A 57392-nucleotide genomic window follows, 5' to 3' on the forward strand; every position below is an offset into this window, starting at 1 on the left:
ACGGTGACGCGCGTGGCGCTGCTGCGCGCCGAGCAGGACCTGTCCCGCGCCGAGCAGGACCTCATCCGCGCGAAGAACGCGGAGGCCTCCGCCAGGCTGGTGCTGGCCACGCTGCTGGCCTTCGACGACGCGAACTTCACGGTGGCGCCGCCTCCGGAGCCGCAGGTGCCGGTGAAGACGGACGCGGACGTGCTCTACCAGAGCGCGCTGGAGAAGCGCGCGGACGTGGCCGCCTCGCGTGAGACGGTGGAGCTGGCCCGCACCCAGAAGCTGGGGACGTACCTGGCCTACCTGCCCACGCTGGGTGTGAGCGCGGCCTGGCGCATCGCCAACGCGGCGGGCTTCGCCGGCTCCAATGACACCTGGGCCATCACCTTCGCGGCGAGCTGGACGCTGTTCGACGGCGGCCTGCGCGAGGCCAACGTCTCCGAGGCCTCCGCCCGCGTCGCGGAGAGCCTGGCCAACGCGCGCAAGTCCGAGCTGACGGCGCGCGAGGAAGTGAAGCGCGCGCAGCTGGATTTGGAGAGCGCCCTGGCCAACCGCCTCAAGGCGGAGCAGACGGTGGAGCTGGCGCGTGAGTCCCAGCGCCTCACCGACGTGTCCTTCAAGGCCGGCGTGGCCACCTACCTGGAGGTCGCGGACGCCAACACCGCGCTCACCAGCGCGGAGATTGGCCTCGTCAACGAGCGCCTCCAGTCGTCCCTCGCGGCGCTGCGCCTGCTGCGCTCCGTGGGCGCCTTCGAGGCCCGCGCGCTGGACACGGACCTGAAGGACCCGGACACGGTGCCGCCGCACCTCCAGCCGCTGCCGGGTGAGGCCGCGCCGCGGCAGCTCGAGCAGCCGCAGCAGGAGGGCACCTCCGCGCCGCAGACGCAGCCGGAGCAGCCCGCGCAGCAGCAGCCGGCGCCCCAGCAGTAGGCCCGGGATTCACGCGCCCGGCGCCCATTCCCGGGCGCCGGGCCGTCTGCCCTGGAGCGCGGGTGGCGAGCGGCGCTTGTGAGCGCCCACCACCGGCCCCACCCTCGGAAGGAGGTATTCCAACCTTCCCGAGGAGGACGTCATGGCGGACGGACAGTGGGGAAACTGCAAGGGCTGCAAGTACTTCGGCAGCCACAATCCCCAGCCCGGCGGCGACGAGACGAGCCGGTGCATGCAGCCGGAGCTCCAGGAGTTCGAGCTGGAGGTCTCCGGCAACAGCGGCTGCAACGCCTGGGAGGCCCGCGCCGGGGTGGCAGGCACGGCGACGCCCTACACGGAGCCCGCGCCCTCCATCCACTGAAGGCCGCGCGCCCCCCGGAAGCACCCTCAGCCGCTGGTGGCCTCGCGCGCGAGCGGCACCGGCGCGACGGCCGGGCCCGTGCGGTAGTAGATGCGCTCCATGAGCCGGCGCTGGTGGACGAGCGGCTTGTCGTACTTGTCCAGGCGCATGCCCTTGTGGCTGTAGGGCGTGCCGGCCACGGTGGGGATGAAGCGCGCGTCGTCGCGCACCTCCCACCACGTCAGCGCCGCGGCCGCGCGAGCCGCCACCGGCAGCAGCGGCCGCATCGCCGGCACCACGCACTTCAGGAACGAGAAGACGTGCAGGCGCGTGGTGTTCGCCGTCTCCGGCACGAAGAAGATGTTGGCGCGGGTGATGAACGGCCGCGACTTCCCCTCGGGTGACACCCAGCTCACGGTGTACTGGCTGCGCACCGGGTCGAAGCGCGTCACCCAGTCGTTCTGGAAGAAGTCCCCGTCGCGCACGCCCAGCAGCTTCATGAGGGGCGCGGCGCGCTGCGGGGCGCGGTAGTGCACCCGGGTGCGGTCCTCGAGGTTGTGCGCCTCGAACTCCACCTGGTCCGCGCTCGGGTCGTCCCAGCCGAGGCGCGTGTGGACGTAGGGTGTGTGCTCGTCCTCGCTGAAGTTGTCGAGTGACACGTGCAACGGCGCCTCGAACAACTGCGAGAAGGCCCCGCCGAAGAGGTACTCGTCGGCCTCCATGTCCGGCATGGCGGACAGCGGCGTGTCCCGCTCGGCCAGCCAGAGGTAGTCGTGGCGCTCCACCACCTGGAAGCTGCGCGCGTCGCAGTGGCGCAAGTCAGGCTGGCTGGGGTTGGCGCCCTTGCCTTCCGCGTCGAAGCGCCAGCCGTGGTACGGGCACTGGAGCCTCCCGTCCGCGCGCACCTGCCCCTTGGACAGCGGCGCGAAGCGGTGGGGACAGGCATCCGCGAGCGCCGCGGGCTTCCCCGACGCGTCCCGGAAGAGGACATAGGCACAGCCCGCGACCTCCACGCGCACCGGCTTCTTGCCGAGCGAGCGGACGGGGAGCACGGGATGGAAGTGACGGATGACGTCGGGCGTAGGCTCCATGACGCCCCGAGTATAGCGGTGCTCCTCGTGGCTGGCGCCAGAGCGGCGTGAGGCCGATGTCCCGCGGAAGGGGTGCGGACCCGACTCCACGCCCCGGGGACGGAGGCGGCCTCCAGGTCCCCTGGCCTATGATGCGAGGCCGTGGACGCTCCGCCCTCCCTCGCGCGCCGCCTCCGGGTGCCCGCCCTGCTCTTCGCCGTGACGGCCCTGGCCGTCGCCACCGCGGCGCTGCACGTGCAGGGCCTGCTGCCCGCGAGCGTGCCCTCGGCGTCCGAGCCCTTCCACTACAGCGGCTACGCACAGGTGCTGCGGTACGTGCGGCCGGATGGGGACGTGGACTTCGCCTCGGTGGGCCACGAGCGCGAGGTGCTGGACGGCTTCGTCGCGTCGCTGGCCTCCTTCTCGCCCCACAACCGCCCGGATGTCTTCCCCACGCCCGAGGACGCGCTGGCCTACTGGCTCAACGCCTACAACGCGCTCGTCCTCCAGCAGGTGGTGGACGGCTACCCGTATCTGGAGTCCGTAAGGCAGCCCTGGCTGGGGCGCTTCTTCTGGGGCCGCTCGTGGCCGGTGGGCGGCGAGCGGCTGACGCTGTGGGCGCTGGAGAACCGCGTGCTGGGCACCGAGTTCGCCGACCCGCGCATCCACTTCGCCCTCTTCCAGGGCACGCGCGGCGGCCCCCGGTTGGATGGCGCGCACTTCCAGCCGGAGTACCTGGACGCGCAACTCAACGACGCCGCCCGCCGCTTCATGGCCGACAAGCGCCACGTGGACCTGGACGGCGGCACCGTGCACCTCGCCCGCCTCTTCGACACGTACCGCGACGACTTCCTCCGCGCGCTACCGGAGGGGCGCGGCGGCAACGTGCTCCAGTTCGTCTGGGCCTTCCTGCCGGACACCTGCGAGGAGCGGCCCGGCTGCGCCACGCGGAGCGACCTGGACCGCGCCTGCGGCCCGAAGCTGGACCGCTGCCGCGTCGTCTACGCGCAGGAGGACTGGACGCTCCCGGACGCCGCCGCCCGGGAGCCCCGTCCCTGAAGCCTCACGCCGAAAGCCGCTCACGAGGCCCCGGGCGCTTCGGTCCGTCCTCGTCGCGCCGCACCTGCCGCACCACCTGCGTGCCCCGGCGCTGGAGCAGCCACTTCTCGAAACCCACCACCGGGAGCACCACCGCGCCCACCAGCACGGACAGGCCAATGGCCCCCGGCGTCAGCGGCGCGGTGCCGAACACCCGCTGCATGAAGGGCACGTACATGAAGGCGAGCTGCAGGAGCACCAGCACGCCCACGCCGACGAAGACGGTGGGGTTGCTGAAGAAGCCCACCTTGCGCAGCGAGCCGGTGAGGGTGCGGCACATCAGCATGTAGAAAATCTGGAAGCTGATGACGGTGTTGACGGCCATCGTCTGCGCCTCGGCCAGCGCCACCGGGGGTCCGAGGCGCGGCACCTCGCGCCAGTACTCCCAGAGGAACAGGACGATGGCGCCCGCGGCCATCAGCAGCGCCACCAGGCCGGTGCGCATCACCACGAAGCGGCTGAGCACCGGCGCGTCCGGGTCCCTCGGCGCGCGGCGCATGATGTCCGACTCCTTCGCCTCGAAGGCCAGCGGCAGCGCCAGCGACACGGTGGCCACCAGGTTTATCCAGAGGAGCTGCGTGGGGAGCATGGCCATCAGCGGCACCATGCGCCCGCCGATGTCGTCGATGGGGAAGAACGTCACACCGAACATGAGGATGAGCGCGAGGCCCAGGTTGGTGGGCAACACGAAGGCCAGGGACTTGATGAGGTTGTCGTAGACGCGCCGCCCCTCCTCCACCGCCGCGGCGATGGAGGCGAAGTTGTCGTCCGTCAGCACGATGTCCGCCGCCTCCTTGGACACCGCCGTGCCTGTAATGCCCATGGCCACGCCGATGTTGGCCTGCTTGAGCGCGGGAGCGTCATTCACGCCGTCGCCTGTCATGGCCACCACGTGACGCCTCGCCTGGAGCGCCCGCACCAGCCGCAGCTTGTGCTCGGGGGCCACGCGCGCGAAGACATGCGTGTGCGTGGCCACCTCCTGCATCTGGGTGTCGTCGAGCGTGGCGAGCCGCGCGCCGGTGATGCCCTGCGAGCCCGGCTCGTGGAGGCCGAGCTGCGCGCCAATCGCCTCGGCCGTCGAGGGATGGTCGCCCGTAATCATCTTCACGACGATGCCCGCCTCGTGGCACGCGCGCACCGCGGCGATGGCCTCCTCGCGCGGCGGGTCAATCATCCCCTCCAGCCCCAGCAACCGCAGCCCCTGCCCGACGTCCTCCTCGGAGATGCCCGACTGCGACGCGGGCACCTCCCGGGCGGCCACCGCGAGCACGCGCATGCCCTGCCGCGCCATCCGCTCCACCTCCCCCATCACCGCCTCGGGCGCGGCGCCGTCATGCGGAACGCAGCGGCGCAGCACGGCTTCCGGCGCGCCCTTGAGGAGGACGCGCCGGTGCCCCTGCCCTTCGTCGTGCAGGGTGGCCATGAACTGGTGCTCGGACTCGAAGGGAATGGCGTCCAGGCGCGGGCACTTCGCGCGGGCCTCGTCCACGCGCAGACCCACCTTCTCCGCGGCCACCACCAGCGCGCCCTCGGTGGGGTCGCCCGTCATCTCCCAGCGGTCGCCCCGCCCCTGGAGCGCGGCGTCGTTGCACAGCGCGCCGGCCCGCAGCAATTCGCGCACGTCGTCCGGCACCGTGCCCAGGGGCTTGCCGTCGCGGCGCAGCTCGCCGGTGGGCGCGTAGCCCACGCCGGTGAGGGAGCAGCGGCCCGACGGCGTCCACAGCTCCTGCACCGTCATCTCGTTGCGCGTGAGGGTGCCCGTCTTGTCCGAGCAGATGACGGTGGTGCTGCCCAGCGTCTCCACCGCGGGCAGCTTGCGGATGACGGCGCGCCGGGCGGCCATGCGTTGCACGCCGATGGCCAGGGCGATGGTGACGATGGCGGGCAGGCCCTCGGGGATGGCGGCCACCGCGAGGGTAATGGCCACCACCACGGCCTGACTGATTTCGTAGCCGCGCCACAGCCCCACGCCCAGCAGCACCACGGAGACGAGGAGGATGCCCACGGTGATGTACTTGCCGATGACGGCCAACGCCTTCGTCAGCGGCGTCTGGAGGTCGGTGGCCTGGCTCAGCAGCGTGGAGATGTGCCCCACCTCCGTGGCGCCGCCGGTGGCCACCACCACCGCGGAGGCCGTGCCGGACGTCACCAGCGTGCCGCCGAAAACGAGGCTCGTCCGGTCTCCCAGCACCGCGTCCTCCTCCACCGGGGACACCTGCTTGCGCGCCGGTACGGACTCGCCCGTGAGCGCGGCTTCCTCCACCTGGAGGTTGCGCGACGCGAGCAGCCGCATGTCCGCGGGAACCCTGTCACCCGACGCCACCTCCACCACGTCCCCGGGTACGAGCTGCGCGGCGGGTACCGACGCCTTGCGGCCCCCACGCACCACGGTGGCGCTCTCGGGCACCATGCGGCTGAGCGCCTCGATGGCCTTGCCCGCGCGGTACTCCTGCACGAAGCCGATGAGGGTGTTGAGCACCACCACGGCCGCCACCACCAGGCCGTCCGTCACCTTGCCCATGGCGATGGCCAGCACCGCGGACGCGATGAGCACCCAGATGAAGGGGCTGTTCACCTGTCTCCAGAGCAACTTCAGCGGCCCCTCGGCCTTCTGGCGCTGGAGGACGTTGGGCCCGTAGCGGGCGAGGCGCTCGCGTGCCTGCTCGTCCGTCAGGCCCTGCTGCCCGCTCTCCACTCGCGAGAGCACCGCCTCGGGAGGCAGGGCATGCCAGGGAGGCGAGGCAGGCGACCCGGCGGGTGGTGGCGTGCGCGCCAGGCTCTGGGCGTTGGGCTCGTCTTGCATGGCGGCGGCTCCTCCACGAGCAATCTGGTGACGGTGGTGACCAGGGCCATCTTACGGAGGAGAACGGCGGCACGAATCACGAGAATTCGTTCGGATGTGTTCGGGAAAGCCGAAGCTTCGGCTACCGCCCAACGGTCGCCACCGCGGGAGCCGATACGTGTCCGACGCGGTACGACTGAAAGCCCTCGCGGCCGAAGACGTCGCGCGGCTCGCGCCAGAGCCGGAATCGCACCAACGTCCACGTCGTCGGCTCGTAGGCCGTCACCGCGCTCAGGGCGCCGTCCCGAGTCACGTCATCGTCCACGGCCCGCGCCTCTCGCTCTCTCAACGCGGCCAGCGCTGTGTGCGGAGCAATCGAGGTGACCTCTCGCGTGGCATATCGGGCCTCCTTCAGTGACGGCAGCCACGAAGCGTGGAGCACCAGTCCCGTGCGGATGGAGGGCCACCCGAAGGACTGCGTGAGCGCCGCGAAGCCCTCTCCTCCGAGGAAGGCGTTCATCCCCTCCACCTGTCTCCACACGTAGAACGGGGCGTAGAGGTTCTCGTGGCTCGCGTCGCCACGGCAGGCGTAGAGGAACGCCTTGAACCCAAGGCCCGGAAACTCATCCATCAAGTGGCCCTTGGTGGCGATGCGGTTGCGGATGATGGCCATGTCGTAGTCGGCCGGAAGCGCGAAGCTGTACTGCATCGCGAGCATGACGACGCTCCTCTCAAGGGGTGCGCGGCTCCACCATGGACGCGAGGCCGTCCGAGAAGGACCACTCGTCGGCCTGGCTGGTGGTGATGACGACCATGACGTCACGGGGGGAGATGCCGGGTGACTCCGCGAGCAACTCCACCAGCCGCCGGTAGAACGCCTTCCGGGTCTCCGTGCCGCGCGGGCGTCCGGCGGTAATCGCAATCAGCACGTAGTCATCGCCGCGCGGCCCGCCGAGGTAGTGACGGTCGAAAATCAGCTCCTCGGGCTCGAGCTGGTGGATGACCTGGAAGCGGTCATCGGGCGGGACTTCGTAGGTCTCCACGAGCGCCCGATGCAGGTTGTCGGACAGCGCGCGCAGGTACTCCCGGGACTTGCCTCTGAGCAGCGAAATGCGGGCGTAGGGCATGCCGGAGGAGTAATCAGCGAGAGGCATCCCGAAAATTTGAATGTTTTGAACCGACCCTCCACGAAAACGGGACGATTGATGCAGCCCCCCACCTTCGACCTCGACGTGCTCCGCAGCTTCACGGTGGGACTGGAGCTGGGCAGCTTCGCGAAGGCCGCTCGCCGGCTCGGCCTCTCGACGTCTGCGGTCAGCGCGCAGTTGAAGAAGCTGGAGGAGCAGGTGGGGAGCCCCATCCTGCGCAAGTCCGGACGCGGCCTCGCGCTGACGCCCACCGGTGAAGTCCTGCTCAGCTACGCGCGCCGGCTGCTCGCGCTCAACGACGAGGCCGCCACGGCCGTGCGGAGCGCGGACCTCGAGGGCGCGGTGCGGCTCGGCTTGCAGGAGGACTTCGGGGAGGGGCTGCTGGCCGGAGTGCTCGGCGGCTTCGCTCGCGCGCATCCGCGGGTGCGCATCGAGGCGCGGCTGACGCGCAACGCGGAGTTGCTGGAGCAGGTGCAGCTCGGCCGGCTGGACCTCGCGCTCGCGTGGGACGCGGGCACGCGCACCGCGCACGTACGGCGCGTGGGGGAGGTGCCGCTGTGCTGGATTGGCGCGTCCGATACGCCGGCGGAGCCGCGTGCGTCGGGAGAGCCGCTGCCCCTGGTGGCCATCGAGGCGCCGTGCCTGATGCGGAGCATCGCCGTCGCCGCGCTCGACAAGGCGCGCATTCCGTGGCGGCTCGCGTTCACCAGCGCGAGCCTCGGTGGCGTATGGGCGGCGGTTGGCGCGGGACTCGGCGTCACCGTGCGCACTCGGGCGGGCTTGCCGGCACACCTCCAGGTATTGGACTCGATGCCCGCGCTGCCCGCCATCGGCCTGGACCTGCACCGCTCGGAAGCGGAGCCGGCTCCCGCCGTGCGCCGGCTGGAGGAGATGATGCTGGCGCACCTGCATGTGTGGGCGCCCTCGCTGGGCACGTCCCGCTCCACTCCGTCTTCACGCACGAAACCCGCGAACAACTGACGTCCACCGCGCCTTATGTCGTGCGTAGGAGACAGCTACAGCCTCGGTCACGTGACTGCCGACAAGTGATTGAGTGCTTTCAGCTGGCGGGCCAGCCCGCTCAGCGGAAGGAGGCAGAGTCGTTCCAGTCCGGCACGGGGATGAAGCGCAGCCCCTCCGGCGGAGGCGTGAGGCTCATCACCCGGTCCACCACGGACTCGTGGAAGAAGCAGGTGGATGGAGATTCGGCCAACACGAAGATGCGCCGCTCGTCCAAGGGCATGCCTGCGAGCAACGCCTCTTCGAGCACGAGCCTGTCGAGGCTCAGCAACGTCAGTCCGCTGGGGGAGAGCTTGAAGACTGACTCCTGCCGGTTCATGCAGCGTAGCTCGTTGTACACGTGCAGCAGCCAGTAGCGCCGCACGTCCCCCTCGGCAACCCGAACGTCTGCTGGCACCCACTGCGTATGGTGAAGAGGCACCGACTCCATGACCTCCTTGAGGCGTGTCGAGAGGACGGGCTTCGGAAGGCTGTGGTGGTCCACCATGACCGGCTTGGGAGGCACCGGCTCCGCCAGGCGCAGCCGGACGGGCTCCGTCACATTCACAGGCTTGCCCTTGTAGAAGGCGCTGCCACTCTGGTCCCAGCCCAGCAGCGGGTGGACGTTGGAGGCAGCCCGTTCGAGGACGAAGTACTCACGCTGCATGGCTACTCCCCAACTCGCAGCGCTCGACGCTCGAGCGGCTTCCCGGTAGCCCCATGCGCCAGCGCGTGAGCCCGCCTGCGCGGACATGCGCGCGTTTCGCGCGTCAGCGCACTCGGGTCCGAGCAGAATGCGCCGCGGACGATGAGGGCCTTGATGTCGTCCGTCCTGGCCATGACCGCCTTGGGGTATGCCATCTGGACGTCGTGGGCCCAACCCGCCGCGTGGTTGCCGCGATGAACCGGCACATGCAGCTCACAGGCGACCTCCATCCGGGATGGCAACATGACGCCGTTCTTCCGGCGGTTGATGTTGTACCCGTACTGCCGGCAGAACTTCGCCCAGTCCTCGTCATCGGCCATGGCCTCAGAGCAGATGAGGTGGTGCGCGGCGATGGACCAGCGCCCGGTGTACCAGGGGTGAGCCTGCGGCTCCTGACCTTGGAGGATGGCCTCTCCAAGCCACGCGGAGTTGCCGATGTGGCTGCCCCACTCGGGCGCGAACGGATGCTCGGGCCTCCCGCAGTACTCACATGGCTTCTTGTCAGGCGGTCGCGGTCCGTCACCAGGTCCCGACTTCTCGAATCGGATTCTCCCGCCTGCACGGATGATGACGGACATGCTTCGGACGGTACGCCCAGCCGCGGAAGACGCGGCATGAACGGAAGTGCGGAACAGCGTCGCGGAGAAAACAAAGCGAGTTCGATGCCCACCGCGCGCCGGCAGAACTGGGCTGCCGCCACCAGCCTGGCGCCGGTGCTCGCGAAGGGGTCCAGCACCATTCCGCAGCCTGCTAGCGCAGGCCGCACGCATGACACTCCACACTCAGTGATGCGTGGTACCACCCTGCCCCGGACGGCGAGCACCGCGCGGCCGTGCGGCGGAGCGCACCGCCATCGGAGACTCGGGGCGGTGTGCGGGCAGCAGCGGCTGTGGCGGAAGCACGAAGTCGGACAGGGAGCGGATGCCTCCGGCGAGCACCACGCGCACGAGCCGCAACATCCCCACCGGCTCCAGCCCCCGCGCGCGTACCGCGGCGCCCAGCCCCAGCGCGAAGCTCACGCCCAGGTTGGCAACCGCCACCGTCCCGAGCCCCGCCACCGCCCAGAGGAAATCCGGCGTCAGCAGCTTCTCGGGCCCCAGCGCCGCGCCCGCGAAGGTGAGCGTGCCGGCGCTCAGGGTGACGTGCCGGACATCCAGCGGCAGTCCGAAGAAGTGACTCACCGCGGGCGTCATGCCGAGCAGGACTCCCAGCGCGACATTGGCCCCCAGTCCGCAAGCCTTGCGCGAGAACGCGGCGCCCAGCTTCCGCGCCCGGGTCTCACCCATCAACCGGATGAGGCCGGGATGCCGCGCGAGCGCCTCCGGCAGCCGCCGGTAGTGCACCCAGTTCTCGAACCAGCCACCGCAGACACTGGAGCACCACAGCAGCACACCGGTGAACGCGGCGAAGAACACCGTGCCACCGCGGAACGGATGCAGCGAGTGCACCACGTACTCCGCCTCCTTCTGGCTCAGCAGCGACTGGCCCCGGAGCGCCTGGAGGGCGATGCCCACGAAGGTGGCCGTCGTCACCACCGCGCCGAGGTTGCCGAACACGGACGCCAACTGCGAGCGGGTGATGCAGGCCAGGTGGTCCACGAGGCCGCGCATCCCCTTGTCGCCAGCCTTCACGTCCATGGAGACCGCCAACGCCGCGCCCGTCATGGACGGCTGCTTCGTGGCCAGCGTGAAGCCCAGCACCTGGATGAGCAGGAAGCTGAGCGCGTAGTTGGCGGAGGCCGCCAGCCCCTGGAAGAACAGCGGCAGCGCCGCGAAGCCGATGAGCAGCTTCAGCGCGGCCGTACCCGCGGTGAGCAGCCCGCCGCCGGCCGCCGCGCTCACCAGCCGGTGGTAGTCGTCCGGCCCCGTGGTGATGTAGTGGCGGCCCACCTCACCGGTGTGCTCGAAGATGCGGCGCGAGATGCAGCGCACGCTGCCTCGGAACAGCCCGGAGATGCTGCGTCCCTGCGCGTGCGCCCGAACCAGCGACGACAGCAGCCGGACCGACACGCACGCGCGAGGCCGCGAGCCGCCCGGTGAGAGCAGCCACAGCAGCGCCTCCAACCGGTCCAGCACCTGACCGAGCAGCTCCAGCCGGTAGACGAGGTCAGTGTCCACCGCGTGCGCATGCAGGTGGTGCTGCACCGCCCGCGCGTCGGCGCGACAACGGGCGATGACCTCGGCACAGTCCATCCGCGCCTGCTCGAGGTCCTGTCCCTCGGCATCCGCCCGCACGGCGACGCGAAGCGCTTCGCAGGCGCGCGGCAGATGGACGAAGGCCGAGCGAGCGAGCGGCGCCGGAGACAACCGGGACTGCACGTCCCCCGCGAGGCCGAGGGCGCTGGCACGCGAGGCCAGCACCGCCACCGCGTCCTCCACCGCCGCGCCCAGCGGGGCGAAGCACTCCGGCCCGAGCAGCGAGCAAAGCGCGGCCACGTGCTCCTCGGCCAACTCTTCCAGCCACGTCGCGTCGGCGGAGGTGCGGAACCAGCGCCAGACCCATGTGGACAGCTCGCGCTCGTCGGACACGGCCGGCACCAGCCGCTGGCCCAGCCGCCCCATGAGGTCACCCAGCAAGCCGCGTCCAGTGGAGAGGCCCGGCTCGGACAACAACCGCGGCGCGGACGTGTCGGCGAACACGGAGGAGAGAACCTCGCGCACGGACTCGAGCCACGCGGGGACCTGCGTGAGCACCTCCACCAGCAGTCGCAGGCGCGCGGAGCCCGAGGACTCCACCGGCGCCAGCAGGCTGGGCAGCCCGTGACGGAACGTCACGGCCGCCTCGGCCCGGAGCCAACGCACCATCTGCTCCAGCCAGGCCAGCCGCTCCGGCAGCGGCGCCAGCGCGGAGGCCGAGGCCAGGAGCGTGTGCAACTCCCCCAGCGCTTCCCTCCTCTCGGGTGGCTCCGGAAAGAGCTTCAGCAGCGGTTCGGGACTCTTCGACGGGACATGGGGCGCGAGGCCCGGAGCGGGAGCAGCGCTGGGAGTCATGTGTTTCAAATTTTGTATTCAAACAAACAAAATGAGAAACCGGCGTGCACGCGCACGCCTGCTCCACGAGCATCCCCAATGCCTGTCTGCCCTCACGGAAGGGACGGCCACCGTCTCACCGCGAGTCCCGAGCACCGACGCGGTGACGACACCCCGCCGCAATGCAAGACACCGCGCGAGGACACGCCAGGGGAACATGTCCTCGCACGGGGTGGCCCTACCGCGACTTCACGGCCACAGGTTCTGCCACTCGGTGAAGAACTGCGCGTCGCGAATCACGCAGGCGTGCGGGTCCGAGGGGCACAGGCCGGTGGAGCTGGTGATGCGGCTCCACTGCGCGTTCATCCGCTCCGGAGCCCAGTGCTTCGGCGCGTCCGGGTCGCAGAGGTCCAGCGTGTAGCCGGTGCTCGTCTGCCCGCGCGCGATGAGGCCGCGATACGTGTCGGCGCCGGGGGCCGTGGTGAACGGAGGCAGGGACCAGCTCGCGATGGGCCCCGGGTTGCCGAGCGCGTCGCACGGAGAGGCGAGCATGACGACGCGGCGCACGGCGTAGTCCTTGCCGATGACGCCCGCGTGGCCGCCGCCCTGCGAGTGCCCGGAGATGATGAGCTTCGCCGGGTTGATGCGGCACAACAGGGTGCAGGACGGGTTGACGAGGAAGCTGCCCCAGCCGCCCGCCGGGTCTCCCGTGTCGCGCAGGTACACGAGCAGCCGCGTCAGCCGGGGGATGATGGCGTCCTCCCGGTTCATGGTCGTCACGGCGCTGCCGGGCTGGACTTCGCCGGTGATGAGCGTGCGGCGCGTGGCGAGGTAGCACGCATCATCCGCGCCGCAGAGCTGACCGATGGCGGGCGAGTTCTGGTACGCGAGCCCGATGACGCGGTAGCCCTTGGAGGAGGCGCTCGCGTAGATGCTGTGGTTCGCGTCCGCGAAGACGCCGCTGAGAGAGTTCTCCGGCTTGCCGCCCGTGCCCGGCAGGAAGACGACGAGCTCCGCCTTCGTCGGTGCCGCGGGGCGGATGACGACGTGCGGGTCCAGGTAGCTCCCCGAGCCGGGCGTCCCCACCTCCGTCGGAGTGACGAGGCGACAGACGGCTCCCGTGGGGCCGGTGCAGGTGCTCACGCCCTGCTCCACGCGCTCCACCGCGGGGGACTCCGATGCGGGCTCCGGCCCCGCTCCGCACCCCATGGCCAGGCCCAACCCCACCACGACGGGGGCACACCACCGCATCCACATGCTCGGCTTGCTCAAGCAGACGCCTCCTTGACGGCCAGCCGGTGGATTCCCGCTGGCAACGGCCGCTCCCACGGCGCGCCCGGGCTTCAACACGGGCCGTGAACATTGGTTGCGGGGCACCCTTGCTTTTCACCCCAGGCCCGCAAAATTCCGTGTGGAGTCGAAGTCTTTCGTGACGCGCGGCGGGTCAACAACGCACCACCGATGTGAGTGATTGGGAGAAGCCCGGGCAGGCCTCCGAGCGCTGCTCGCGCGGGTGGTACGCTGACACGCATCCTCGATTCGCGCCCCCTCGGAGAGGAAACAGCATGTCGGCTCGCATCGTCTTGGCCCACTCGACCGCGAAGGACGAAGTCAGCGCCGCGCGGGAGCTCGCAACCCAACTGCATCAGCAGGCCGCCGGTGCGCCCGTGCGGGGCGGGCTCGTCTACTGCACCGTCGGCGTGCAGACCTCGGCGCTGCAGAAGGCGCTCGTCGAGCAGCTTCCCGGAGTGCCCTTCATCGGCTCGACGTCGTGCGTGGGCGTCGGCTCGGCGGAGGGCTTTCGCACCGAGCGAATCGTCAGCGCGTTCTGGCTCGTCGGTGACGGCTTCCGCTTCGGCGTGAGCGCGCTGGCTCGCGACGGCGATGTCCGCGCCCAGGGCCGGGAGCTCGCCAGCAGCGCGGTGAAGAACGGTGGGTTCTCCCCCGAGGCGGCGCGCTTCGCCGTCGTGCACGCGACGCCCGGCGGCGAGGAGTCGCTGCTGGCCGGGCTCTACGACGTGCTGCCCCGCCGCGCGCTCCTCGCCGGAGGCAGCGCAGCCGACAACGACATCAGCGGGCAGTGGTCCGTCTTCTCTTCAGCGGGGGTCCACCGGAATGGCGCGGTGCTCGCCGTGTGCGACTGGCCCTGGAAGCTCACGGCCATGTGCCAGGGCGGCTACCTCGTCACCCGGCACCGCGGCACCGTCACCCGCGCCAGCGGACGCACCGTGTACACCATCGACGGGCGGCCGGCGGCGGACGTCTACAACGAGTGGCTCGACGGCCAGTTGAAGTCCTTCCTCCAGACGGGTGGCACGGTGCTGAGCAACACGACGCTCTGCCCGCTCGGCATCCCCCGCACCATGGAGGGCCTGGAGACCCACGTCGTCGTGCACCCGGAGAAGATTCTCATGCCCGAGCGCGCGCTGACACTCTTCGCTGACGTGAAGGAAGGCGAGAAGCTCGTCCTGATGCGCAGCACGGAGGGGGCGCTCGTGAAGCAGAGCGGACAGCTCGCCGAGTGGGCCCTGGGCAGCTCGGGGCTCCAGCGGGACAAGCTCGCGGGCGCGCTGCTCGTCTACTGCGCGGGCTGCATGCTCACGATTCAAAAGCAGATTCCCGACATGCTCGGAGACTTCCAGCGGGTGCTGGGCAAGACGCCCTTCCTGTCCATCTTCACCTTCGGTGAGCAGGGCTGCGTGATGCCCCAGCGGGCCGAGCACGGCAACCTCATGACGAGCCTGCTGCTGCTGGGCAACTCCTGACACACAGGCATCAATTTCTTTCAAGCCAGGAGTGGCTGCGCCCTCGGGCCCCAGTGGCCTGGGGCCGCCATTCACGGTAAAGCAGGGACAGCCTGGGCTTCGAGCCCGCGCGGGAGGACCTCCATCATGACCGACCCCAACGCCATCGCCGCTGGCTTCCTCACCCACGAAGTCACCAACCAGCCCCCGCCGCTCGTCTACGACGCGTGGCAGACGGACCGCGTGCTGCGCGAGGTGGTTGCGCGCGAGGGCGGCGGCTGGGCCGAGGCCGAGCTCGCGAAGTACGGCATCCTGGCGGGCGGCGAGATGCAGCAGCTCGCGGTGCTGGCCAACGAGAACAAGCCCAAGCTCCGCGCGTTCGACCGCTATGGCCACCGCCGCGACGAGGTGGAGTTCCATCCCTCGTACCACCGGCTGATGGAGCTGGGCATGGCCTACGGCGTGTCCGGCTTCGCGTGGCGCAACGAGGACAAGCCTGGCGCCCACGTGGCGCGCATGGCCTTCTTCTATCTGCACAACCAGGCCGACCAGGGAACGAGCTGTCCGCTCACCATGACGTACGCCTCCGTGCCCGCGCTGCGCCACCAGCCGGAAATCGCGCGCGAGTGGGTGCCGCGCGTGTCGTCCGCCACCTACGACAGCCGCTTCGTCCCCGGCTGGCAGAAGGCGGGCAACACCATCGGCATGGGCATGACGGAGAAGCAGGGCGGCTCCGACGTGCGCACCAACACCACGAAGGCCCACCGGCTGGGCAACGCCCGCGGCCCCGGCCAGACGTACGCGCTGGTGGGCCACAAGTGGTTCTTCTCCGCGCCCATGTGCGACGCCTTCCTCGTGCTCGCGCAGGCGGAAGGGGGCATCTCCTGCTTCCTGATGCCGCGCTTCACGCCGGACGGTGAGCTGAACGCCATCCGCATCCAGCGCCTCAAGGACAAGCTGGGCGACTGGAGCAACGCCTCGTCCGAGGTGGAGCTGCAGGGTGCCTTCGCGTGGATGGTGGGCGAGGAGGGACGCGGCGTCTCCACCATCCTGGAGATGGTGGCCATGACGCGGCAGGACTGCATGATTGGCTCCAGCGGGCAGATGCGACAGGCGCTGGTGCAGGCGCTGCACTACACGCGCAACCGCGTCGCGTTCGGCAAGAAGCTCGCGGACCAGCCGCTGATGCGCAACGTGCTCGCGGACCTGGCGCTGGAGTCCGAGGCGCACCTGACGCTCACCGCGCGCGTGTCCCGCGCCGTGGACGCCAGCCCCCGCGACGCGAAGGAGGCGGCCTTCGCGCGCATCGCCACCGCCGTGGGCAAGTACTGGGTCTGCAAGCGCACGCCCGTCTTCGTCAGCGAGGCGCAGGAGTGCCTGGGCGGCGTGGGCTACGTCGAAGAGGCCAACCTCGCCCGCCTGTACCGGCAGGCGCCGCTCAACTCCATCTGGGAGGGCAGCGGCAACATCCAATGCCTGGACGTGCTGCGCGCCGCCTCGCGCGAGCCGGCCAGCCGCGAGGCCCTCTTCGCGGAGCTGCTCGCGGCGCAGGGCGGGCACGCGGCCTACGACGCGGCGGTTGCACGTCTGCACAAGGAGCTGGCCAACACCGAGGCGCTGGAGGTCCGCTCGCGCTTCATCGTCGAGGGGCTCGCCGTGGCGCTGCAGGCGTCGCTGCTCATCCGCGCGGGCAACACCGCGGTGTCGGACGCCTTCTGCGAGTCGCGCCTGGGCGGCGCCCATGGGCAGACGCTCGGCACACTGCCGGCGCACGCGCCGATGCAGGCGCTCATCGAGCGCGCCTTCAGCGAGGAGGCGAAGTGATGTGGACGCTCGACGAAGTCCTCACGACGGCCGCGCGGAAGTACGGCTCCCGCGAGGCGCTCGTCACCACGAGCCGGCGCGTCACCTTCGCCGAGCTCGACGCGGCCGTCACCCGGATGGCGACCCATCTCCAGACGTACGGCGTGGGCCGGGGTGACAAGGTCGCCGTCTTCGGCCGCAACTCGATTTCGTGGGCGGTGGGCTTCCTCGCGACGCTGCGGCTGGGCGGCACGGCGGTGCCCCTCAACCACAAGCTCGCCCCGCCGGAACTGGCCTTCATCGTCGGCCACAGCGAGAGCAAGGTGCTGCTGGCGGACAAGGACCTGTCCGCCGGCGTGCCCGACAGCAGCCGCGAGAAGTGCCGCGTCCTGCTGCTCGACGGGGATGACAGCATCGACGGCGTGTCGCTGTTCGACGGGCCCGCGAAGCGTGATGCGCGGTGGGGCTGTGACTCCGGCGACGTGGCGGAGATTCTCTACACGTCGGGCACGACGGGCCTTCCGAAGGGCTGCCTGCACTCGCACGCCAACGTCATCTTCGCGGGCATGGCGAGCAGCCTCGCCTACGGCCTGGACTCCACGGACCGCGTCCTGCTGGCGATGCCGGTGTGGCACAGCTTCCCGCTCAACAACCTGTTCCTCGGCAGCCTCTACGTCGGCGCCACGGTGGTGATGATGCCGGAGTACCACCCGCTCGGCATGCTGGAGACGATTCAGCGCGAGCGGTGCACGCTCTTCTTCGGCGCGCCGGTGGCCTTCCTCATGCCGCTGCGCGTGGTGCCGGACTTCGAGCGCTACGACTTGAGCAGCATCCGGACCTTCCTCTACGGCGGCGGTCCCATCGACGCGGACACGTCACGCCTGCTCGCGAAGCGCTACCGCTCCGAGCGCTTCTTCCAGATTTTCGGCATGACGGAGACGGGCCCCACGGGCACGCTGCTGCGGCCGGAGGAGCAGGTGGCCAAGGCGGGCTCCATCGGCCGCTACGCCGTCAGCGGCTGCGACGTGAAGGTGATGCGCGACACCGAGACGGAGGCGAAGCCGGGCGAGGTGGGCGAAATCTGGATGCGGTGCCAGTCGATGATGCTGGGCTACCACCGTGACCCGGAGGCCACCGCCGCCGCGTTCCACGACGGCTGGTACCGCACCGGCGACGTGGCCCGCCTCGACGCGGACGGCTACCTGTTCATCGTCGACCGGCTGAAGGACATGATCATCACCGGGGGCGAGAACGTGTACTCGAAAGAGGTCGAGGACGCGCTCGCCGGCCACCCGGACCTCGTCGAGTCGGCGGTCATCGGCATTCCGCACCCGGACTGGGGTGAGACGGTGGCGGCCGTCCTGGTGCTGAAGCCGGGCGCCACCTTCAACGAGGCCAGCCTCCACGCCCACTGTGAGACGCGGCTCGCGCGGTACAAGTCGCCGCGCATCTACCACGTGGCGGACACCCTGCCCCGCACGCCCTCGGGCAAGGTCATCAAGGTCGAGCTGCGCAAGAAGTACGCGCGGTCCTGAAGCACACGGACGCACCGGGGAGCGTACACCAGTCCACGGCTCCCGGGCGCGTGCCCAGTCGGTGATTGCCCGAAGCCCTGGTGGCGGGGACACTTCCGCCCCATGCGCAAGCTCCTCCTGAGCCTCCTCTTCGCTTCGCTCCCCTTCGCCCTCACCGCCTGCGGTGACGACGACAAGGACGAGACGCCCATCGACACCACACCCGCGGCGTGGACCTGGGTGGACGTCCCCGGCACCGAGTGCGGCAACGGCGAGCAGACCGGCATCGGCGTCAACCCCGACGAGGGGAGCACGGACCTCTACATCTACCTGCAAGGGGGCGGCGCCTGCTGGGACGAGCAGACGTGCTTCACCCTGCGCAGCGCGGCCAACCTGACCACCGGCTACAAGGCGGCCCAGTTCCAGACGGAAAACACCAAGAGTGCGTACATGTTCGACCGGGAGGAGGGCACCAACCCCTTCCGGGACATGTCCTACGTCTTCGTCCCCTACTGCACGGGCGACGTGCACGCCGGCAACGCGGTGCAGACGTACGGCTCGAGGCAGGTGCACCACAAGGGCGCGAGCAACATGCAGGTGGTGCTGCCGAAGCTGGTGGCGACCTTCCCGGGTGTGAAGCGCGTGTTCCTCGGGGGAGGTAGCGCGGGCGCGTTCGGCGCGCAGTTGAACTACGAGCGCGTCGCCGCCGCGTTCCCGAACGCCGAGGTGCACGTGCTCGCGGACTCGGGGCAGATGGTGACACCCGCGGGCTCGCTCTACAGCACGTGGCTCACCAACTGGAGCCTGACGCTTCCGGCCGCGTGCACCCACTGCGGGACGGACTTCACGCGCTTCCCCGCGTACCTCGCGGACACGTATCCGAAGTCGCGCTTCGCGCTGCTCGCGTGGAGCCGGGACAACGTGCTCAGCTCCTTCTTCGCCTACCCCGCCGCGACCTTCGAGACGCAGACGCTCAACCTGCTCTCGTCATCGTATGACGGGAAGGCCAACGCGAAGTACTTCCTGAAGCGCGGCACGCAGCACACCTTCCTCGGCGCGCTCGAAACCACCACCAGCACCACCGGCGTGGCGCTGGAGGACTGGGTGCAGCAGTGGGTGGACGGCAGCGCGTCCTGGAGCAACGTGCTGGAGCCGTGAGCGTCAGCAGCCTCGGTACACGTCCGTGCATGGGCCAGGATGTCCCCTGGCCCGAGCACGGGGTGTGCCTTCATGGAACTCGACCACGACGCGAAGCATGCCGAGCTGCGCAGACGTGTTGCAGCCTGGGCCCAGCGGCCCGACTCGGACTTCGCGCGGCTCCAGCTCACGCGCCAGCAGGCCACGGAGTTGCTGTGGGAGACGTGCGGGCGGCTCGTGCTGCCGTGGGACGCGGACCATGACCGGCTGCGCGCGGTGGCCTACGCCAACTTCGAGAACGTGCGCCCCGCCGCCATTGGCGTGTGCGAGTCCGTGCACGACGTGCGCTGCTTCCTGAAGTTCATCCGCGAGCAGCAGCGCACGAATCCCTCCTTCCGCTGGGTGCCCCGCACGGGCGGCCACAGCACCGCCGGCTACTCCACCGTGGACGGCGGGTTGATGTTGGACCTGCGCGGCCTCAACGACATCTTCGTCCAGCCCGAGCGCAGGCTCGTCCACGTGGGCCCCGCAGTGCAGATGCGCGACTTCTACCGGACCCTGCGCGTCTTCGGCCTGTTCGCCCCCGGGCCTTCGCCTTCCTGGACCAGTGGCTCGAGCTCGGCGAGCCGTGGACCAACCACGAGGCCTACCAGAACTACCCGAAGCCCTACATCACCCACTGGCAGCGCCGGTACTGGGCCGAGTACTACCCGCTGCTCCTCTGGGTGAAGCGGAAGTACGACCCGGCGAACGTCTTCGCCTTCGAGCAGAGCCTCGGCGCCGGGGGCCACGCCACGGAGCCCACACTGGCGGACCTCGGCGAGCTCGTGCCCGAGGTGGCCGCGAGCCTCCGGGAGCCCATCTCCGCTCTGGATGGGCCGGGCGCCACCTCCGACGTCGCATGAGCCCGCCTGGCGGCTCTCCGTCCTTCCGGAGCCACCCTCCAGGCATTCAGGGCTTGAGCCTGACGTAGCGTCAGGGTTCAACCTGCCGGCCAGGACGGGAGGACACGGGGATGAGAATCGGGGAGCTCGCGAAGCATTCCGGGCTGACGGTGCGGACGCTGCACCACTACGACGCCATCGGCCTGCTCAAGCCCTCGGACCGCACCGAGGGTGGGTACCGAATCTACGGGCAGGCCGACATCGCGCGGCTGCACGCCATCCAGGCGATGCGCCAGTTGGGCCTGGCGCTGGAGGACATCGGCCGGCTGCTGGACGACGGCGGGGCCACGCTCCCCGTCATCGTGGAGCAGCAGCTGCGCGCGGTGGAGCGTCAAATCGAGCAGGCCACGCGGCTGCACACGCGGCTGAACCTGATTCTCAACAGCTTCTCGGCCGGGCAGCAGCCGGAGACGCGGGACTGGCTCGCCAGCCTCCGGCTGATGAACACCTTCGACAAGTACTTCAGCACCGACGAGCTGAAGCTCCTCTTCGGCCGCTGGAAGCTCATCAACGACGACATGGCGGCGCTGATGGCGGAGGTTCGCGGCGTCATGAAGGCCGGAGTCCCTCCCGAGAGCCTGGACGTGCAGCCCCTGGCCCACCGCTGGATGAACCTCATGGGCATCTGGATGGAGGGGAACTTCGACCTCATCCGCCGCTGGGGCGAGATGTACACGCGGGAGCCGTCGGCCCGCAGCGCCAAGGGCCCGGACATGACCATGGTCGGCTACATGGACCGCGCCATCCAGTTGCGGCTGGCCGCCTTCCTGCGGCACTTCACCCTCGACGAGGTCAAGCGCCTGAGGCTCGTGCCGCCCTCGGAGTGGGACGCGCTGTCTCTGACCGCGGAGGAGCTGATGCGCCAGGACGTGCCCCACGGGGACTCAAGGGCTCGGGCGCTCGGGCGCGAGTGGCTGGCGTTGATGAACCGCGTGGCGGACCACGACGCCGTGCTGCTCGACAAGCTGCTCGCGGCCTACCGCCTGGAGCCGGTGGTGGCCGCGGCGTCAGTGCTCGCGGCGCCGGTCCGACAATACCTGGCGAGTGCGGTGCAATCCGCGCTTGACCCTATCGCAGCGTAAGGCCCGAGGCTTCTCGCCATGAATCCGAATCACGACGGCCCGCCCCGTGCGGGCCTGTTTCAAGACCGTAACTTCAAGTGGATGTTGAGCGGCAGCGTCATCTCGATGCTGGGCGACCAGTTCACCATGATTGCCCTGCCCTGGCTGGTGCTCATGATGACCGGCGACACGCTGGTGCTGGGCCTGGTGCTGGGCATCATGAGCGTGCCGCGCGCGGTGTTCATGCTGGTGGGCGGCGCGGTGGTGGACCGGTACTCGCCCAAGCGGGTGCTGATGTGGACCAAGCACGTGAGCACGGTGCTGCTGCTCGCCCTGGCCGCGCTCGTCTACACCGGGCGCGTCTCGACGGGCTCGCTCTCCGTGCTCGCCTTCGGGCTCGGCCTGGCCATGGCCTTCAGCATTCCCTCGGGCACATCCCTGCTGCCGCACGTGGTGAAGCCCCAGCAACTCCAGGCCGCCAACGGCGTGACGCTGGGCCTGCGGCAGTTGTCCATGTTCGCGGGCCCGCTGCTCGCGGGTGGGCTCATCGCCGCCTTCGGTGACGGGCATGCGGAGCGCGTCTCCGACCACCGGGGCCTGAGCTTCGCCTTCCTGTTCGACGCCTTCAGCTTCGCCTTCTCCGCGTGGACGCTGTCCAACGTGAGGACGACGGCACCGGCGAACACCACCGGCTCCGCGGCGGGACAGGACGTCTTGCAGGCGGTGTGGCAGGGCCTGAAGTGGTGCTGGAACGACCTGGACCTGCGCACGTGCTTCCTCTACTGGTCGGCCGTCGCGCTGCTCATCACCGGGCCCATCCAGATTGCGCTGCCGGTGCTCGCCAGCCGGCTTCCTGGCGAGGGCGCCGCGGGCTTCGGACTGCTGATGGGCTCGCACGGCGCGGGCACGCTGGTGGGCATGGCCGTCGCCGGTGCGCGGCCTGGCGCGCGGGCGCGCAACCTGGGCACTACGCTGCTGCTGGTGGACGGAATCGTGGGCCTGCTGCTCATTCCCATGGGGAGCATCACCGCGCTGTGGCAGGGCGCGGCGCTGCTGCTGACCATCGGCCTGCTGAGCGGCTTCATGCACGTGGCCGTCTTCACGTGGATTCAGCGCCGCGTGCCGCCGGCCATGCTGGGCCGGGCGATGAGCATCTTCATGTTCATCTTCATGGGGCTGGCGCCCATCTCCGCCGCGGTGACGGGCTGGGTGATGCGCGCCGTGACGCTGACGCAGGTGTTCGCCGCCAGCGGTGGATGCCTCGTGGCGGCGGTGCTGGTGGCGCTGGCCACGTCGCGCATCCGGAACATCTCGGATGCGCCCGTTGCGCCCGCCAGCGGGGGCTGAGTCCAATGTGGAAGCGCCCGCCGAGCGTTCCGGCGGGCCTGCCTCCGCGCTGATACGCCCGCCGAGGAGGACACGCACCGCGGCAGCTCAGCGGTGGACGGGTCCGCGAAGCGGTTATCGCCTCAGGCGTCCGCCGGCGTTCCCTCCGAGGCCACGCGCCGCAGCAGCTCGGCAGTGGTGCGGTCCGCGGGGAAGAAGGACTCAATCGCGAGCTCGGACAGGGTGATGTCCACGGGCGTGCCGAACACCGTCGTGGTGCTGAAGAGGGACAGCTGCCCGAAGCGCGTGTTCAGGAGCAGGGGCACGACGACGCCCACGGGCCCATCCGAGCCGTGGCCCTTCGGCCAGGCGCCTCCGCCAGGCGGAGGCATGGCGCGCAGTTCTTCATGGAGCGCGGCGAGCTTCTCGTCGGCGGTGACGTCCACCTGTCGGTGCAGGCGGGAGAGCACGTGGTTGCGCCACTGCGCGAGGTTGGCGATGCGCGGCGCCAGCCCCTCCGGGTGCAGGCTGAGTCGCAGCACGTTGACGGGAGGCTGGAGCAGCTCGGGCGGGATGCCTTCCAGCAGAAGGCCCACCGCGCTGTTGGCGGACACCAGCGTCCAGTACCGGTCCACGGCGAGGGCGGGGTACGGCTCATGGCCGGTGAGCACCATGTCCACCGCCTCGCGCGCGGGCTGGAGCTCGGGCTGGTCCAGGCCGGTCTCCGAGTAGACGGGAGCGAAGCCCGCGGCGACGAGCAGCGCGTTGCGCTCGCGCAGGGGGATGTCGAGCTCCTCCGCGAGGTGGAGGAGCATCTCCCGGCTCGGCTTGCTTCGGCCCGTCTCCATGAAGCTGACGTGGCGGGCGGACACCTCCGCGCGCAGGGCCAGGTCCAACTGGCTGAGGCTCCGTCGCTGGCGCCAGTTGCGCAGCATCTCTCCGACAGGGCGGCTCTGGGTCATCATGTCCGGAAACATAGAAGCGAGGGGTAGCGCCTCCAATTACCTCCCACGTAATTGAGACCGGACGGCGTGAAGCGCAATTTGGGTCCATCACGACGGCGGAAACGAAACCGCGCCGCCCGTGCCCCACCGAATTGGAGGAACACGCCATGACCGCTCTCACCTCTTCGAAGTCCCTGCTCGGCCGCTCGCTGCTCGTGGATGGCCTCATCAGCGGCGCCACCGGCGCGTTGATGTTCCTGGCCGCCTCGCCGCTCGCGGGCCTGCTGGGCCTGCCTGAAACCCTGCTGCGCGTCGCCGGCTTCAGCCTGCTGCCCTACGCCGCGCTGCTGGTGTTCATGGCGGTGCGACCCACGGTGTCGCGACCGCTCGTCTGGGGCATCGTCGTGGTCAACGTGCTGTGGGCCGTGGACAGCCTCCTGCTGCTGACCACGGACTGGGTGGCCCCCACCCTGCTGGGCTATGCCTTCACCGTGTTCCAGGCGGTGGCAGTGGCGGGCTTCGCCGCGCTCGAGTACGTCGGGATGCGCGGCGGGCGCACGGTGGTGGCCGCCTGAGCTACCGGCTCTTGCCGCCCGTCACCTTCACCACCGCGCTGGAGCCCGGCACCTTGTCGACGGTGAAGGGCTCGCTGCGGCCGCCCAGCGTCTCGGCCAGGAAGACCTCCATCCGGGCGAGCGAGTCGAGCAGGTTCTCCGGCCGGTCGAAGCCGTGCCCCTCGTCCGGATAGAGGACATACGTCGCCCGCTTCCCGTTCTTCGCCAGCGCCTGGAAGACCTGCTCCGCCTCCACCGTCGTCACGCGCGGGTCATTGCCTCCCTGGAGGATGAGCAGCGGATTCTGGATGCGATTGACGGAGTAGAGCGGCGACGTGCGCTTGAACCGCTCCGCGTCCACCGGGTCCTCGGGGTTGCCTACGCGCATGTGGAAGATGCCCCTCCACATCTCCAGCGCCGGGGGAATGGACGCGAACAGCGTGAAGATGCTGGACGGCCCGCTGCCGGACACCGCCGCCTTGAAGACCTCGGGATTGGACGTCGCGGCGACCATGGCCTCGTAGCCACCGAAGGAGCCGCCCATGATGCCCACCCGCTTCGGGTCCGCGATGCCCTGCTTCACCGCCCAGGCCACGGCGTCGAGCACGTCCTCGTGCATCTTCAGACCCCACTGCTTGTCACCCGCGTTGATGAACGCCTTGCCGAACCCGGAGGAGCCCCGGAAGTTCACGTCCAGCACCGCGTAGCCGCGGTTGGCGAAGAACTGCGAGAGCTTGTCGAAGCGCCACGTGGTGCGGTCCCACGGCCCGCCGTGCACGCTCACCAGCAGCGGCAGCCCCTTCGCCGGCACACCCGGCGGCAGCAGGAGGTACGAGGGCAGCTCCAGTCCGTCCCTCGCTGGAATCATGATGAACTGCATCTCGGAGAAGGTCCGCCCCTCCAGGTCCGCCCGCGTGGAGAAGAGCAGCGAGGCCTTCTTCGTCTTGCGGTCATAGAGGTGGAAGCGCTGCGGAGCGCGGTCGCTCACCTGCGACACCACCCACGTGGCGTCGGCCCTGTCGCGGCTCGTGACGGACAGCTCCCCGTCGAGCTGCTTCGCGAGCGAGTCGAAGTCCGCCTTCACGGAGGCGTCCAGCACCTGCCACTCGCGGCGGCCCAGCTGGTAGCCCACCGCCTGCACCACGCGCCGCGCCGGGTGGAAGAGCACGTCGTCCTGCTCCACGTCCACCTTCGGGCTCTCCGCCAGCACCTTCTCCGCGCCCGTCTTCAGGTTCTTCAGGACGAGCCGCTGGGTGTCCGCGCCGACGGACGAGAGGAGGTACGCCGAGTCCCCATTGGCCGTGAAGCCGAGGAAGGTGAAGGTGAAGCTGTCCTCGAGGCCCGCCCGGGCCAATGTGCGCCACGCGGAGCGCGTGGTGTCGCGCACGCGCAGCTCCGAGGTGCCGTCCTGCTTGCGGACGATGGCGCCGCGCACCTGGAGGGACGCGTCCGCCACCCAGCCCTGCACGTCACCCGGGTTCTGCGTGTCCAATTCCAGCGCGCCGGTGCGAAGGTCCAGCCGGTGCACGTCCGCCTGCCGCCTGTCGCGCAGGTTCAGGGCCACCAATACCTGTTGAGGGAACTTCGCCTCCACGGCGACGAGCTCGGCGTTGACGCCCTGGAACGGGGTGTAGTCGCGCACGTTCCCCGTCTCGAGGTCCACGCCGTAGACGTGAAAGTTCTCGTCACCCTCGCCGTCCTGGAGGTACAGCAGGGTGCGCCCGTCCTCGGCCCACCGGTAGATGCGGATGCCGCGCTTCTTGTCCGCGGTGACGGCCTTGTCGTCGTCCTTCCCCAGCGTCTTCACCCAGACCTGGAGGACCTGGTCCTTGTCCGGAGCCAGGTACGCGAGCCGCTTACCGTCCGGGGACAGCGAGGGGTCCGCCTTCTCCGGGTTCCGGGTGACGAGCTCACGCGGGAGCAGCGGAGGCGGCTCGGCGCGCGCGGAGACGGACAGGACAGCCACCATCAGCACGAGCATGGCGGCGCAACGGCGAAGCACTCTTTCCATGTGGGCACCCTGATGAAGAAGGGCGCGAAGGATGGAGCATCCGCCGGCGGGTTCAAGAGGCGGGAGGGCTTCGCTCAGCCCGCAGCGACGCTGTCACACGAGGAGCCAGCGCGGGCTCGGAGGCACCGCATCCGTCCCCAGGGCTTCGAGTGCAGCCGCTTCGAGCTCGTCGAGCGAGTCCGCCCGCCATGCCCAATGCTCGCCACCATGACGGGTGACGCGCGCCTCCCAGCTCTCACCGGAGTGGTAGAGGAAGACGGCTCGTCCAAGCACTTGAATGTGTTCGGGCCTGTACTCCAAGTGGCCTCCGTCGCTGAGAGGCGGCAGGGGGGCTGGCTCACGTGGAGTTGGCGGGATGGCCACGAGAATCCCGCAAGGGGCGAAGTAGAACCGAGGCCCGAACCAGAACCCCTTCGCTGCCAGCCGCCGTCCGAGCGCCACGAGACTGCGCTGGCGCTCATCGCTCGTGGGGGCATCCATGGGGTGACCATAGCAAGGGACGCGGTCATGCCGCGTTGTTCGCTCTCCTCCAAAGAAGCAGGCGAGCCGCTCGAAGGGCTCAAGCGGCATCGACGGCACCTCTGGTCAAGGCGATGATTCCGCAGCCAGTTCGCTGTCTGGGTAGACTCCGCCGGCGCGCTACGGTGCATGGAAGCGAGTCAATGCATGGCCACGCGCTACTGCCTGGAGGAACCCGTGCAGTCCGAGCTGGAGCTCTTCCAGATGGTTTGCCGCAGAGCGGGGATGTTCACGCCTCGCGGCACATTCGATGAAGTGGTCGCATTCATAGACGGCTTCTGCACCGCACGCTCGGGAGCGCCCCTCATCGGCTTCCGTGAATGGTTGGTGGTGCGCGTCTCCTTCGGGAACAACCTCCACTGGTCTGGGCTGGTCATGCACGAGGCCAGTCGGGAGACCGGCGAGTTGAAGGAGGCGGAGATGCGCTCCGAGAAGCACCAGAAGCATCTCCTGAAGACGCTGGCCCGACTCCTCGAGCAATTCTTCGAGGAAACGAAGGACCACGACGGACTTCGACGCACCTTTCTTCGTCACGAAGGCTGGCTCCGCGCACAGTCCTGGTACAAGGCAGGCTCGCCAGGCTTCATTGACCTTCCGTGGGCGGCCTCGGCCGAAAGCCGAGCTCCGGACGACGCATCACATTCAGAGCCTGTCCGGGCAGGCGCACGAACGAAGGTCCGCCGGCTCAAGAGAGAAGGCAGATAGCCACGTGGTGTCCACGGGAAGACCCAGCCCCCCATCGGTAACCGGCGGGCTCGACCACGCGTACGTGCTGGCGGACCTCTCGTTCCGTGTGCCCGCTCGGATGACCCGCTGCTTCAGGCCGCCAGCAGCGCCGCGCCGATGAGGCCGCTGTCGTCGCCCAGCTCGGCCTCGGTGATGAGCAGGCCCTCGCGGGACACCTGGGACGCCCAGCGCTGCACGCCCTCCACCACGCGGCGCTTCAGGCCCGGGCAGTTGGCGAGCACGCCACCGCCCAGGATGAGCCGCGCCGGGTTGAGCACCGTCACCTGGTTGGCCACCGCCACCGCGAGGAACTGCGCCGCCCGCAGGTACACGTCACGCGCCGGGCCGTCTCCCGCCTCCGCCGCCTGCTCCAGCGTCACCGGCGTCACCCGCGCCGCGTCTCCACCGGACAGCTCCGCCAGCTTCGGCGAGTCCCCGGCCGCGAGCAGCTCGCGCGTCTGGGCGATGAGGTTGTGCCCGCCCGCGTACGCCTCCAGGCACCCCAACTCACCGCAGCCGCAGCGCCGGCCACCGGGCACCACCTTGATGTGGCCCAGCTCGCCCGCCACGCCGCCCGCGCCGTCCAGCAGCCTCCCGTTGGCGATGATGGCGCTGCCCACGCCCGAGCCGACGAAGACGACGAGCATGTCGCTCGCCCCGCGCCCCGCGCCCGCGTGCAGTTCGCCCCAGGCCGCGGCGGCCAGGTCATTCACGATGCGGACCGGCTGGCCCAGCCGCGAGGTGAGCATCTGCCCCAGCGGTACGTTGCGCCAGCCGAGGTTGGGAGCCACCGACAGCACGCCCGAGTCCTTGTGAATCTGCGCGGCGGCCCCCACCCCGCAGCCGCCCACCTGCACTCCGGCGGACTTCACGGCGGCGGACGCGGCCTGGGCGATGGTCTCCACCACCCCGGCGGGACTGCGCTCGGCCAGGGCCACCTTCGACGAAGCGAGAATCTTCCCGCCCGCGTCCACCACGGCGGCACGGGCGAAGGTCCCTCCCAGGTCGATTCCCAGCGTCGGCATCGGCAACGTTCCTTTCTCAGCCCTTCAGCTTGGAGACCAACGCCGAGACCAGCGTGTCCACTTCCTTCAGCTTCGCCTCGTCCTTCAGCTTCCCTTCCGGCGTGAAGGCCTCCCCGGCCTTCGGCAGGTGCACCTGCGCGGGGAGCACGTGCGCCCCCACGCCGGACAGCACCTGCCGCAGGTGCGGCTGCATGCGCACCGTGCCGAAGGGCCCCGGCGAGGCCCCCATCATCGCCACCCACTTCTCGTGGAACAGCCGCCCCGGCGGACGCGACACCCAGTCGATGGCGTTCTTCAGCCCGCCCGGAATGGACGAGTTGTACTCCGGGCTGGAGATGATGAGCCCCTGCGCCTTGCCCAGCCGCTCACGCAACTCGGTGACGGGAGCCGGCAGGCCCGCCGCCTCCACATCCCCGTCGTAGAAGGGCAGGTTGAGCGCCTTCAGGTCCACCACGTCCACCTCCGCCCCGAGCGAGCGGGCATGGTGGACGGCGATGTCGAGCAGCTTCCGGTTGAAGCCTCCGGTCCGGAAGCTGCCGCTCACGGCGAGGATGTGGGGCGCCGTCATCTTCAGCCACCCACTTCCTTCTGCACCTTGGCCACGGTGCCCTCGATGAGCGCCTGGATTTCCTTCAGGCGCTCGGGCGTGTTGGCCTCGAAGCGCAGCACCAGGATGGGCTGCGTGTTGGAGGCGCGGATGAGGCCCCAGCCGTCAGGGAACGTCACGCGCACGCCGTCCACGTCGATGATTTTGTGGCCCGCCGCGCGCAGCGTCTCCGTGGCGCGCTTCACCATCTCGAACTTCTTCTCCTCCTTCGTGTCGAAGCGCAGCTCCGGGCTGGCGTACGTCTTCGGCACGTCGGAGAGCAGCTGCGACAGCGGCTTCGGCTCGTTGGTGAGGATTTCGAGCAGGCGCGCCGTGGAGTAGATGGCGTCGTCGAAGCCGAAGTAGCGGTTCTTGAAGAAGATGTGGCCGCTCATCTCGCCGGCCAGCTCCGCGTGCTCCTCCTTCATCTTCGACTTGATGAGCGAGTGGCCCGCCTTCCACATGACGGGCTTGCCGCCGTGCTTGGCGATGTCGTCGTACAGCGTGTAGCTGCACTTCACCTCGCCGACGATGGCCGCGCCCGGGCTCTCCTTCAGCACGTAGCGGCTGAAGAGCACCATGATCTGGTCACCCCAGAGGATGTTGCCCTGGTCGTCGATGACGCCGATGCGGTCCGTGTCGCCGTCGTAGGCGATGCCCACCTCGGCCTTCTCGCGCTTCACCGCCTCGATGAGGTCCTCGAGGTTCTCCACCACCGTCGGGTCCGGGTGGTGGTTGGGGAACGTCGCGTCCATCTCGCAGAAGAGGGGCACCACGTCGAAGCCCATGGCGCGGAACAGCGGCACCGCGACGGCGCCGCCCGTGCCGTTGCCGGCGTCGATGACGATGCGCATCCCCTTGCGGCCCATCTTCACCGTCTGCTGGATGAAGTGGTTGTACGAGGTGATGATGTCGAAGGGCTCCACCTTGCCCTTCTTCGTGCCCACCTCGAAGTCCTTCGCCTCGATGAGCTTGCGGAGGGCCTGGATTTCGTGGCTGTGGAAGGTGGTCTTCCCCGCGCCAATCTTGAAGCCGTTGTACTCGGGCGGGTTGTGGCTGCCGGTAATCATGGCGAGCCCGTCCACCGGCAGCGTGTTGGCCGCGAAGTACGTCAGGGGCGTGGGCACCACGCCGACGTCGAGCACGTTGAGGCCGGTGGACGTCAGGCCCGCGCAGAGCGAGTCACGGAAGCGGGTGGAGGACTCGCGGCAGTCCCGGCCGACGACGATGGAGCGCCCGCCCTGGCGCCGGATGATGGTGCCCAGGCCCTTGCCCAGCAGCTCCACCACCTCGGCGGTGAGGTCCTTGTCGACCAGACCCCGGATGTCGTACTCGCGAAAGATATGCGTGTTCATGAAGGTGTCCCCGCCCCCAGGATGCCAGAGGGCATGACAGAGGGCGGCGGACTCTACACGAGCACGGGGCCGGGCGGCACACTGCTCAGGGGCCGGGCTGACTCCTGAACGACTCGGCCCCCCGGGGCTCCCGCCCGTACGCCTCCCCGACGGCCAGCGGGGCGAACCAGAGCAGGTCCAGGGCCATCATCCCCGCCGAGTCGAACAGGCCCATCTCCGTCCGGGCCGGGTCCAGTGCCAGCTCGAAGGTGGCCACCTCCCCCGGCGCCAGCGTGCGGGTGGACAGTTGGGGGGCAAAGGGGACCCGGGTGTCCGCCGAGAGACGCAGGCCGCCCAATGCCACGGGGGCGCTGCCCCGGTTGTAGAGCTGGACCCAGAAGACGTGGGCCGACTTGCGCCCTACCCGGTCGATGACCAGGGGGCCCTGGCCATGCTTCTCCAACGCGTCCAGGTGGGCGAGCAGCCAGGCGCGGCGCTCACGGACGAAGCGGCGCAGGTACTTCGCGCGCTCTGCGTCTCGCGGCTGTAGATGAGGTAGCTGCGCGCGTCCTGATGTGTGTGATTGACGATGAAGGAGTCCAGCACCATCCAGGTGATGTAGTCGTCCAGCTCCAGACTCTTTCGCGCGAAGGACTCGAAGCGGTCCGGCGGCGTGCGGTTGAGGCCGTCGAGGAAGGTCCACAGCCGGTCCCAGGGCTCCTTCTCGTTCGTCTTCTTCTCCCAGCTCTCCATGTACGGCTGCTTGGGCGGCGGGCGCAGCTCGCAGTCGTGCATGCCGCAGCGGTAGATGTCGCCGTCGTCGTCCAGCCCGAGTGCCTTCAGGAAGTCCTTGGTGATGGACTCCACCTCCACGTAGACGCCCTCGTATCTGCCATTGAGATACAGATTGACGTAGCGGACGCGCGGCACGCGCAGGCCCAGGCTGGCCGCGGTGTCGTACCAGAGCTTCTCGGTGATGTAGCCACCGTCCTTCCAGCGCACAGGGCAAAGCGTTTCATGTCGCCTGCCCACAAGGGCAATTACCGCGCCAGCGACATGGGCTCGTGACTTGCCAGGAATTGCGAAGCGTGGAGGGGCACGAAGGGTAAGGCTTTACCCCACCGCGCGAGGTGGCCTCTCAGACCAGGGACGCAGGAGACTGTGCACTGCCTGCCGGGGCCACACCCGCGGAAGTGCGCTGGCGCAGCTCCTGGTAGTGGCGCAGCCAGGAGACGTTGAGCGGGTCCAACGCGAGCGCCTCGGCGTAGCGGGAGAGCGCGCCGCGCAGGGCCCGCTGCACCTCCAGCGCGTGGCCCTGGGTGAAGAGGGTGCGCGCGCGGGCCTCCGCGTCGGGGCGGGCGGCCAGGTACGCGCGGCGCAGCGGCTCGATGGACTCTTCCGTGAGGCCCGCCTCGACGCAGCGCGCGAGCCCGGCGAGGTTGGTGCGGAGGGCGTCGAAGCCCGCGCGGTGCAGCGGCTCGCCCAGGGTGCGGCGGGCGGCCTCGACGCGCTGACGGAGGGACTCCAGGGCCCGGCGCTGCTCCTCGGGCAGCACGCGCTGACGGAAGCCATCCAGGCGGCGCAGCGCGGCGCTGGCGCGGCGGCGTACCTCCTCGAAGTCCGCGTGCCGCGGAGCGCCCAGCAGGGTGTACGGGTCCTTCGCCGCGTCGGCGGCGCGCGCCAGCAGGCGGGCGAGCTCGGCGTCCGGGCGCGGCGGCTTGCGCGTGCTCGCGAGGGCCTGCGCCAGCAACTGCCGCAGCGGCTCACCGGGCTCCGCGTACTGGACGAAGACGCCGGCGGCCACGTTCCAGATGCGGGCCTCGTCGTGGGTGACCTGACGGACGACGTCGCACTCGCACCGCACCGTCCGCCCGGCGAAGGTCAGCTCCACCGGCAGCCGCGCGGCGAGCGGCGGCAGCGTCCCCTGCCACGCGGCGAAGAAGCCGTCCGTCGTCACGTCACCGGCGTCCACGGAGACGAGGCCCGCCGCCTCGCCCAGTCCCACGCGGATGCGCAGGCCCGCGGGCGCGGGCACGCACGGCGCGGACACCTCCAGCACCGGCGTGGCGACGTGGGCCACCTCGCGCAGCGCGAGGTGCAGCGGCGTGGCGCCGTCCGCGGGCACCGACTGCCCGAAGATGGAGATGAAGGCGCCGCTGCCCGGCACGGCCATGTCGGGAGTGAGGCGGATGGGCGGAACGATGTCCCACGGCACGCCCGTGTCGGGGAAGGGCCCGTTGCTGGAGACGAGGGAAGCGGGCGCGCCGTCCACCAGCTCGTCCACCACCACTTCGATTTCGGGGAGCAGCTCCTCGTCATCCGCGAACGGCGAGCGCGGCTCGGGCGGCAGGAGGACGGACGCGAGGCAGCTCGAGAGCGCCTCGCGGAAGGCGCGCGCATCCGGGAAGCGGTCATCCGGGCGCTGGGCCAGAGCGCGCAGCAGCACCTCGGACAGCGCGGGCGGCACGCTGGGATTGAGCGCGTGCGGCTGCGGCGGGGCCAGCTCGCCCACGCGGCCGAAGCCGAAGGGCAGCCGCCCGGTGACGAGCAGGTAGCCCACCACGCCCAGCGCGTACAGGTCCGCGCGGCCATCCACGGCTTCGCCGGCCCACTGCTCGGGAGCGATGAAGGCGGGCGAGCCCACCACCATGCCGCAAGCGCGCTCCTCCTTGGAAAGACTGGCGCTGAGCACGGCGCTGGCGCCGAAGTCGAGCACCTTCACCCGCCGCGCTCCGTACTTGTCGCGGGTGAGGACGAGGTTGTCGGCGGACAAGTCACAGTGCACGAGGCCTCGCGCGTGCGCGGCCTCCACGCCCTCCAGCGCCTGGACGAGGAGCTCCACGGCCTCCACCGGCGCCAGCGGCATGGGCAGACGCGAGAAGGGCTCGCCGTTGGCGTACTCCATGAGGAGGCACGGCAGGCCATGGGGACCGGGGCGCGCGTCGAGCACGCGGGCCACATGGCGGTGCGTGAGCTCGCGCAGGGCGCGGGCCTCCGCGTAGAAGCGCTGGCGCATGGCGGGCCGCGCGGCCAGGTGCGGGTGCAGCACCTTCACGGCGAAGCGGTGCGCGGTGGGAAGGTGTTCGGCGAGATACACCGTGCCCAGGGCCCCCGCCCCCAGCCGGCGCTTCAGCACGAGCGGCCCGTGCCGCTGGCCGACCAGCGACACGTCCTCGGCGTTGGTGGAGGCAGCCTGCTCGGCCGGGCAAGGAGTCCCGGCCGTGTGGGCCGCCGCGCAGTGCTTGCATGCCATCGAAGCCACCCTCGTTGCGCCCCGGAAAGCGGAGCGGGCGGCGTCGGCTCTGCAACCTTCGTGCAGCCCCCGTTCGTCGATGAGTGGACAAGGCAACCTCCCGGGAGAGCGGGGGCGCGGGTGTGCGGGTCCCAACGCACCCGTAATTCTTCCAGGGGTGCTGGCGAAGAATCTCCCGCGCACATCCGGCGCCATGCGGGCACTTCCGAGGGCTGTCACCCCCGCCTGCTACTCCGGTACGGACGAGAGGCCCTCCATGTTCATCCATCACCCCGGCCGTCGCGGCTGTAGCAGCCACAAATACAGCGGCCGGCCTCATGTATTGATTGCAACGCTCCTGGCCACCACCGGCTGTGGCACCTGGAACCTGAAGGAGATGCCGCTGAGCGAGCTCGACAGCGGCGCGCTGCACTACCGCTCCGCGTCTCCGCCGTCGTTCACGCAGACGGAGGAGAAGGCGGGGGGTGATGCATCGGCGCAGGGCATCGCCGCGAGCGGTGATGCGAGCCCGGCCCATGCGGGTCGTGCGAGGACCGCTGACGAGGCAGCAGCGCAAGTGGCCCGTGTGGCGAGCACCGTGAAGCAACGGCTGCTGCGAAGTGACGCGCTCGTGCAGGTGATGTCGCGAGCCGGTCTCACGCGGGCACACGAGCAGTTGCCCGACGGCGCGCCGCTCTCGCCGGAGGAGGCCTCGGCGCTGTTCGGAGCGTTGTTGGAGAAGCCCGTCACGGTGGAGAGCTTCGGTCCGCGACTCGTCGCCTCGCGGCTGTTGCGCGAGGTGGTGGAGGGTGACGAAGAGGTGTCGCGCGCGGAGCTGCAGGAGCGCGTGAAGCGCAATGAGCGCCTCGCGGTGCTGCGTCCGGACGGAGTGCTGGCCATGGCCCTCACGGGCACGGCGAGGCAGCGCGTGGGCGAGGTGCAGTGGAGGGAAGGCTCCTTCCGCGCGGGCAGCTTCGTGGTGGGCTCGCTCTACTCGGAAGCCACGGGCGTCTGGCGTCCCGTGGACGCGGCGCTCCAGCGAGGCTGGGACAGCCCTGTCCTGGCGGAGGTGCGCGACGAGGCCATTGCACAGGGCGGCGCCGAGGACTCGTTCATCGAGCTGGTCCTCGTGCTGGGACAGCTCCTCACGCAGCCGGGCGACCACCCCGCCGCGCTGGCACAGCTCCCCGAGGGACTCGCCACGCTCGTCACGTCCTCGCCCGCGTATCTGCGGCGCTTCCAACGACTGACGCGTGGAGAGCAGGTCCGCGAGCTGTCGAAGCTGAGCGCCACGCTGCTGTCCACGTGGGGCACGGTGACGGGAACGCCTCGCACGCTGGCGGCACTGGGCCGGGGATGGGAGGCACATCGCATCCCGGTGCTGTCGCTCTCGGAAGACGGCACGTTGGCGGTGGAGCGCCTCGCGGTGCCCGTGGGCCGCGCCGTCACCGTGCTCGGCGATGGGCCCGGCGCGGCCGCCATCCTCCACCTCGAGACATCACTGGCCGAGCCGAGCCGCCGGCCCGAGCCCACGGGAGGGCCCGGCCGCTGGGCACCCTCCCGCGAGCTGCTGTCCCCGCGTGCGGCGCGCTACCAGGAACACGTCTCCGGCCATCCCGTGAGCGAGGCGTACTGGCTGGGTGAGCCGGGCCGGAAGGACAGCACGCGGTTCGACGGCTTCGAGGACGGAGCGTTGCTGGAGGTCCGAGGCCCGGGGCTCGCGAGCCGCTTCAACGACGACCTCACGCCGAAGCCCTCGTTCGCGAAGTGGGGCGCGAAGGCGCTCGTCGAGCAGGCGCGCCGACAACATCAAGCGGCGCTCGCAATGGGAGCACGCATCCGCTGGCGAGTCGCGGAGGAGAAGGCCGCCCGCGCGATTCAGAAGCTCTTCGACGACGCGCAGCTCGACGAGGTGGAAGTCCTCCACACGCCCGCGCCGCAATGAAGCGCGGGCGGTGAGGCACCCTCGCGCGGCTACAGGTACTTCGTCATCTTGCGAGCCTTGAGCGCCTCGACGACCTTGCGCACGTCCTGGCTCTTGTCCTTCGGCACCACGAGGACGGCGTCGCCGGAGTCCACCACCACGACATCGGTGAGGCCCACCACGGCCAGCGGGCGCTTCTCCGCGAGCACCACGCAGTTCTTGCAGTCCACCACCACCGCCGAGTCACCGGACACCACGTTGCCGTTGGCATCCGCGGGGCGGACCTCGGGAATCGCCGCGAAGGAGCCCACGTCGGACCAGCCGAAGTCACCCGGCAGCACGGCGATGTTGGACGCCTTCTCCATGACGCCATAGTCGATGGAGATGGACGGCAGCTTGGGGAACACCTTCTTCAGCACCGACGCGAAGGTGCGCTTGCCCGCGGCCTTCTTCAGCGCGTCCAGCCCCTTCTTCATCTCCGGCATGTGCTGCGCGAAGGCCTCCAGGATGACGTCCGCGCGGAACACGAAGATGCCGCCATTCCACAGGTAGTCACCCGAGGCGAGGTAGCCCTTCGCCGTCTCGAGGTCAGGCTTCTCCTTGAACGCCTGCACCTTGCGGCCGCCCCCCTCCAGCGACTCGCCCACCTGGATGTAGCCGTAGCCCGTCTCCGGATGCGCGGGCTTGATGCCCAGCGTGACGATGTGGCCCGCCTCGGCAATCTTCGCGGCCTCGGCCAGGGTGCGCTTGAAGCCGGCCACGTCCGCCACGTGGTGGTCCGACGGCAACACCACCATGACGCCCTTCGGATTGCGCGCGGCCACCTGCACGGCGGCCAGGGCAATCGCGGGCGCGGTGTTGCGGGCCACGGGCTCCACCAGGAGGTTGGCCTTGGGCAGGCCCTTCACCAGCTTCGCCGCGTTCTTCGCGTGCAGCGGGCCACAGACGATGAAGGTGTCCTTCACCGACGCGAGCCCCTTGAGGCGCGCGGAGGTGTCGGTGATGAGGGGCTGCTTCGAGGCCAGCGGCAGGAACTGCTTGGGGCGCGCCTGGCGGGACAGGGGCCAGAAGCGGGTGCCGGAGCCACCGGCCATGATGACGGGATAGAGGGCCATAACGGGTATCGAACTCCTGGTATGGCGGCGCACCATACCGTTTCGGCCCCTCGGGGGAAGGGAGTCATGCCGCTGACAGCCCGCCTGCCCCACACTCGGGGAGACTCCGAATGTAGGTGAGAGTTTTGACCCGCCCCCAAAAAGCCAGTCTCATGCCGCGCTGTTGGACTTCCTCAAGGCCAGATCCACCGGGCTGACGCTCGTCCTCACCGTCGCACTGGCGCTGGGACTCTCGTTGGCACCGGTGCCCGAAGCGTTCCGTCCCGTCCCGAGCCTGCAGCGCAGCGGCCCGCTGGGCCCGAAGCTGGTCGCCCTCGTGCTGCCCGCGTCGCTGACGGGCAAGAAGCCCGCTCGCCCGCCCCCGGCGGACACGGCGGTGGCGGACGCGCTCCCTCCCGAAGAGGAGGAGACCGACGCGGGCACGGCCCTGGCGGACACGCCCCCTGCCCTGCCCTCCGTGCCCACCACGCCCGGCATCGGCCTGGAGGAGCTGAGCGCCCCCACCCTGGCCCGCGCGCTGGAATTGGAGGCCCTGCGTGAGCGCATGGGCGCCCAGCACGTGGACATCGAACTGAACTGCCGCAAGTCGGCCCCGGACGGCACGTGCCTGGAGGACGGGCTCGCCCCCTTCTCCCGCGCGCTGGCCGAGCTCCGCGCCGACACCCGCCGCGCGCCGGTGCGCGTGGTGCACCTGGGCGACTCGCTGATTGCGTCCGACCACATCACCGACATGGTGCGGGACAGGCTCCAGGAGCGCTTCGGCGCGGGCGGCAAGGGCTTCCTCTTCATCACCCGCCCGGCGAGCGCCGGCCGCTGGACGCGCTCCGGACGCGGCTCGGACGGCTGGGTGATTGAACGGCTGGTGGACACGAAGTGGCCCCGCGACAGGGTGGGCTGGACGGGCGTGGCCTTCACCTCGGGCGGCGGCTCGCAGAGCACGCGCTATGACGTGGAGGGGGCTCGGACGGCGGAGCTGTTCTTCCTCGCCCAGCCGGCCAGCGGCTCCGTGCAGCTCTCCGTGGACGGCAAGCCGCTGCAGCGCATCCAGACGCGCGGCTTCTCCAAGACGAAGTCCGAGGCCGCCTTCGCCCGCGTCTCGCTGCCCGAGGGCGCGAAGACGCTGTCGCTCACCACGTCCGGCAAGGTGGAGCTGCACGGCGTGACGCTGGAGACGGGGCAGCCCGGCGTCGTCTACGACACGGTGGGCCTGCTCGGCGGAATGGCGGAGGTGTACCTGCGCGCCCAGCCCGCCGCGTTCCGTGCGCAGCTGCGCCAGCGCAAGCCGGCGCTGGTGGTGCTGATGGTGGGCGGCAACGAGGCCTTCTTCTTCTCGCGCGAGCGCACCACGCTGGAGCAGGTGCGGGCGCAGATGAAGGAGCTCATCTCGCGCGTGCGCGCCAACGTGCCGGACTCCGCGTGCCTCGTCATGTCCCCCATCGACGCGGGCGTGCGCACCATGAGCGGCGACATCACCCCCCGCCGCGGCTCCAAGGAAGTGGGCGACATCTTCCGCGAGGAGGCCCGTGCCGGAGGCTGCGCCTTCTACGATGCCTTCACCGCCATGGGCGGCGAGGGCTCCGCGATTCGCTGGCTCGACGAGGGGCTGATGCTGGAGGACCTCGTCCACCCGCGCGTGAAGGGCTCCGATTTGCTGGGCCACCTCTTCGACCTCTCGCTCCAGCGCGCCTTCGCGAAGTCGCATGCGCCGCTCGTGGCCGTGACGGACCCGCCGGGCCTGCAGGGCGCGGACGCGGCGCTGGTGAAGACCTTCGAGCGGCTGGGCCGCCGCGAGGCCGGCGAGTCCGTGCGCGTGGGCATTGCCCAGCTCGGCGCGTCGCACACGGCCTCGCACTACTTCACGGACGCGGTGCGCGAGGTGCTCACCCAGCGCTTCGGCGACGCGGGCCGGGGCTTCATCGCCGCCGGCAAGCCCTCTCCACGCCTGGACGCCGCGAAGGTGGCCCGCGAGCTGGAGGGCGAGTGGGCGGTGGAGGACGCGCTGGAGGCGGCACCGGGTGGCCTCTGGGGCCTCACCGGCATCCGCGCCGTGGGCGCGCCCGGCGCGAAGCTGCGCATCCAGTTCTGCAAGGGCTGCCCCGACGCGAAGACGCCCAACGGCCGGCTGGACCTCTACACGCTGGATGTGCCCAACGCGGGCGCGCCGGAAATCCTCGTGGACGGCCAGCCGGTGCCCCCGGACGCGCCGCTGCCCGAGCCCCTCACCGCGCCCACCGTGCGCATCCGCTCCTTCCCCGTCAGCGGCCCCGCGCACACGGTGCAGGTGTCCGCGCCGGCCGACAGCGGTGTCACCGTGCTGGGCGCCTCACTGGAGCAGGACACGCCCGGCGTGGTGCTGGACGCGCTGGGGCTGCCCGGTGCGACGGCCTTCACGCTGCGGGACATGGACGCGGCGGCGGTGGACGCGCAGCTCACCTCGCGCCGGCCCGACCTGCTCGTCTTCTGGTACGGCACCAACGAAGCCGGCAAGGCGGACCTGGACGCGGAAGCGCTGCGCCGCGACTACCCCGCCCTCATCGCCCGGCTGCGCAAGGCCACCAACGCCGAGTGCCTGCTGCTGGGCCCCACGGACCGGCTGGAGCAGGACGCGAATGGCCAGTGGCATGAAGCGCCCGCGCTGGCCTCGGTGCTGAGGACGCTGCCGCAGGTGGCGAAGGAGGCGGGCTGCGCGTACTGGTCTCCGCGCTCGGCCATGGGCGGTGAGCGCGCCATGCTGCGCTGGCAGCGCGCGGAGCCGGCGCTGGGCCACGCGGACGGCGTGCACCTGACGCCCGAGGGCTACGCGCGGCTGGCGGGAGCCTTCGTGCGCGACTTCCTCTCCGCCTACGAGCTGCACAAGAAGGCCCAGCCCACCGCGCGCGTGGAGGACAACTGACGTGCTGTCCCACAGCCTCCAATACCTCGCCTTCGCCATCGTGGTGTTCGGCACCTACTGGGCGGTGCACAAGCACTACGCGGGCCGCATGGCGGTGCTGCTGCTGGCGAGCGTGTACTTCTACGCCGTCTTCACGCCCTTCCCGCTCCTCATCTTCCTGGCGGGCGTCACGGTGGACCACCTGTGCGTGAAGGGCATGGCCCGCGCGCAGTCACCCGGCGCGCGCAAGGCGCTCGTCACGCTGTCCGTCGTGTCCAACCTGGGGCTGCTCGCGGGCTTCAAGTACCTGGAGCTGTTGCGCGAGACGGCCGTGTCGCTGCTGGCGCCGCTGGGCATCGCGGTGCGGACGGAGCCGTTCCACCTGCTGTTGCCGGTGGGCCTGTCCTTCTACGTCTTCCAGGCCATCAGCTACACGGTGGACGTGTACCGGGGGAAGGCGAGCCCGGAGCACTCGTTCTTCGAGCACCTGCTCTACATGCTCTTCTTCCCGCGCGTGGTGAGCGGCCCCATCGTCCGCGCGTCGGAGCTGATGGCGCACTTCCGCGACACGCCGAGCCTCACGCCCGAGCAGGGCGGCCACGCGCTGTTCCGCATCGCCGTGGGCCTGGTGAAGAAGCTGGTCATCGCGGACGTGTTGGGCAGCGGAATCGTGGACCCCGTCTTCGGCGCGCCGGAGAAGTACGCGTCCGCCGAGTGCATCGTCGCCGCGGTGGCCTACACCTTCGAGCTCTACTACGACTTCTCGGGGTACTCGGACATCGCCATCGGCGTGGCGGCGCTGTTCGGCTTCAAGTTCCCGGAGAACTTCAACCGCCCGTACCTGGCGAAGAACATCGGCGAGTTCTGGAACCGGTGGCACCTGAGCCTGTCCACATGGCTGCGGGACTACCTGTACCGGCCGCTGGGCGGCAACCGCGTGTCGAAGCCGCGAGTGCTCTTCAACCTGATGACGGTGATGGTGCTGGGCGGCCTGTGGCACGGCGCGGACTGGCGCTTCGCCATCTGGGGCGCGGTGCACGGCGTGGCGCTGTGCATCTCCCGCTGCTGGGAGTGGGCGGTGGGCAAGCCCGACTCGCCGGGCATCCCCCGCGTCGCGGCGGGCATGCTGTCCACGTTCATCATCGTGGTGCTGACGCGCGTGGTGTTCCGCGCGCCGGACATGACGCACGCGGGAGAGTTCTACGCGCGGATGATGGCGGGAGTGCCCGGCATCGCCAACGTGAGCCCGCTGGTGTGGAGCATGCTGGCGGCGGCGGTGTTCTTCCACGCGGTGCCGATGAAGGCCTACCACGTGGCGTCGGACCTCTTCGTCCGCATGCCCGTGCCGGTGCGAGCCGTGGCGCTGGTGCTGCTCGGCCTGGGCATCCGCCACCTGTCCGCGGTGGAGACGCGCCCGTACGTGTACCTGCAGTTCTGAGCGGCCTCAGCCCAGCGCCGCGGCCGGGCCCTGCTGCACGTGGTTGAGGAAGTCGCGCAGGATGCGCGCCGTGGCGCCCCAGATGACGTGGGTGCCGTACGTGTAGAAGTACAGCTCGCGCTCGGAGCCGAAGATTTCCTTCCGCTCGATTCGGAGGATGGCCGGGTCCAGCAGGTTGGCCAGCGGGACTTCGAGGATGAAGGCCACCTCGTCCGCGCTCGGTGCGTACTGCCCGTCCCCGGGGATGACGCCCACGAAGGGGCGCACGCGGTACTGGGAGATGGTCGGCACCTCGTCGAGCATGCCAAGCACCCGCACGCGTCGCCGGTCGATGCCCAGCTCCTCCTCCGTCTCGCGCAGCGCGGTGTGCAGCGGCGTCGCGTCCTCCGCGTCACGGCCGCCACCGGGGAAGCTGTACTGGTCCGAGTGGGTGCGCATGTTGGCGGGCCGGCGCGTGAAGAGCACGTGCGGCACGCCGTCACGCTCGAACACGGGCACCAGCACCGAGGCCTCGCGCAGCACCAGCCCCGGCAGGTCCACCGTACGTGCCGGCCGCGACGACAGCCGCGACTCCAACGATTGGAACAGCGACTCCACGCTCACGACGGCACCCTTCGCTAGTCCGTGACCTGCTTCTCAATCTGCTGCTTGCCCGGCTCCTTCGGCAGGTCGATGTTCTCCAGGCCGGAGCGGGGCTGGAGCTTGCCCATCTGCAGGAGCACCAGCAGCAGTCCCCCCAGCACCACGCGGTACACCACGAAGACCAGCGTGGTGCGCGAGCGCAGGTAGCTCAACAGCCAGGCGATGGCCGCCATGCCCGAGGCGAACGCCACCAGCGTGCCCACCCAGAGAGACAGGGCGGACGGCCGCTCGGTGGCCTCCAGCAGGTGCTTGAGCTCGAAGACGCCGGCCAGGGTGGTGGCGGGGATGGACAGCAGGAAGGAGTAGCGCGCGGCGTCCTCGCGCTTGAGGCCCAGGGACAGGCCTCCCGTCAGCGTGGTGCCCGAGCGCGACGAGCCCGGAATCAGCGCCAGCGCCTGCCACAGGCCGATGATGATGCCGTCCTTCCAGCGCATGTCCTCCAGCGTCCGCTTGTGAGAAGCGGCGCGCTCCACCACGAAGAGGATGATGGCGAGGACGATGAGGCTGCCGGCGATGACGTAGAGCGAGCGGAACTGGTTCTCGATGAGCTTCTTGAAGAGGAGCCCGCAGACGCCGATAGGCAGCGTGCCCACGAGGACGAACCACGCCAGTCGCGACTCGAGCGTGCCGAACGGGTCCTTCCGCGCCAGCCCGCGGAAGAAGGCCGCGGTGAGCGCGACGATGTCCTTGCGGAAGTAGATGAGCACGGCGGCCACCGTGCCGAGCTGGATGACGGCGGAGTACGCGGCTCCGGGGTCCTTCCAGCCGAACAGCTCCGGGGCGATGCGCAGGTGCGCGGTGGAGCTGATGGGGAGGAACTCGGTGAGGCCCTGGACGAGGCCCAGGACGATGGCTTGGAGGATGCTCATAAGGGCGCGGCCCCCGGATGTATGTCCGGACTCCCCCGCCAGCAAGGGCGTTCATCCGTCACTGTGCGGGCCCACACGCACGGGACGGGGTAGGCTGCGCGGCGCGCCATGCCCCCTGCCCCGCCCTGTCCCTGCTGCTCCGGACTCCGCTACAAGGAGTGCTGCGCTCCGTTCCACCGTGGAGAGGCGGAGCCGCCCGACGCCGAGAAGCTGATGCGCAGCCGTTACAGCGCATTCGCCATGAGGGACGTGGCGTACCTGTGGAAGACACTGCACCCGGACCACCCGGACCGGGCCCGGCCTCGCGAGGAGTACCTGAGAGACCTGCGCGCCTATGCACAGGGGCATCAGTTCCCGAAGCTGGTGGTGATGGGCTGGAGGCCGCCGGATGCGTCCGGGCTGGCGCAGGTGCTGTTCTTCGCCAAGGTGTTCGAGAAGGGGAAGGAGCGCTCCTTCGTGGAGCGCTCGGACTTCCGGCACGACGGGACGGGGTGGCGTTACCTGTCCGGCGTCACGGTGCAGCCGAAGGCGCTGGACGTTCCGCCGGAGACACTCACGTTGGAGACGTTCCCCGGGTAGCGGAAGGGCCGCCTTCCCTTGAGGAGGAAGGCGGCCCCGCGCTCATGGACTACGCCAACAGGGGCTGCTCAGGCTGGATGTCCCCCTGGTCCTTCGGGTCAGTCGGTGGCGGATCCCCGATGGACGTCTCATCCGGCCGGTCCCAGGGCCCCGTCGGCACCAGGATGGGCCCAGAGGACTCGGCAACAGCAGGCTGTACGGGCTGGATGTTGCCCTTGTCCTTCGGGTCCGTCGGCGGCGGGTCCCCGATAGACGTCTCATCTGGCCGGTCCCATGGCTCCGTCGGCAACAGGATGGGTCCGGAGGACTCGGCCACGACGACCAGGGTTGGCTGGATGTTGCCCGGGTCCTTCGGAGAGTCAGGCGGGTCGTCGCCGATCTCCGTCGAGTCCGGTTTGTCGTCGGGGCCCGTCGGCAACAGGATGGGCCCGGAGGATTCGGCGCGCCTGAAGCCCTCGCCTATGGAGACAGTCACGAGCGTGGGCTGGATGTTCCCCTGGTCCTTCGGATCGTTCGGCGGTGGGTCACCAATCTCCGTCGGGTCGGGCTCATCCCCAGTTCTCGTTGGGATCACGATGGGGCCCGGTGGTCCAGCCGTCCCCACCATGGGTCCAATGACCAGCGTCAACATCGCCCACTTCCACATCTGACTCTTCATCTACTCCCCCTCTGAACAACTCGAAGCGGGCCGGCCACCGCTTCGAGTGCAGACTACAGCGGGGTTCTGACAACCAATGCCGCCCAGGTGTGAAGCCATCTCCTGCTGGCTCCGCACCCGGACGGCATCGCGCACTACCGAGGCACGGTCGTCCCGGGCGCAGGCTGCGTGCTGCTCGGAGGAGCGGGGTCGCTCACGGCATCGACCGCGTTGGCACTGCTCCACGCCAACTGCGAGAAGGTCTCAATCTGTTTCGGAGCGGCTCCGCCCTGGTCCTTCGGGTCCTCCGGTGGCTCGTCGCCAATCTCATTGCTATCGAAGCAGGGGTCGAAGGTCGGCTCATCGTCTCCCGAGCCTGTCCCCGTAGAAGGCGAAGTCGCGCCTGACGCTACTGCGGCACTTCCCGCCGCGCTCTTCCCTTCGAGCACCTTCACAGGAGAGGTGTAGAGCACGACCGGGATGCGGGACTTGTAGACGTTCGCAAGGAAGGACTCGCGGCTACTCCGGTCGCCCTTCACCAGATACGTGAAGCTCTTCATCTGCAGGTTGATGCCTGCGGCAAGAAACGCCCCTGTGTCCGGGCAGAGCCCCACAATGACCTGTGTGGCGCCAGGCGGAGGGCTTCCACCAGGAGGCAGCGATTGGACAGGTGGTGCCTTGGGCCCGGGCCCCGGCTCGGGGCAAGCATTCGGCGTCGGCCGCGGTTCGAAAACCCGGCACCCCGTGACTGCTCCAGCCAACACGATGCACAGCAAAATCTTCTTCATCATTGTCATCCCCCTCCTCACGAACAGAGCTGTTTCACCCAGCTCTCAATCGAACACCAGAACGGAGCGCACCCAACTTCGGGGGTCACGCGCCAACCACTGCATGCGCACGTCGCGAAGCGCGACTGACGCGGACTGCCCACGCCGGATGCGCTCGCGCACAGCACTGAAGAACGGCCCCGCTTCTGCATCTGGAACGTCCACTGTGGCAGCAAGCACGGCACTCGCCCCTGCATCGACGAAGGCGACAGGCAGACTGAAGCGCTCATAGGTCCATGGCGCTCCCCGGGCCGCGCGACATGCGGCCAGGATGACCAGTGGCTGGCGCCGCAGAGGCTGCGCCTGAACCTCCCCTGCGGTGAGGGCATAGCGCCCGTCTTCTTCAGGTGACAGCACCAGAAGCGAAGCCTCGGAGAGATTGGGGTTAACCAATCCATGTGCGTGAATCTCGATCTCCGTTGCATTCTCCATTGCATCCAGAATGCGCGAGGGTGTTGCATCTGAACCGGACAGAACGGTGGTGCCCTCTCCCGTCATTCCATTCCAAGCGCCCAGTGATGGAAGCCCCAGGTCCATCGGTGCCTTCACGTCGGCAACGACGAGACGACGCGCAGGAGATGCAACAGGAGCGGTTTGCAGAGGCTGGCGCACATAATAGGCCCAGGCCATTTCTGCGGGCAGCAAACCGGCACGTCCATGTAGTGGCGGGCGCGCAACGACGTACACCTGCTCGCACGCACGCAGAGGAGCTACCAATGACTCTGGGATGAGCCCCTCCACGTCTTCACTGAGAGGTACTCTTCGACTCGCATCGTAGTAGCCCTTCAGTCGCCCATCTGGGCCGCGAGTCATGACGAGCGTTCGTTCGACATCGACCGCGACGGCAACAAGACAGCGCTCCGGTAGGGGACTGCCCAGCTCTTCGCCGAACAGTGTCAGCGCCTGCTCGTATTCACCTGCCCTACCTGCGGCAAATGATAGCGAGGCATAACTATAGGCACGCGCTTTGCGCGCATTCACGTTGTAGGAAGGTAGGAGGCGTGCCTCGGCAATGGCCTGCCGGAGCAAGGCTTCTCCGCGGGTCCGATCTCGTTCGACCATGAAGCGCCCCTCAATGTGCGTGAGAAGTGCCAGGTCCCCAGGCTTGAGTTTGCCCTCCTTGCGCTGCTCCGCCAGCGCATCCGTGAATCGAGCGTCCTGAGATGGCTCGGGATACATCCGAGCCAGATCTGCCAGTGTCATTGCACCCGACAACAGCAAGGGGCCCTTGCACGAGAGCGCCTCCTGCATGTGTTCACGAGCCTCTGTCAGAGAGAAATCTGACAAGGCTGCGAGCGCCTCGTTGGACCCGACAAAATGACGAATAGCGCAATCATCAGGATACTGAGCAAGTGCCTCCTCTAGATATGCGCGCGCCAGGGCCGCCTCGCCCTGATATCGGGCGTTCTGTCCGAGGTGCAGGAGAAGTTTTGCGTCCCCCCATCTACCGTCGCCCCGGTATGCCATTCGTGCCGCAAGCACGTGCTTGTTCGACTCCGGAATCCGGTGGAGCTGCCGGTAGAGCTCGCCCAGGTCGGATTCGATAGGAACGCAGCGGTACCCGATCGGCTGCTTTCCACAACGAGTAACCGCGTCCAACAGGAGTTGCTCCGCGCGAAGCAGCTCGCCTCGCGAAATGGCGGCCAATGCTTGCTCTTGCTCCGCAAGCAGCAGGAACCAGGGGTCATCCGATTGCCCAGCGAGGTCTGTGAACGTGTCCAGGTGCTCCCGGATCTTCCGCTCGCGGACAAGCGCTCCCATATACAGGTCCCGCTCCCCGGCGCGGAGCACCTCTTCCAGATACGCGGGAAGCCCTCCCTCCACCCGATGCGTGCGGTACAGTTCCAGGTACCGCTTTGCCAGCGGCGCACGACGGCGGAAGTCACGTGCTTCCGCCCAGCGGACGGCATCCCGCAGCGCCGTGCCTCCGTGACGCACGTCCAATGTCTCGGCCACAGGCCAGAGCGCCTTGAGCCGGTCTATCGACGGTGCCGAACGGATGGCCTCGTACAGATACATACGGAAGATGCCGGGCCGAGCCTGGAGAAGCCCCGGAGGCACCAGCTTCTCCCCCGCCACCATGGCCTCTCCCAGCGCCACGGTCTTCTTCCATTCATCCATCCCCTCCAACCGCCCGCGCAGCGACTCCGCCCGAGCCTTCGCCTCTCCCGCCCACCCGTGCTCCCCCAGCGCGGCCACCGCGTCGAACGACTGCGCCGCCAGCGCCCACAGCTCCAGCTCCTTCAGCACCAGCCCGCGGTTCCACAACGCCTGCGCATGCTTCGGGTCCGCCTTCAGCGCGCCCTCCAGCAGTTCCAGCGCCTTCGCATGGTCCTTCTTGTCCAGCGCAAGGATGGCCTTGTCGCTCGCCGCATCCGGAGAGTCCCCCGCCTTCGACAGGTACGGCGCCGCCATCTGCGCGTTGCCGCGCACCAGGTACGCCGCCGCCAGCCCGCGCACGTCCCCTTCCGCCTCCATCCGCGCCAGCTCGCGCAGCGGCGCCGGTGGCAACGCCCCCGCATCCCCCGAGCGCATCGGCCCGTAGGGACGGTGCACGTCCGCTCCCGGATAGCTCACCCGTGCTTCAATCGCGCGCGTGGGCGAATCCGCGAGGAACAGCGCCGGAGGCACCTGCTCACGCGTGGCACTCCGGAGCGATGGCAGGCCCACCGTCGCCGCGACCACTCCCGCCGTGGCGGCCAGGAGCATCCACTTCGCCCGGCGCAGCCACGGACTCCAGGAACGAGGCTTGTCCTCGACCAACTTGGAGCTCCCTACTTGTGCGCCGTGGCTTCTCACGCCCAACCAACGGCGGCACCCGTGAATCTTCCCGCCAAGACGCTACGCTCCTTGCACCTCGGCCGCGACTTTCACTTGCCCGGTGCTCGGCACCGCCGGCGTCGACACCCACGTAGATGCAGCCTCACGGCAAATACCGGGTGCGGGCAGTGGCACACGCCTTCGTGTCCACACGGCCACGCGTCCCCACGTCATCCACCTGCGCGCAGGCTGGCCCACACCTTGCTCCAGGCGCCACCCGCCTCACGAACCCCCAGGAGCTCCCGCATGTCCCAACGCCACGCCGCCGCGCTGCTCGTGCTGACCACGCTCGCCTCCTCGCTCTGCGCCGCCGCGCCACGGAAGCCCGCCCCGGCGCACCCGGGCTGCTTCCTGCTCATGGACCTGGAGACCGGGAATGTGACGCGCAACAACGCGGACAAGTGCGCCAGGCGCCTCGTCCCCGCCTCGTCCTTCAAGGTGCCGCACGCGCTCATCGCCCTGGAGACGGGCGTCCTCTCCGGCCCCACCGAGGTCCGCAAGTGGGACGGCACGAAGCACGCCGTGGAGATGTGGAACCAGGACCAGACGCTCGACACGGCGATGCGCCGCTCCGCCCTCTGGTTCTTCCAGGGGACGGCGAAGCAGATTGGCCGCGAGCGCATGGAGGAATGGCTGAAGCGCTTCCGCTACGGCAACGCGGACGCCTCCGGCGACATCACCCGCTTCTGGCTGGGCGGCCCGCTGCGCATCTCCCCGGACGAGCAGCTCGACTTCCTCGCCCGCATGTACCGCGGTGAATTGCCCGTGAGCGCGAAGACGCTGGAGGCCGTGAAGGCCACGCTGGTGCAGGGCCCGGACACCGTGGCCAACACCCGCGACGGCATCAACATGGGCGGCCCATGGAAGGACGGCGCGGTGCTGAGCTGCAAGACGGGCACGTACACGCAACCCGAGGGCGACATCACCTGGCTCATCGGCCACATCGCCACGCCGCGCGGGCGCTACGTCTTCGTCAGCGCCGTGCAGTCCCTGGGGGGCACGAAGCACACGCCCCACCCCGCGCTCGCCTCCGCCATCGACGCGCTGAAGGCGCAGGGCCTGCTCTGAAACATTGAAGCGAAAGCGCCTGCCCGCCGCTCAGCGCTGACGCGGGCACGCATGGGCCAGTCGGCGCACCGCCTCGCGCAACTCCTCCGGCGTGAGCGAGGCGTAGCCCAGTCGGAATGCCTCCGGGCCCCGGCCCTCCAGCACGAAGGCCTGTCCGGCCGTCACGTGCACCCCTTCCGAGCGGGCACGCTTCGCCCAGGCCCCCGCGTCCACCCCGTCCCTGGCATGCGCCCAGAGCGCGAGTCCTCCGGCGGGCACCTCGAACTCCAGCAGGCCGTCCAATCCGGTGCGCAAGGCCTCGGCGAGCGCGTCACGCCGTGCCTGGTACTCGCGGCGCGCGCGGCGGGCATGGCGCTGCAGCTCGCCCTCCTCCAGCAGCTCCGCCACGGCCCGCTCCAGCGGCGCATCACCCTGGCGGTCCACCACCATGCGCAGCGCGGCGAGCTGCCTCACCACGGGGGCCGGGGCCACGCAGTAGCCCAGCCGCAGCCCCGGTGCCACCAGCTTGGACAGCGAGCCCACGTAGACGACGCTGCCCGAGCGGTCCGCGCTCGCGAGCGGGAGCACGGGACGCCCCTCGTAGTGGAAGTCGTGGTCATAGTCGTCCTCCACCACGGCCAGGCCCGCGTCCCCGGCGAGGCGGAGCAGTTCCACCCGGCGCGCGGCGGTGAGCGTCACGGTGGTGGGGTACTGGTGGTGCGGCGTGAGAAACACGGCGCGCACCGTCTTCCGCGCGAGCAGCGCGCGCAGGGCATCCACCCGGAGCCCCTGCGCGTCCACTGGCACGCCCACCAGCTTCGCCCCCGCGAGCCTCAGTGCCTCCCACGCGGGCCGGTAGCCCAGCGCCTCCACCGCGACGACGTCCCCGGGACGCACCAGCGCCCGGGCCACGAGGAAGAGTGCCATCTGGCTGCCACGGGTGACGAGGACGTCATCCTCCCCCGCCGCCAGCCCCCGCGTTTCGCTCAGCATGCGCGCCAGGGCGCGGCGCAGCAGCGGCTCCCCGCGCGCATCCCCCGACGCGAGCGTCGTGCGCGCCCGCCCTGTGAGGACGCGGCGGAAGGCTCGCGCCAGCGCGAGCGACGGAGCGAGCCGCACGTCCGGCGCCCCATCGTTGAATCGCAGGGCCCCGCGGACCGGAGGCACTTCCATGTCATCCGGGAATGGCTGCAACGCGTCCAGCGCGAAGGCGGGCCGCTCGGGCATCCGCTGCCTCGGAGCGCTCCCGAAGCCCTTGGGCGTTCTCACCGGCAGCGTTGCGGAGACGAACGTGCCGCGCGACGGCTCCGCCGAGGCCCACCCCTGCTGGATGAGCTCGCGGTACGCCGCGTCCACCGTGTTGCGGTGGATGCCGAGATGCCCGGCCAGCGCGCGCGTGCCGGGCAGCGCGTCACCGGGTGACAGCCGTCCCCGCTCGATGTCGCGAATGATGGCGCGCGACAGCCGCACGAAGAGGGGCCCGTCCGAGGCGGGGCCGAGCTCGATGTTCATCTTCCAGGAGCGGAGCACCGGCCCAGCGTACTTCTCCAGTCCGGCACTTTCGAGGGTGCCGGTTGGTCTCTACCTTCCGCGCGCATCCGCCGCCCGGGAAGTCCTCGCGGCGGGGCGCAAGGAGACGCCATGAGCCAGAGCACCGAGGTGAAGAAGAAGTACGAGTCCGCCGACTTCGACAAGACGCCGCCGCGCCCGCGCGTCGTCATGCCGGAGCGGCTGGCCCATCCCCACGTGGAGGACGCGGGCAGCAACGAGGGCTACTCGAAGGAGCGCAAGCACCCCGTCTTCTTCGTGGACCTGCCCTCGCACGCCATCAGCATGACGATTGGCTGGCTGGAGCCGGGCCAGTCCTCCAACAAGCACCGCCACACCTACGAAACCATCCTCTACGTGCTGGAGGGTGAGGGGTACTCCGAAATCCAGGGCCGGCGCATCCCCTGGAAGCAGGGCGACGCCGTCTACATCCCGGTCTGGGCGTGGCACCACCACGTCAACACGCACCCTACGGCCCGCGCGCGCTACCTCGCCTGCGAGAACGCCCCCATGCTGCAGAACATGGGCGGCGTGGCGCTGCGCGAGGAGGTGGGCGAGAAGGGCCAGTCCCTGCTGCGCAACGGCGAGGAGGGCTGAACATGAGCCGCAACACTCCCCTGCGCGGCATCATCGGCTACACCATCACCCCCTTCAGGGCGGACGGCGCCGTGGACCTCGACACGCTCCGCCGGCTCACCGAGCAGATGGTGGCCGCGGGCGTCCACGCCGTCGCCCCGCTCGGCAGCACGGGCAGCCTGCCCTACCTGGATGACGGCGAGCGCGAGGCCGTCACCGAGTGCACGCTGAAGGCCGTGGCCGGCCGCGTGCCCGTCATGGTGGGCGTCTCCAGCCTCACCACCGAGCGCACCGTGCACCACGCGCGCTTCGCCGAGAAGGCCGGCGCCGCCGCGGTGATGGTGATTCCGATGAGCTACTGGAAGCTCACCGAGGAGGAAATCCTCCGGCACTTCGACCGGGTGGCGAGCGCCATCTCCATCCCCATCATGGCCTACAACAACCCGGCCACGGGCGGGCTGGACCTGACGCCGGAGCTCCTCGCGAAGCTGCTGGAGATTCCCAACGTCACCATGGTGAAGGAGAGCACCGGCGACGTCGGGAGGATGCACCGGCTCCGCCAGGTGGCCGGCGACGACGTCGCGTTCTACAACGGCTCCAACCCGCTCGCGCTCGCGGCCTTCGCGGCCGGAGCCCGCGGCTGGTGCACGGCGGCGCCCGCCCTCATCCCCGAGCTCAACCTGCGCCTCTACGAGGCCATGGGAAGAGCAGACCTCGCCGAGGCCCGGCGCGTCTTCCAGAAGCAATTGCCGCTGCTCCAGTTCATCGTGAAGGGCGGCCTGCCCCGCACCATCGCCGCGGGGCTGGAGCTGCGCGGCACGCCGGTGGGCCCGCTGCGCGCGCCGCTCCTGCCCCTCCCCGACGCGGAGCGGGAGGCGCTGCGCCGCATCCTCGACCGGCTCGAGGCGTGAGGCCGGCGCACCGCACCAGCCCCTGAAACGAAAACGCGCGCCCGCCCCGAGAGGGACAGGCGCGCGGCTTCAACTCAACGAGACCTGCTTGCGCTTCAGACCGCCTTCAGGCGGCTCGACGAAGCGGTGCCACCGACGGCGTCACGCAGGGCGTCCTTCTTGTCGGTGCGCTCCCAGGTGAACTCCTTCTCGGTGCGGCCGAAGTGACCGTAGGCAGCGGTCTTCTGGTAGATGGGCCGCAGCAGGTCCAGGTGCTCGGTGATTTCGCGCGGCTTGAGGCCGAACACCTGACGCACGGCCTTGGCGATGCGCTCCTCGGGAACCGTGGCGGTGCCGAAGGTCTCCACCATGACGCTGACCGGCTCGGCCACGCCGATGGCGTAGGACACCTGCACCTCGCAGCGCTTCGCCAGGCCCGCGGCCACCACGTTCTTCGCGATGTAGCGGCCCATGTACGCGGCCGAGCGGTCCACCTTGGACGGGTCCTTGCCGCTGAACGCGCCGCCACCGTGACGGCCCATGCCGCCGTAGGTGTCGACGATGATCTTGCGGCCCGTCACGCCGGAGTCGCCCATGGGGCCACCCACCACGAAGCGGCCGGTGGGGTTGATGAAGAACTTGGTCTTGTTGTCGATGAGCTTCTTGGGCAGCGCCTTCGCGATGACGTCCTCGCGGATGGCCTCCTGGATCTTCTTGTTGGAGACCTCCTCGGCGTGCTGCGTGGACACCACCACCGCGTCGATGCGGACGGGGCGGCCATCCACGTACTGCACCGTCACCTGGCTCTTGCCGTCCGGGCGAATCCAGGGGTGCTGCTTGCGGCGCACGTCCGCCAGGCGGCGGGTCAGCGCGTGGGCGTAGTGCAGCGGCGCGGGCATCAGCTCCGACGTCTCGTCGCACGCGAAGCCGAACATCATGCCCTGGTCACCGGCGCCCTGGTCCTTCTTGTTGTCGACGCCCCGGGCGATGTCCTGGCTCTGGCCCTCGATGGCCACCATGACGCCGCAGGTGTTGCCGTCGTAGCCCATGGAGCTGTCGGTGTAGCCGATGCGGCAGATGGTGCTGCGAACGATGCGCGGGATGTCCACGTAACAGTTCGTCGTCACCTCGCCCGCGACGATGGCGAGGCCCGTCTTGACGAGCGTCTCCACCGCGACGCGCGCCTGCGGATCCTTGGCGATGATGGCATCCAGCACACCGTCGGAGATCTGGTCGGCGATCTTGTCCGGGTGGCCTTCGGTGACGGATTCGGACGTGAACAAGTAGTCGGTAGGCATGTCGTCTCTGAACTGGCGCGGAACGAACCGTGCGCGAGGGTCCGGACACTAAACGTCGTGTCCTAGAGGAGTCAAACGTCCAGCGAGTCCTCTTCATTCGTCCTACGCGCCTGATTTCGAGCCCTGCGGGCAGGCGGGCCCCGGCGCACGGCCGCCCCCCAGGGGACGGTGAATTTCAACAGGCGCCAGCCGTTCCCATGCGCTAACAGGCATCACGAATTCCCCTCGGAGGACCCACCCGACATGAACGCCCGCTTCCGTACCGTCACCTTCCTGGCCGCCATGGCCTTCGCCGTCCCCGCGCTCGCCGGCGCGCCGAAGGACGATGCCGTCGCCAAGCCGGTGAAGACGGTGGTGCAGTCCGTGCGCTACGAGCGCGACGCGGCCGCCCTCAAGCTCTTCGGCAGCGAGGAGCAGGGGAAGTTCCTGCTCGGCGACGCCTGGGCCAAGGGCACGGACGCCCAGCGCAAGGAGTTCGTCGAGCTGTTCCAGGGCCTCTTCGCGGGCATCGCCTTCCCCCGCGTGCGTGAGAACTTCAAGAACCTGGACTCCATCACCTACGAGCCCGCCGACGTGAAGGGCAACGAGGCGACGGTGGCCTCCACCATCTTCATCAAGCACCCGCTGAAGACGCAGGAGATGAAGCTGAAGTACCGCCTCGTGAAGGACGCCGCCGCGTGGAAGGTGGTGGACGTGACGGTGCTCGGCTCCTCCATGCTCCAGGACATCCGCGACTCGCAGGTGCAGCCGCTGCTCAACCAGGGCGGTTGGGACCTGCTCCTGACGCGCATGCGCACCGAGCTGGCGAAGGTGCAGAAGAAGTAATCGCTTCAGCAGCGCAGCGGCCGGGCCACCAGGCGCCCGGCCGCCGCGAGGGTTCCGGGGCGGTGCGCCATCGCATAGTCTCTCGCTCCCCCCGAGTGCCTGGCCGATGACCGCCCCCTCCCCCGTCCAGCCCGCCCGCAGCACCGGCCCGTCCGCTCGCGAGGTGGACGCTTTCTGCGTGCAGTACGCGCCCCGGGCTCCGGGCAACCCCGCCGTCCGGGACTTGTACCGGCTCCTGTGCGACGTGCCCGAGGACGGCCTGGAGGCGCGGCTGGAGTGGGTGGAGCGCTGGACGCACTGGCTGCGCGAGCGCATCCCCGCCAACGCCCTGGTGGACGCCGATGAGCCTCCACAGTCCGCCGCCGACAGCCGCCTTCTTCTGATGGTGCGGGTGATGGAGGGCGAGCCCACCATGCGCGCCGCCGTCACCCGGCTGGTGTCCGCGGTGTGCGACGGCAGCCGCGGGCTGAAGCTCTTCGCCCAGGTGGGCCTGCCCGCGGGGCAGGGCTTCTTCTCCGAGGCCTCGGACCGGCTGGCGCGCTCGCTGCTCCCCGCGCCGCCCGAGCCCGGCAAGCTGTCCGAGTTGCTCCTGCGCCTGTTCCCCGTGCCCGCAGACGCGGACGGGCTGGCCGCGCTGTCCCCGGCGCTGCTGGCGAAGCTGGCGGCGCTGGTGGGCGACGCGCGTCCTCCCGACCCGGTGCCCGCCACCCGCGTGCGCGCGGACATGATGGACGCGCTGCTGCTGTTGGCCGTGCAGACGGCCGGGCTGGGCACCGCGGAGGACATCCGTGAGCGCAGCCCGGAGACGTCCTTCCGGGGCTCGCCCTTCCTGCGGCTGCGGCTGGCGTGCGACGCGGTGCTCGCGCGCGACGCGGCGCTGGACACGCTGAGGGACTTGTCCACCTGCGTGGCGGACTGCCGGCAGGTGGTGGCCAGCGTGTCACGACACCTGGAGGCGGCGGGCGTCAGCGTGGACCTGGTGTACCGGCTGGAGCGCATCCGCCGGAGCCTGGAGCGCATGGAGGCCCTGGCCCGCGTGCTGGGCGCGCCGCGCGGAGAGCCCCGCTGGCGCGAGGCGATGACGCTGCTGGTGGACCTCTTGCGGAGGGCGCACGCGGACCGCTCCGTGCTGGAGTTGGTGAAGCGCAACGTGCGGATGCTGGCGCGCAAAATCATCGAGCGCGCGGGCCACTCCGGCGAGCACTACATCACCAGCAACCGCGCCGAGTTCCACGCCATGATTCACTCGGCGGCGGGCGGCGGGCTGCTGACGGCCTTCACCGCGGCGCTGAAGTTCTTCCTCGGCGGCCTCGCGCTGGCGCCCTTCTTCGCGGGCCTCTTCGCCGCGCTCAACTACGCCGGCAGCTTCGTGCTGATGCAGTTCCTCGGCTTCACCCTGGCCACCAAGCAGCCGTCCATGACGGCGGCGACGCTGGCGGGCGCGGTGGGCGAGAGGGACGCCGCGCAGGGGCGGCAGGAGCGACTGCTGGCCCTGCTGCCGCGCATCACCCGCTCGCAGCTCGCCGCGGCCCTGGGCAACCTGGGCTGTGTGCTGCCCGCGGCGGTGGCGCTGGCGCTGGTGTACGGGCAACTGTCGCACCACCCGCTGCTCAGCGAGGAGAAGGCCTGGTACGTGGTGCACTCGCTGCACCCGTGGCGCAGCGCCACCCTGCTGTGGGCGGCCTTCACCGGCGTGCTGCTGTGGATGTCCAGCGTAGCGGCCGGGTGGCTGGAGAACTTCGTGGTGTACCGGAGGCTGCCGGAGGCGCTGGCGCAGCACCGCATCCTCAAGGCGGTGCTGGGCGAGGCGCGCGCGCGACGGCTCGCGGAAGGCCTCATGCACCACGTGGCGGGCGTGGGCGGCAGCGTCACGCTCGGCTTCCTGCTGGCCATGGTGCCGACGGTGGCGGGCTTCTTCGGGCTGACGCTGGACGTGCGGCACGTCACCCTGTCCTTCGGCTCGCTCGCCTTCGCGGGCTGCGCGCTGGGGCCCACGGCGGTGCTCCAGCCGGACTTCCTCGCCGCGGTGGCCGGGGTGGGGGTCATCGGGCTGCTCAACTTCGGCGTGTCCTTCGTGCTCGCCCTGGGCGTGGCCCTGCGCGCCCGCGACGTGTCCACCCGCGAGGCGCTGCCCTTCCTGCGCGCCGCCCTCCTGCGCTTCGTGAAGGACCCGCGCTCGTTCCTCCTGCCGCCCCGGGAGAGCGCCCCCGACGAGGCGCTCCAGGCGTCCACGCCGCCCGCGCACTGAGGCACGGACTCCTTGTGCCCCCAGCGCCGGGGCCTCCCGTGGCGGCACCATGACAGCGCTGTCGCTATTCCCGCCGCGTCCGTGGCCGGAGACCGGCCGGGCTGGCGGGCTCTGCTTCCTGGCAGGGGCGTTTGCCGGTAGGGTCGCCGCCGCATGAGCGGCGCCCGAAATCCGAACTCCCACTCCCGTTTCGCCCTCGCCTTCGCTGGACTGCTGGTCCGCCGGCCCGGGGCCGTCCTCCTGGTGCTCCTGGCCCTGCTGGGCCTGTCCGCCTGGGGCACGTCGAAGCTGCGCATCAACTCCAACCAGCTCGACCTCATCTCCCAGGACTTGCAGGAGGTGAAGGACGTCAAGCAGGTCATCGACATGGTGGGCGGCAGCGGCTTCCTCATGCTCGCCATGCGCTCCTCGGACGAGGCCACCCTCAAGCGCACCGCGGATGACGTCGCGGCCATGCTGGCGGCGGACAAGGAGAACGTCCGCAACGTCTCCTACAAGCTGCCCGTCGAGTTCATCCAGCAGAACATGGTCCTCTTCGTGAAGACCGAGGACCTCGTCGAGGGCAAGCGCCGCATCATGGCGTTCCTGCGCGACAAGCTGAAGCGCAGCAACCCGTTCTTCATCGACCTCGGCGCCTCCAAGCCCGTCGAGCTCGACATGACGGACCTCGTCGACAAGTACTCCTCCGTCGGCAAGAAGAGCATCCGCGACGACTACAACATCTCCACCGACAAGAAGATGTTGCTCATCCTCATCAAGCCGATGTGGGACAACACGGAGATTGGCAAGACGAAGGCGTATCTCGACAAGCTCGAGAAGGACCTCGCCGCCTACTCCGCGAAGCCCGGCTCGGCGAAGCTCGTCGAGGACTACGACGAGCTGTCCTACGAGAAGGACGGCTCGGCCAAGGGCAAGGCCACCAGCATCGCCTACGGCTTCACCGGCTCGTACAAGACGACGGTGGACGACTCGTTCGCGATCGAGGAGTCCCTGCAGCCGGTGACGCTCATCGCGCTGGGCGCCATCTTCCTCATCACCATCCTCTTCTTCCGGAAGCTGGCCCCCACGTTCATCGTGGTGAGCGGCACGGTGATTGGGACCATCTATACGCTCGGCTTCACCTACGCGACGGTGGGTGAGCTCAACATGATTACGTCCATCCTGGGCGGCATCCTGATGGGCTTCGGCATCGACTACGGCATCCACTTCACGTTCCGCACCCGGCTGGAGCTGGGCGCGGGCAAGCCGTACGACGTGGCCATCCGCGACGCCTTCGTCAACGCAGGCCGCCCGGCGGCGGTGTCCGCGGTGGTGACGGGCGGCTCGTTCTTCGTGCTGATGGTCAGCGAGTTCCGCGGCTTCAGCCAGTTCGGCTTCCTCGCCGGCTGCGGCACGCTCATCCTCGGCCTCACGCTGTTCCTGTGGAGCGCCGCGCTGCTGTCGCTGGCGGGCCGCATCAACCCCGCGCTGCCGCAGAAGCTCATCGGCATCATGAAGCCGCCGCCCACCAACTCGGCCAGCGGCAAGGAGCTGCGCATCCCGAAGCCGGGCCGCGTGCTGGCCGTCAGCACCACCGCGGTGGTCCTCATCTGCGCCGCCGCGGTGCCCTGGGCGGGCCTGGACGCGGAGATGCCCAAGGACCAGCAGCTCAGCTTCTTCCAGCGCCTGAAGTACGGCGTGGGCTTCGACTACAACACCCGCGCGCTCATCCCCGAGGGCATGTCGTCCGTGCGCCTCCAGGACGAAA

General features: G+C 69.8%; 49 protein-coding genes (2 of these 49 only partly in view). 24 read left to right on the top strand and 25 right to left on the bottom strand.

Annotated features, from left to right (window positions below; translation table 11 throughout):
• Window positions 1-918 carry the 3' portion of a TolC family protein gene (locus tag ACVTJA_RS45390; RefSeq protein ID WP_465830177.1) on the top strand. It extends 531 nt beyond the left edge of the window, so only the last 918 of its 1449 coding nucleotides appear in the window; its start codon lies off the left edge, out of view; it ends in the stop codon at window positions 916-918.
• 142 nt (window positions 919-1060) lie between these two features.
• Entirely contained in the window at window positions 1061-1279 is a 219-nt protein-coding gene (locus ACVTJA_RS45395; RefSeq protein WP_465830179.1) for a hypothetical protein, read from the top strand.
• Between the two features lie 26 nt (window positions 1280-1305).
• Here ACVTJA_RS45395 and ACVTJA_RS45400 read toward each other — a convergent pair whose 3' ends face one another.
• Window positions 1306-2349, bottom strand: a complete 1044-nt coding sequence (locus ACVTJA_RS45400) for a Rieske 2Fe-2S domain-containing protein (RefSeq protein ID WP_465830180.1) — start codon at window positions 2347-2349, stop codon at window positions 1306-1308.
• A 141-nt stretch (window positions 2350-2490) separates the two neighbouring features.
• Here ACVTJA_RS45400 and ACVTJA_RS45405 point away from each other — a divergent pair, with 141 nt between their 5' ends.
• Window positions 2491-3387 (top strand): DUF547 domain-containing protein, encoded by an 897-nt coding sequence (locus tag ACVTJA_RS45405; protein ID WP_465830182.1) that lies wholly within the window; start codon window positions 2491-2493, stop codon window positions 3385-3387.
• A 4-nt stretch (window positions 3388-3391) separates the two neighbouring features.
• Here ACVTJA_RS45405 and ACVTJA_RS45410 read toward each other — a convergent pair whose 3' ends face one another.
• The 3 genes from ACVTJA_RS45410 to ACVTJA_RS45420 all read right to left on the bottom strand — a co-directional run bounded on the left by ACVTJA_RS45410 (window position 3392) and on the right by ACVTJA_RS45420 (window position 7335).
• Window positions 3392-6229, bottom strand: a complete 2838-nt coding sequence (locus tag ACVTJA_RS45410; RefSeq protein WP_465830184.1) for a cation-translocating P-type ATPase — start codon at window positions 6227-6229, stop codon at window positions 3392-3394.
• A gap of 121 nt (window positions 6230-6350) precedes the next feature.
• Complete coding sequence (locus tag ACVTJA_RS45415) at window positions 6351-6926, bottom strand: DUF4865 family protein (protein ID WP_465830186.1); 576 nt, start codon at window positions 6924-6926, stop codon at window positions 6351-6353.
• A gap of 13 nt (window positions 6927-6939) precedes the next feature.
• Window positions 6940-7335, bottom strand: a complete 396-nt coding sequence (locus ACVTJA_RS45420; RefSeq protein ID WP_465830188.1) for a tautomerase family protein — start codon at window positions 7333-7335, stop codon at window positions 6940-6942.
• 78 nt (window positions 7336-7413) lie between these two features.
• Here ACVTJA_RS45420 and ACVTJA_RS45425 point away from each other — a divergent pair, with 78 nt between their 5' ends.
• A complete protein-coding gene (locus ACVTJA_RS45425) occupies window positions 7414-8337 on the top strand; it encodes a LysR substrate-binding domain-containing protein (protein ID WP_465830190.1) in 924 nt (307 codons plus the stop codon).
• A 100-nt stretch (window positions 8338-8437) separates the two neighbouring features.
• On the opposite strand, the gene ACVTJA_RS45430 is transcribed toward ACVTJA_RS45425, so the two are convergent.
• From ACVTJA_RS45430 to ACVTJA_RS45445, 4 genes are all read right to left on the bottom strand, one after another.
• On the bottom strand, window positions 8438-9022 hold the full coding sequence (locus ACVTJA_RS45430; RefSeq protein WP_465830191.1) for an imm11 family protein: 585 nt from the start codon (window positions 9020-9022) through the stop codon (window positions 8438-8440).
• A gap of 2 nt (window positions 9023-9024) precedes the next feature.
• Entirely contained in the window at window positions 9025-9381 is a 357-nt protein-coding gene (locus tag ACVTJA_RS45435) for an AHH domain-containing protein (RefSeq protein ID WP_465830193.1), read from the bottom strand.
• Window positions 9382-9843: 462 nt separating this feature from the next.
• A complete protein-coding gene (locus tag ACVTJA_RS45440; protein ID WP_465830195.1) occupies window positions 9844-12051 on the bottom strand; it encodes a site-specific recombinase in 2208 nt (735 codons plus the stop codon).
• Between the two features lie 228 nt (window positions 12052-12279).
• Window positions 12280-13302: a BPSS1187 family protein gene (locus ACVTJA_RS45445; protein ID WP_465830197.1), complete on the bottom strand. Its 1023-nt coding sequence runs from the start codon at window positions 13300-13302 to the stop codon at window positions 12280-12282.
• A gap of 293 nt (window positions 13303-13595) precedes the next feature.
• Here ACVTJA_RS45445 and ACVTJA_RS45450 point away from each other — a divergent pair, with 293 nt between their 5' ends.
• The 8 genes from ACVTJA_RS45450 to ACVTJA_RS45485 all read left to right on the top strand — a co-directional run bounded on the left by ACVTJA_RS45450 (window position 13596) and on the right by ACVTJA_RS45485 (window position 22580).
• Window positions 13596-14795 carry an FIST signal transduction protein gene (locus ACVTJA_RS45450; protein WP_465830198.1) on the top strand — a complete coding sequence of 400 codons (1200 nt, stop codon included), beginning with the start codon at window positions 13596-13598 and terminating at the stop codon, window positions 14793-14795.
• Window positions 14796-14921: 126 nt separating this feature from the next.
• On the top strand, window positions 14922-16598 hold the full coding sequence (locus ACVTJA_RS45455; RefSeq protein WP_465830200.1) for an isovaleryl-CoA dehydrogenase: 1677 nt from the start codon (window positions 14922-14924) through the stop codon (window positions 16596-16598).
• Window positions 16598-18112: a class I adenylate-forming enzyme family protein gene (locus ACVTJA_RS45460; protein ID WP_465830202.1), complete on the top strand. Its 1515-nt coding sequence runs from the start codon at window positions 16598-16600 to the stop codon at window positions 18110-18112. Before ACVTJA_RS45455 ends, ACVTJA_RS45460 begins: the two co-directional genes overlap by 1 nt.
• Window positions 18113-18214: 102 nt before the next feature.
• Entirely contained in the window at window positions 18215-19249 is a 1035-nt protein-coding gene (locus ACVTJA_RS45465; protein WP_465830204.1) for a pectin acetylesterase-family hydrolase, read from the top strand.
• A gap of 72 nt (window positions 19250-19321) precedes the next feature.
• Window positions 19322-19957 carry an FAD-binding protein gene (locus ACVTJA_RS45470; protein ID WP_465830205.1) on the top strand — a complete coding sequence of 212 codons (636 nt, stop codon included), beginning with the start codon at window positions 19322-19324 and terminating at the stop codon, window positions 19955-19957.
• The gene (locus tag ACVTJA_RS45475; RefSeq protein ID WP_465840671.1) at window positions 19900-20133 is read left to right on the top strand and encodes a BBE domain-containing protein; all 234 of its coding nucleotides are present in this window, start codon (window positions 19900-19902) and stop codon (window positions 20131-20133) included. The genes ACVTJA_RS45470 and ACVTJA_RS45475 overlap by 58 nt, the downstream gene beginning before the upstream one ends.
• Window positions 20134-20243: 110 nt before the next feature.
• Window positions 20244-21254: a MerR family transcriptional regulator gene (locus tag ACVTJA_RS45480; RefSeq protein ID WP_465830207.1), complete on the top strand. Its 1011-nt coding sequence runs from the start codon at window positions 20244-20246 to the stop codon at window positions 21252-21254.
• Between the two features lie 18 nt (window positions 21255-21272).
• A complete protein-coding gene (locus tag ACVTJA_RS45485) occupies window positions 21273-22580 on the top strand; it encodes an MFS transporter (protein ID WP_465830209.1) in 1308 nt (435 codons plus the stop codon).
• A 122-nt stretch (window positions 22581-22702) separates the two neighbouring features.
• On the opposite strand, the gene ACVTJA_RS45490 is transcribed toward ACVTJA_RS45485, so the two are convergent.
• A complete protein-coding gene (locus ACVTJA_RS45490) occupies window positions 22703-23524 on the bottom strand; it encodes a helix-turn-helix domain-containing protein (protein WP_465830210.1) in 822 nt (273 codons plus the stop codon).
• 146 nt (window positions 23525-23670) lie between these two features.
• Between ACVTJA_RS45490 and ACVTJA_RS45495 the strand changes: the two genes are divergently transcribed.
• Window positions 23671-24078 (top strand): hypothetical protein, encoded by a 408-nt coding sequence (locus ACVTJA_RS45495; RefSeq protein WP_465830212.1) that lies wholly within the window; start codon window positions 23671-23673, stop codon window positions 24076-24078.
• A gap of 1 nt (window position 24079) precedes the next feature.
• Here ACVTJA_RS45495 and ACVTJA_RS45500 read toward each other — a convergent pair whose 3' ends face one another.
• Window positions 24080-26068, bottom strand: coding sequence for a S9 family peptidase (locus ACVTJA_RS45500; RefSeq protein WP_465830214.1), 1989 nt, complete (start codon window positions 26066-26068; stop codon window positions 24080-24082).
• Between the two features lie 93 nt (window positions 26069-26161).
• A complete protein-coding gene (locus ACVTJA_RS45505) occupies window positions 26162-26341 on the bottom strand; it encodes a hypothetical protein (protein WP_465830216.1) in 180 nt (59 codons plus the stop codon).
• 393 nt (window positions 26342-26734) lie between these two features.
• Between ACVTJA_RS45505 and ACVTJA_RS45510 the strand changes: the two genes are divergently transcribed.
• Window positions 26735-27292, top strand: coding sequence for a hypothetical protein (locus ACVTJA_RS45510; RefSeq protein ID WP_465830217.1), 558 nt, complete (start codon window positions 26735-26737; stop codon window positions 27290-27292).
• A gap of 113 nt (window positions 27293-27405) precedes the next feature.
• On the opposite strand, the gene ACVTJA_RS45515 is transcribed toward ACVTJA_RS45510, so the two are convergent.
• From ACVTJA_RS45515 to ACVTJA_RS45540, 6 genes are all read right to left on the bottom strand, one after another.
• The gene (locus tag ACVTJA_RS45515; protein ID WP_465830219.1) at window positions 27406-28338 is read right to left on the bottom strand and encodes an ROK family protein; all 933 of its coding nucleotides are present in this window, start codon (window positions 28336-28338) and stop codon (window positions 27406-27408) included.
• A 16-nt stretch (window positions 28339-28354) separates the two neighbouring features.
• Entirely contained in the window at window positions 28355-28906 is a 552-nt protein-coding gene (locus ACVTJA_RS45520; RefSeq protein WP_465830221.1) for an NADPH-dependent FMN reductase, read from the bottom strand.
• Window positions 28907-28908: 2 nt separating this feature from the next.
• Window positions 28909-30279 (bottom strand): phosphomannomutase/phosphoglucomutase, encoded by a 1371-nt coding sequence (locus tag ACVTJA_RS45525; protein WP_465830223.1) that lies wholly within the window; start codon window positions 30277-30279, stop codon window positions 28909-28911.
• 85 nt (window positions 30280-30364) lie between these two features.
• Window positions 30365-30721 (bottom strand): hypothetical protein, encoded by a 357-nt coding sequence (locus ACVTJA_RS45530; protein WP_465830225.1) that lies wholly within the window; start codon window positions 30719-30721, stop codon window positions 30365-30367.
• The gene (locus ACVTJA_RS45535) at window positions 30679-31260 is read right to left on the bottom strand and encodes a CotH kinase family protein (protein WP_465830226.1); all 582 of its coding nucleotides are present in this window, start codon (window positions 31258-31260) and stop codon (window positions 30679-30681) included. The genes ACVTJA_RS45530 and ACVTJA_RS45535 overlap by 43 nt, the downstream gene beginning before the upstream one ends.
• A 136-nt stretch (window positions 31261-31396) precedes the next feature.
• On the bottom strand, window positions 31397-33511 hold the full coding sequence (locus ACVTJA_RS45540; RefSeq protein WP_465830228.1) for a serine/threonine-protein kinase: 2115 nt from the start codon (window positions 33509-33511) through the stop codon (window positions 31397-31399).
• A gap of 256 nt (window positions 33512-33767) precedes the next feature.
• Between ACVTJA_RS45540 and ACVTJA_RS45545 the strand changes: the two genes are divergently transcribed.
• Window positions 33768-35435, top strand: a complete 1668-nt coding sequence (locus ACVTJA_RS45545; protein ID WP_465830230.1) for a Tox-REase-5 domain-containing protein — start codon at window positions 33768-33770, stop codon at window positions 35433-35435.
• Window positions 35436-35464: 29 nt separating this feature from the next.
• Here the strand turns inward: ACVTJA_RS45545 and ACVTJA_RS45550 are convergent, their stop codons facing one another.
• Window positions 35465-36529 (bottom strand): mannose-1-phosphate guanylyltransferase, encoded by a 1065-nt coding sequence (locus tag ACVTJA_RS45550; protein WP_465830231.1) that lies wholly within the window; start codon window positions 36527-36529, stop codon window positions 35465-35467.
• 163 nt (window positions 36530-36692) lie between these two features.
• Between ACVTJA_RS45550 and ACVTJA_RS45555 the strand changes: the two genes are divergently transcribed.
• Entirely contained in the window at window positions 36693-39422 is a 2730-nt protein-coding gene (locus ACVTJA_RS45555; protein ID WP_465830233.1) for a GDSL-type esterase/lipase family protein, read from the top strand.
• Between the two features lies 1 nt (window position 39423).
• Window positions 39424-40839: an MBOAT family O-acyltransferase gene (locus tag ACVTJA_RS45560; protein ID WP_465830234.1), complete on the top strand. Its 1416-nt coding sequence runs from the start codon at window positions 39424-39426 to the stop codon at window positions 40837-40839.
• 6 nt (window positions 40840-40845) lie between these two features.
• Here the strand turns inward: ACVTJA_RS45560 and ACVTJA_RS45565 are convergent, their stop codons facing one another.
• A complete protein-coding gene (locus ACVTJA_RS45565) occupies window positions 40846-41442 on the bottom strand; it encodes a CoA pyrophosphatase (RefSeq protein WP_465830235.1) in 597 nt (198 codons plus the stop codon).
• A gap of 14 nt (window positions 41443-41456) precedes the next feature.
• Window positions 41457-42350 carry an undecaprenyl-diphosphate phosphatase gene (locus ACVTJA_RS45570; RefSeq protein WP_465830237.1) on the bottom strand — a complete coding sequence of 298 codons (894 nt, stop codon included), beginning with the start codon at window positions 42348-42350 and terminating at the stop codon, window positions 41457-41459.
• 108 nt (window positions 42351-42458) lie between these two features.
• Here ACVTJA_RS45570 and ACVTJA_RS45575 point away from each other — a divergent pair, with 108 nt between their 5' ends.
• Window positions 42459-42929 carry a YchJ family protein gene (locus ACVTJA_RS45575; protein ID WP_465830239.1) on the top strand — a complete coding sequence of 157 codons (471 nt, stop codon included), beginning with the start codon at window positions 42459-42461 and terminating at the stop codon, window positions 42927-42929.
• 49 nt (window positions 42930-42978) lie between these two features.
• Here ACVTJA_RS45575 and ACVTJA_RS45580 read toward each other — a convergent pair whose 3' ends face one another.
• The 3 genes from ACVTJA_RS45580 to ACVTJA_RS45590 all read right to left on the bottom strand — a co-directional run bounded on the left by ACVTJA_RS45580 (window position 42979) and on the right by ACVTJA_RS45590 (window position 47156).
• Window positions 42979-43587 (bottom strand): hypothetical protein, encoded by a 609-nt coding sequence (locus tag ACVTJA_RS45580; RefSeq protein WP_465830241.1) that lies wholly within the window; start codon window positions 43585-43587, stop codon window positions 42979-42981.
• Between the two features lie 134 nt (window positions 43588-43721).
• Window positions 43722-44357 carry a hypothetical protein gene (locus tag ACVTJA_RS45585; protein WP_465830243.1) on the bottom strand — a complete coding sequence of 212 codons (636 nt, stop codon included), beginning with the start codon at window positions 44355-44357 and terminating at the stop codon, window positions 43722-43724.
• 42 nt (window positions 44358-44399) lie between these two features.
• On the bottom strand, window positions 44400-47156 hold the full coding sequence (locus ACVTJA_RS45590; RefSeq protein WP_465830245.1) for a CHAT domain-containing protein: 2757 nt from the start codon (window positions 47154-47156) through the stop codon (window positions 44400-44402).
• A 303-nt stretch (window positions 47157-47459) separates the two neighbouring features.
• On the opposite strand from ACVTJA_RS45590, the gene ACVTJA_RS45595 reads away from it, so the two are divergent.
• Complete coding sequence (locus ACVTJA_RS45595) at window positions 47460-48281, top strand: penicillin-binding transpeptidase domain-containing protein (RefSeq protein WP_465830246.1); 822 nt, start codon at window positions 47460-47462, stop codon at window positions 48279-48281.
• A 30-nt stretch (window positions 48282-48311) separates the two neighbouring features.
• Here ACVTJA_RS45595 and pdxR read toward each other — a convergent pair whose 3' ends face one another.
• Entirely contained in the window at window positions 48312-49790 is a 1479-nt protein-coding gene (pdxR, locus tag ACVTJA_RS45600) for a MocR-like pyridoxine biosynthesis transcription factor PdxR (protein WP_465830248.1), read from the bottom strand.
• Window positions 49791-49901: 111 nt separating this feature from the next.
• On the opposite strand from pdxR, the gene ACVTJA_RS45605 reads away from it, so the two are divergent.
• On the top strand, window positions 49902-50405 hold the full coding sequence (locus tag ACVTJA_RS45605; RefSeq protein ID WP_465830250.1) for a cupin domain-containing protein: 504 nt from the start codon (window positions 49902-49904) through the stop codon (window positions 50403-50405).
• Window positions 50406-50407: 2 nt separating this feature from the next.
• Window positions 50408-51295: a dihydrodipicolinate synthase family protein gene (locus tag ACVTJA_RS45610; RefSeq protein ID WP_465830251.1), complete on the top strand. Its 888-nt coding sequence runs from the start codon at window positions 50408-50410 to the stop codon at window positions 51293-51295.
• A 95-nt stretch (window positions 51296-51390) separates the two neighbouring features.
• Here ACVTJA_RS45610 and metK read toward each other — a convergent pair whose 3' ends face one another.
• A complete protein-coding gene (gene metK / locus ACVTJA_RS45615; protein WP_465830253.1) occupies window positions 51391-52572 on the bottom strand; it encodes a methionine adenosyltransferase in 1182 nt (393 codons plus the stop codon).
• A gap of 243 nt (window positions 52573-52815) precedes the next feature.
• On the opposite strand from metK, the gene ACVTJA_RS45620 reads away from it, so the two are divergent.
• From ACVTJA_RS45620 to ACVTJA_RS45630, 3 genes are all read left to right on the top strand, one after another.
• Entirely contained in the window at window positions 52816-53397 is a 582-nt protein-coding gene (locus ACVTJA_RS45620; protein WP_465830255.1) for an ABC transporter substrate-binding protein, read from the top strand.
• A 106-nt stretch (window positions 53398-53503) separates the two neighbouring features.
• Window positions 53504-55645, top strand: coding sequence for a site-specific recombinase (locus ACVTJA_RS45625; protein WP_465830257.1), 2142 nt, complete (start codon window positions 53504-53506; stop codon window positions 55643-55645).
• Window positions 55646-55798: 153 nt separating this feature from the next.
• Window positions 55799-57392, top strand: partial view of an efflux RND transporter permease subunit gene (locus ACVTJA_RS45630; protein WP_465830258.1) — the 5' portion only. The gene runs 1118 nt beyond the window's last position; 1594 of the gene's 2712 nt are visible here — the first part of the coding sequence; the start codon lies at window positions 55799-55801; its stop codon lies off the right edge, out of view.

The organism is Pyxidicoccus sp. M6, assembly GCF_055568925.1.

Coding starts and splice junctions, on each gene's coding strand:
- ACVTJA_RS45395 (WP_465830179.1), top strand. CDS start 1,061: ATGGCGGACGGACAGTGGGGAAACTGCAAGGGCTGCAAGTACTTCGGC.
- ACVTJA_RS45400 (WP_465830180.1), bottom strand. CDS start 2,349: ATGGAGCCTACGCCCGACGTCATCCGTCACTTCCATCCCGTGCTCCCC.
- ACVTJA_RS45410 (WP_465830184.1), bottom strand. CDS start 6,229: ATGCAAGACGAGCCCAACGCCCAGAGCCTGGCGCGCACGCCACCACCC.
- ACVTJA_RS45415 (WP_465830186.1), bottom strand. CDS start 6,926: ATGCTCGCGATGCAGTACAGCTTCGCGCTTCCGGCCGACTACGACATG.
- ACVTJA_RS45420 (WP_465830188.1), bottom strand. CDS start 7,335: ATGCCCTACGCCCGCATTTCGCTGCTCAGAGGCAAGTCCCGGGAGTAC.
- ACVTJA_RS45425 (WP_465830190.1), top strand. CDS start 7,414: ATGCAGCCCCCCACCTTCGACCTCGACGTGCTCCGCAGCTTCACGGTG.
- ACVTJA_RS45430 (WP_465830191.1), bottom strand. CDS start 9,022: ATGCAGCGTGAGTACTTCGTCCTCGAACGGGCTGCCTCCAACGTCCAC.
- ACVTJA_RS45435 (WP_465830193.1), bottom strand. CDS start 9,381: ATGGCCGATGACGAGGACTGGGCGAAGTTCTGCCGGCAGTACGGGTAC.
- ACVTJA_RS45440 (WP_465830195.1), bottom strand. CDS start 12,051: ATGACTCCCAGCGCTGCTCCCGCTCCGGGCCTCGCGCCCCATGTCCCG.
- ACVTJA_RS45450 (WP_465830198.1), top strand. CDS start 13,596: ATGTCGGCTCGCATCGTCTTGGCCCACTCGACCGCGAAGGACGAAGTC.
- ACVTJA_RS45455 (WP_465830200.1), top strand. CDS start 14,922: ATGACCGACCCCAACGCCATCGCCGCTGGCTTCCTCACCCACGAAGTC.
- ACVTJA_RS45460 (WP_465830202.1), top strand. CDS start 16,598: ATGTGGACGCTCGACGAAGTCCTCACGACGGCCGCGCGGAAGTACGGC.
- ACVTJA_RS45465 (WP_465830204.1), top strand. CDS start 18,215: ATGCGCAAGCTCCTCCTGAGCCTCCTCTTCGCTTCGCTCCCCTTCGCC.
- ACVTJA_RS45470 (WP_465830205.1), top strand. CDS start 19,322: ATGGAACTCGACCACGACGCGAAGCATGCCGAGCTGCGCAGACGTGTT.
- ACVTJA_RS45480 (WP_465830207.1), top strand. CDS start 20,244: ATGAGAATCGGGGAGCTCGCGAAGCATTCCGGGCTGACGGTGCGGACG.
- ACVTJA_RS45485 (WP_465830209.1), top strand. CDS start 21,273: ATGAATCCGAATCACGACGGCCCGCCCCGTGCGGGCCTGTTTCAAGAC.
- ACVTJA_RS45490 (WP_465830210.1), bottom strand. CDS start 23,524: ATGATGACCCAGAGCCGCCCTGTCGGAGAGATGCTGCGCAACTGGCGC.
- ACVTJA_RS45495 (WP_465830212.1), top strand. CDS start 23,671: ATGACCGCTCTCACCTCTTCGAAGTCCCTGCTCGGCCGCTCGCTGCTC.
- ACVTJA_RS45500 (WP_465830214.1), bottom strand. CDS start 26,068: ATGGAAAGAGTGCTTCGCCGTTGCGCCGCCATGCTCGTGCTGATGGTG.
- ACVTJA_RS45510 (WP_465830217.1), top strand. CDS start 26,735: ATGGCCACGCGCTACTGCCTGGAGGAACCCGTGCAGTCCGAGCTGGAG.
- ACVTJA_RS45515 (WP_465830219.1), bottom strand. CDS start 28,338: ATGCCGACGCTGGGAATCGACCTGGGAGGGACCTTCGCCCGTGCCGCC.
- ACVTJA_RS45520 (WP_465830221.1), bottom strand. CDS start 28,906: ATGACGGCGCCCCACATCCTCGCCGTGAGCGGCAGCTTCCGGACCGGA.
- ACVTJA_RS45525 (WP_465830223.1), bottom strand. CDS start 30,279: ATGAACACGCATATCTTTCGCGAGTACGACATCCGGGGTCTGGTCGAC.
- ACVTJA_RS45540 (WP_465830228.1), bottom strand. CDS start 33,511: ATGGCATGCAAGCACTGCGCGGCGGCCCACACGGCCGGGACTCCTTGC.
- ACVTJA_RS45545 (WP_465830230.1), top strand. CDS start 33,768: ATGTTCATCCATCACCCCGGCCGTCGCGGCTGTAGCAGCCACAAATAC.
- ACVTJA_RS45550 (WP_465830231.1), bottom strand. CDS start 36,529: ATGGCCCTCTATCCCGTCATCATGGCCGGTGGCTCCGGCACCCGCTTC.
- ACVTJA_RS45570 (WP_465830237.1), bottom strand. CDS start 42,350: ATGAGCATCCTCCAAGCCATCGTCCTGGGCCTCGTCCAGGGCCTCACC.
- ACVTJA_RS45575 (WP_465830239.1), top strand. CDS start 42,459: ATGCCCCCTGCCCCGCCCTGTCCCTGCTGCTCCGGACTCCGCTACAAG.
- ACVTJA_RS45580 (WP_465830241.1), bottom strand. CDS start 43,587: ATGAAGAGTCAGATGTGGAAGTGGGCGATGTTGACGCTGGTCATTGGA.
- ACVTJA_RS45585 (WP_465830243.1), bottom strand. CDS start 44,357: ATGATGAAGAAGATTTTGCTGTGCATCGTGTTGGCTGGAGCAGTCACG.
- ACVTJA_RS45595 (WP_465830246.1), top strand. CDS start 47,460: ATGTCCCAACGCCACGCCGCCGCGCTGCTCGTGCTGACCACGCTCGCC.
- ACVTJA_RS45605 (WP_465830250.1), top strand. CDS start 49,902: ATGAGCCAGAGCACCGAGGTGAAGAAGAAGTACGAGTCCGCCGACTTC.
- ACVTJA_RS45610 (WP_465830251.1), top strand. CDS start 50,408: ATGAGCCGCAACACTCCCCTGCGCGGCATCATCGGCTACACCATCACC.
- metK (WP_465830253.1), bottom strand. CDS start 52,572: ATGCCTACCGACTACTTGTTCACGTCCGAATCCGTCACCGAAGGCCAC.
- ACVTJA_RS45620 (WP_465830255.1), top strand. CDS start 52,816: ATGAACGCCCGCTTCCGTACCGTCACCTTCCTGGCCGCCATGGCCTTC.
- ACVTJA_RS45625 (WP_465830257.1), top strand. CDS start 53,504: ATGACCGCCCCCTCCCCCGTCCAGCCCGCCCGCAGCACCGGCCCGTCC.